This window comes from Microbispora sp. NPDC046973 (assembly GCF_040644495.1).
In the GTDB taxonomy this organism is placed as follows: Bacteria; Actinomycetota; Actinomycetes; order Streptosporangiales; family Streptosporangiaceae; genus Microbispora.
The window spans coordinates 113,156-170,826 of the sequence record NZ_JBEYWQ010000012.1 but is presented as its reverse complement, the minus strand read 5'-3'; the positions used below and the strand labels follow the sequence as shown (position 1 = coordinate 170,826).

The window sequence follows — 57,671 nt, the reverse complement described above, 5'->3', positions numbered from 1 at the left end:
CCCCCCGTAGAGAGAAGGGCATGCACATATGTCCAGAAAAATCGCACTATCTGCTGTCGCGACGGCGGCCCTGCTGTCCCTCGCCGCGTGCGGCGGCGGAGACGACTCGGACTCGACCGGCGGCGCCGTCACGCTCAGGTACGCCATGTGGGACGAGGTGCAGAAGCCGCCGATCGAGCAGTCGATCCGGGAGTTCGAGAAGGCCCACCCGACCATCAAGGTGCAGATCGAGCTGAACGCCTGGAACGACTACTGGAGCAAGCTCCAGACGCAGCTCGCCGGCCGCTCGGCCCCCGACGTGTTCTGGGACCACGTCTCCTACTTCCCCAAGTTCAGCAAGGAGGGCGTGCTCACCGACCTGGCGCCGCTCATCGCCCAGGACAAGGTGGACACCTCGATCTACGACTCCAAGCTCGCCGAGGGCTGGAAAGTGGACGGCAAGGTCTACGGCCTGCCCAAGGACTGGGACACGATCGGGCTCTTCTACAGCACCAAGGCCCTCAAGGACGCCGGGCTCACCCCCGCCGACCTCGACGGCCTCACCTGGAACCCCACCGACGGCGGCACCTTCGTCAAGACGCTGCAGAAGCTCACGGTCGACGAGAACGGCAAGCACGCCGGCGAGCCCGGCTTCGACCCCAAGAAGGTCAAGCAGTACGGCCTCGCCATGCAGGCGCCCACCGGTCAGCAGGACTGGTGGAACTTCGCGCTGCAGAACGGCTGCAAGCTCCAGGACAAGCCGTGGGGCCGGTGGACCATCGACCAGCCGGCCTGCGTGCAGGCCATCCAGTTCGTCCAGGACCTGCGGCTGAAGTATCACGTCGCGGTGCCCGCCACCGTTACCAACCCGCCGAACGGCCCGTCCCTGGACCAGGTCGTCGGGCGCGGCGAGGCGGCCGCCGCGATGGACGGAAGCTGGATGCTGCGCGCCTTCGACACCGCGCTGCCGAACGGCGGATTCGGCGTCGCCGACCTTCCCGCGGGCCCGGCCGGCAAGGGCAGCGTCTACAACGGCCTGACCGAGGCCGTGTACGCCGGCACCAAGCACCCGAAGGAAGCGTGGGAGCTGCTCAAGTGGCTGACGTCCGAGCGCCATCAGAAGGCCGTCGCCCAGGCGGGCGCGGTCTGGCCGGGCATCACCTCGCTCAACGACGTGTTCGCCGACGCGTGGAAGGCCAAGGGCGTCGACGTCAGTGGCTTCAAGAAGGCCGCCGAGGGCACCACCATGGGCTACCCGCTGACCGAGGCGGCCGACGTCTACAACGTCAAAGCACTCGACATCTTCAACCAGGTCTGGCTGGGCCAGCTGTCGCCGCAGGACGCCGCCCAGAAGATCACCACCGAGGCCAACGCCGCCATCAAGTAAGGTCTGACTCATGGAAGTTACCGGTCACATGCCTGCCCAGGACGCTCCGCGTACGCGGTCGGCGAGCATCTGGGACGTCGCCCGGGTGGCCGGTGTCTCCCAGCAGACCGTCAGCCGCGTCATCAACGGCAAGGCCCGGGTCAGCGAGGCGACCCGGGCCAGGGTCCTCCAGGTCATCGCCGAGCTCGGCTACCGGCCCAACCGGCTCGCCCAGGCGCTGGCCGGGGGGCCGGTCCGCTCGGTCACCGTCCTCACCTCCGACACCGCCCTGTACGGCGCCGCCGCCACGCTGCGCGGCATGGAGGAGGCGGCCAGGACGGCCGGCTTCTCCGTCGGCATCAGCGTGCTGGAGCGGGACTCCGGCCAGGCGGACATCGCCCTGCGGCTGAACCGGCCCGGGGAGGCGGCCATGGTGATCGCCTTCGACGACGCGGGCGTGCGCGCGCTGCGGGCGCTGCCCGCGGACGTCCCGGTCGCGGCGGCCGTCGAGCGGCAGCCCGACGACGGTCCCGACGACCCCTGGCAGGTCTGGCTGGACGACCGCGCGGCGGCCGCGCACGCGACCCGCTACCTGCTGGGCCTGGGACATCGCACCGTCCACTACGTGGCCATCCCCTCCTCCACCAGCGCGCTGCCGCAGCGCACCCAGGGCTGGCATGACGCGCTGCATGCGGCCGGCCGCCCGGTGCCCGAGCCGCTGCCCGGGGGCTGGAGCCCTCGATCCGGCTACCTCGCCGTACGCTCCCTGCTCGCGGACCGCTCGGTCACCGCGGTCCTGTGCGGCAACGACGACCTGGCGCTGGGCGTCATGCGGGCCGCCCGCGAGGCCGGGCGGGACATCCCCGGCGACCTCAGCGTGGTCGGCTTCGACGACTCCCCGCCCTCCGCCTACCTCAACCCCTCGCTCACCACGGTGCGGCTCGACTTCGAGGGCCTCGGCCGGGCCTGCTTCGGCCTGCTGCACCGCAGGCTGGACCCGCAGAACGCCCCGGCCGTCCCGGCCTGGAGCGAGCCCGAACTCATCGTGCGGGAGAGCAGCGGCCCCGCGCCCGCCTGACCTCCCGCGTCTCCACGGCCCTCCGCCGCGCCACGCGGGCGGAGCGGTCCGGCATGCCTGCCGCCTTCTCCTTCGCCGTCGAAAGGCTGAGATGATCCACCACGACTCCGAACACCGCCTGTGGGTGCTGTCCGGGCCGTCTTCCTCCTACGTACTGCACCTCGACGAGGCCGACCGGCCGCGCGTCCTGCACTGGGGACCGCGGCTCACCGCCGAGCAGGCGGCCTCGCTGCTGCTGCGGCTGCCGCGGCCCGGCTTCCGGCCGGTGGAGGACCCGCTGGAGGGCTCCTTCGACCTGGTCGCGACCGGGGGCCTGTGCTACGGGCACGCCGGCCTGCAGGTGCGCTTCGCCGACGGCACCCGCGACCTGGAACTCGTCTTCACCGGGCAACGCCGCACCGATCGGGAGCTGGTGCTGGCGTACGCCGACCGTCACTATCCGCTGGCCGTGGAGTGCCACTACCGCCTGTACGGCGACGTGATCGAGCGCCACCTGGTCCTGCGCAACGAGGGCGAGCCCGTCACCGTCGTACGGGCCGACTCCGCCACCTGGGTGCTCCCCCGGCTGGACGGCTACCGGCTCAGCTCCGTACGCGGTCAGTGGGGCGCCGAGACCCGCCTCCACCGCACGGAGCTGCCGTACGGCGAGACCGTCCTGACCAGCCGCAGGGGCGTCACCGGCCACCAGGCCAACCCCTGGGCGATGGTCGACGACGGCACGGCGGGCGAGGAGCACGGCGAGGTCTACTCCTGCGCGCTGGCCTGGAGCGGGAGCTGGCGGCTCACCGCCCAGCGCCTTCCCACCGAGCGGGTGACGCTGTCCGCGGGATTCGGGCACGACCCCGTGACCCATGAGCTGGGCGCCGGCGAGGAGCTGGTCACGCCGGTGTGCGCCGGGCTCTACAGCGAGGGCGGCTTCGGCGCGGCCAGCCGCGCCTGGCACGACCACCAGCTCCGGCATGTCCTGCCGCACGCCGGCGAGACCCGGCCGGTGCTCTACAACTCCTGGGAGGCCACGGGCTTCGACGTCTCACTGGACGGGCAGATCCGGCTGGCGGAGTCGGCCGCCCGGATGGGCGTGGAGCTGTTCGTGGTGGACGACGGCTGGTTCGGCGCCCGCACCCACGACGCCGCCGGACTGGGCGACTGGTATCCCAACCCGCACCGGTTTCCCGACGGGCTCGGGCCGCTGATCGACCGGGTGCACGAGCTGGGCATGCGGTTCGGGCTGTGGGTGGAGCCGGAGATGGTCAACCCCGACAGCGACCTCTACCGCGCCCATCCCGACTGGGTGATCCACCGGCCGCACCGGGCTCGTACCGAGCACCGCAACCAGCTCGTGCTCGACCTGTCCCGGCCCGAGGTCGGGGACTGGCTTCACCGGACGCTGGACGAGTTGCTGGCCAAGAACGCCATCGACTTCCTCAAGTGGGACATGAACCGTCCCTTCACCGAGGCCGGGCCGGACGAGCGGCTGTGGCTGGGCCACGTCCACACCCTGTACGACGTGCTCGACCGGCTGCGCGCCGCCCACCCCCACGTGCGGATCGAGTCGTGCAGCAGCGGCGGCGGCCGGGTGGACCTCGGCATCCTGCGGCGCACCGACCAGGTGTGGACCTCCGACAACACCGACGCCCTCGACCGGCTCGACATCCAGCACGGCTTCTCGCAGCTCTACCCGGCCCGCGTGATGGGCGCGTGGGTCACCGACAGCCCCAACCCCTACACCGGCCGGGAGATCCCCCTCGACTTCCGTTTCCACGTGGCCATGGCCGGGGTGCTCGCGATCGGCGGGGCCCTGACCGAGTGGAGCCGGGCCGATCTCGATCGGGCGGCCGAGCTGGTCGCCGTCTACAAGCGGATCCGCCCGCTGGTCCAGCACGGCCGGCAGTACCGCCTGCTGCCGCCGGACCGCGAGCTGTCGGCCGTGCAGTACCTCGCCGCCGACGGCGCGGAGGCCGCCGTGCTCGTCTACCGCCGCGCCCGCCGGTTCGGGCACGCCGATCCGGGGATCCCGCTGCGTGCCCTCGACCCGGACGCGCGCTACCGCGACGCGGCCACGGGAGAGGTCCACCACGGGGCCGTCCTGCTCACCCACGGCCTGTTCCCCGATCTGGCGCCCGGCGACTACGCCAGCGCCCTGGTCCACCTGGTCCGGGAATAGGCATACGGGGATAGGCGCGCGCGAGGAGGCCGCCGGGCGCCCGGCGGCCTCCTGCGTGCATGTCATCTCGGCGTCAGGACCAGCCGGTAGGCGCCGTTGGCGTCCTGGTTGGCGATCGGGATCGTGACGCTGCCGTTGGTGACGGTGTAGGCGTTCGACCACACCCGGGTCGCCGCCGCCACGTTCGTCTTGCGTCCCGAGCCGGGGACGTACTCGAGGGTCGCGGTGACCGAGGAGCCCAGGCCGCCGATCCCGTCGACGCGGATCGTGTTGTTGCCGGCCTGACCACCGAAGACCAGGCTGAACGTCCTGCCGTCGTAGGCGGCCACGCCGTCGTTGTACGTGGTCGGGGTCACCTTGACGATGTTGCCGGTCTGGTCGGCGTACCACTTGTACATCCAGTAGGACGCCGTCGGCTGGCCGTTGTACAGCAGGCCGTTGAGCGTGCCGGCCTCGTACCAGAACGCCCGCTCGGCGTCGCGCACGCCTGCGCGCTCGAACTGCGCCACGTAGTGGTTCGCGCTGCTCGGCACGTCGATCTCGCTGGTCGCGGCGTACTCGTTGATGGAGATGGGCAGCGGCGAGATGCCGAGCTCACGCTCCAGGTTCCGGTAGGCCTGGACGTTGGCGGTGACCTGCTGCCATCCGCTCAGCTCGTGCCACGACACGACCTGCGGCAGCGTGTTCGTCGCCTTGGCGTTGGTGAGGAAGGCCCGCATCGCGTTCACGTTCCAGTACGAGTAGCTCGGCCCCATGATGGCCTTGTTCGGCTCGCTCTGCCGGATCCGCTGGTAGGTGCGCACCCACCCGTCGTTGAAGGAGACGCCCGACGCCGACGGCCAGGTCCAGTCCGGCTCGTTCCACGGCTCCCAGGCGTCGATGTTGCTGACGCCCGCGGACTTGGCCGCCGCGATCATCTTGTCGATCCGGCTGTACCAGTCGTTCCAGTTGGTCCAGTTGTAGGGGAAGCCGTCGAAGCTGTCCGCCATGTCGACGGTGATCACGGCGCCGATGGCCGCGGCGTTCTGCCAGATGTTCAGCGTGTCGCCGATCGGAACCGGAGAGCCGTTCGGCCGGTGCTCGTGCAGCGGCGGCGGCTGACGGAGCTGGTGCAGCTTCAGCGGCTGCATGATCGACACGGGCGGGGTGTTCGCGTCGGACAGGCCGTACAGGGTCCCCGACCCGACGCGGGTGACCGGGCGCACGACGCTGGCCGCGTCGACCACGAGGGCGCTGCCGCCGCCGGTCGTGGTGCTCCACTTCTGGTTGCTCTGCCCGTTGCAGGTCCACAGGATGACCGCGGTGCCGTTGGCCGTGTTCCCGTGGTCGACGTCCAGGCACAGCCCCGACTGGACCCCGGAGATGGAGCCGTCGCTGTTCTGCCGCCACTTCTGGTTGTTCTGGCCGTTGCAGGACCAGATGATCACCGCCGTGCCGGCCGAGGTCTGGTTGTTGTAGGCGTCCACGCACCGCGTGCCGTTCATGGTGCGCAGTTCACCGGCCGAGGTGAACTCGAAGCCCTGGTTGGCCTGGCCGTTGCAGTCCCAGATGTCCAGTGCGGTGCCGAGCGTGTCGACGTTGCCCTTCACGTCCAGGCAGCGGCCGGCGGCGACGCTCACCAGCGGCGCGGGGGCCGCGGAGGCCGGCGCCGTCCAGGTGAGCGCGGTGGCCGCCATGGTGGCGAGTGCCGTGAGCAGGCCCATGAGCGGGCGCAGTGCGACGGCGCCCGGCGAACGTCGCCGCCCGGCCGCCGGGCGAACGGGTAAGTCGTGCATCGTTCTTCTCCTCGTCGGGGGGGTGGTGAGGCCGGAGTGGGCGGCAGCCGCACTCCCGGCCGGTAGGGGGTCGCGGGATCGGCGACGATGTGAGTTATCGGTAACATCAGGGTCTAGAACCTGCCGCCCACGGTGTCAAGCGGCACTTGCGGACCGATCGGCCGACCGGAATCCAGAAATTGTGCTCGTCTCCCTGCTCACAGCCCCCCCTAGGGCACGGGAGGAGGCCGGTCGAGCGTGAAAGATTCATGCCCGCCCGGCCGCTTCCTTGACGGCCGGAAGTGATAGCGGTAACACTTCCTCAACCCGGCTCTCGCACGGACATCCCCCCAAGAGGAGTGCTCATGGCTCAGGAGGAGCGGGCTCGGCCCTCACGCCGCCCGCGGGTGGCACCGGCCGGCGGCTCCCGCGACCAGATGTCGCGATCTGATGGAGGTGCGCTCCGGGCGAGGATTTTCATCTGACTCGGCCAGTCTGGCGAAAAGTTACGATCTCGACGAGATTTGCGTGGCGCTCTGGCGCACGGCCGCGCGCGGAGGTGTGATTGCCCCGGCCTGATCCCCCCTCAGGCATTCGAGAAGGGGTCGCACAACGTTGAGAACTCCACATCGCGGCATCGCCGTCGCGGTCGTCGCGGCGGCGGCGCTGTTCCCCGCCGCGCCCTCCGTCCTGGCCTCCACCTCCACCGCCGGGCCGCGGGTCTCCTGCACGGCGACGCTGTCGGCGCCCACGCGCGAAGCCGCCTTCGGCGAGGCGGCCGAGGCCACGGGCGTGCCGGAACCGCTGCTGAAGGCCGTGGCGTACATGCTGTCCCGCTGGGACGACCACAAGGGCAGGCCGAGCTCCGACGGCGGCTACGGGGTGTTCGACCTCGGCGACCGGGCGCCCGGGGCATGGGACGGCGCGGACAAGGGACGCGCGACCGAGGCCACGAGCCAGATCGCGGCGGCGGCGGAGCTGACCGGCCTGACGGCCGACGCGCTGCGGCGCGAGCCCAACGCCAACGTCTGCGGCGGCGCCGCGCTGCTGGCGTCCTATCACGACGGCGGCCACGACCTGGGCTCCTGGCGTGACGCGGTGGCGCGGTTCGGCGCCAAGCACGACTTCGTCCGGCAGGTCTACCAGACCCTGCGCGACGGCGAGAGTCGCGTCACCGCCGACGGCCAGCGGGTCACCCTCGCCGCGGACGAGTCGGTCGCCCTGCCTGCCGCGCGGCTCGCCGCCGACGCCGGTGTCGACTGTCCGTCCGGCCTCGACTGCGAGTGGCTGGAGGCGCCGTACGCCAAGGGCTCCGCCAATGCGCCGGACAACACGACCGACTACGGCAACCACGACATCGCCGACAGGACCGGGCCGGGCGGGCCCAAGCTCGACTACATCGTCATCCACGACACCGAGGGCTACTACGACCCCTCCGTGCGGTTGGCCCAGGACCCGACCTACCTCGCCTGGAACTACACCATCCGGTCCTCCGACGGCCACATCGCCCAGCACCTCGACGCGAAGGACGTCGGCTGGCACGCCGGCAACTGGTACGTCAACATGCACGCCATCGGCATCGAACACGAAGGCTTCGCCGGAACCGCCGGCTGGTTCACCGAGTCGATGTACCAGACCTCCGCCGCACTGGTGAAACACCTCGCGCAGAAGTACGGCATCCCGCTCGACCGGGCGCACGTCATCGGTCACGACCAGGTGCCCGGAACCGTCCTCGGCGCGACCAAGAGCATGCACTGGGACCCGGGCCCCTACTGGGACTGGGACCACTACTTCGACCTGCTCGGCGCCCCGATCGGGGGCGGCCGGAAGACCACGACCGACGTCGCGCCCGGCGACGTGGTCGAGGTGCGAACCGGTTACCAGGACAACCCGCAGCCGCTGACCGGCTGCGCCGCCGCCTCCCCGCCCTCCCCCGACTGCGTCGCCGGAGCCGGCACCAACTTCCTGCCCCTCCGCCAGTCGCCCTCGGAGAGCGCGCCGCTCGCCGCCGATCCCGGCTGGAAACCCGGCTCCACCGCGGGCACGACGTACGCCAGCGACATCAGCGCCCGCGTCGTCTCCGGCCACAAAATCGTCGTCGCCCAGGTCCAGGGCGACTGGCTCGGCGTATGGTGGGCCGGCTCCCTCGCCTGGCTGCACAACCCGGCCGACCGGCCCGTCGTGGTCCGGGCCCAGGCGAAGACCGTCACCGTGAAGGCCGGGGCGACCACCCCCGCCGCCGTCTACGGCCGCGCCTACCCCGAGGCGACGGCCTACACCGGCACGGGCATCCCGGTCCAGGCGCTGTCGCCGCTGGAGTACAAGATCCAGGCCGGCCAGACCTACGCCGTGAGCGACGACGACGTCGTCACCGACTACTACCGCGCGGTGTCGTTCGACGGGTCGGCCCCCGGCGACCGCACCGACCTCAAGGGACAGGACCGCTACTACCAACTCTGGTACGCCCACCGCCAGGTCTTCGTCCGCGCCGCCGACGTGGACCTGCACGACGCCCAGCGGTCGCCGGTGTCCAGCACCACGCCGCCGGAGATCACCGGGACCGCGAAGGTCGGCGGCGAGCTGACCGCCTCCACCGGCACCTGGTCGCGGCAGGTGGCGGGCTTCACCTACCAGTGGTACGTGGACGGCACCGCGGTCTCCGGTGCCACCGCGTCCACGTATCGGCCGGGTGTCGCGGACCTCGGCAAGAGCGTGCTCGTCGAGGTGACCGTCGACGATCCGTACTTCACGGCCACGCCGGCACGGTCGGCGGCCACCGCGCCGGTCGCGCCGGGGACGTTCACCTCGGCCGAGCCGCCCGCCGTGAGCGGGACGCCCAGGGTCGGCCACAGGCTGAAGGCGTCCCCCGGCACGTGGACGCCGTCGCCCGAGAAGGTCGCCTACCAGTGGCTGCGCGACGGCGTCCCGGTCAGGGGCGCCACGGGGCGGACCTATCACCTCACGGGCCACGACCGCGGCGCCCGCGTCGCCGTACAGGTGACCGTGTCGGCGAAGGCCTACGCGAAGGCCACCGCCACCTCGGCGGCGACCCGGCCGGTGACCCCCTGACAGTACGGCCGGCCGGGGAGGCCCTTCCTCCCCGGCCGGCCGTCAGACGTGCCCTCGGAGAGCCGTCAGGCGTGCCGCGGGTAGGCCGAGACGAGCTTCGCGGCGGCCTTCCCGGCCAGTTTCAGGGTGTCCTTCCAGTGGCTCGCGCGGCCGCTGATCCCCTGCACGACGGCGACGGCCGACCGGTGCCGGATCACCACGTAGTCGAAGTGGTAGAGCTTGGCGTCCTGTCCTTCGTATACCGGGTTCCAGTCCTGGACCTCGAAGGCGTAGGCCGCCTGACCCAGCCTGCCCGGCGCGCGCTTGACGATCTTCACCATGTTGCGCCTGTCGCCCGCGCCGTCGCAGGCCGCGGCGACCCGCTCGGCAGCGGAGGTCATCTTCTTGAGCGTGGCGGCGTCGCCGGTGAACAGGCGCTCGCCTCCGGACACCCGCCCCAGGATGAAGACGCTCTGCGCCGTTCGGTCGAACACGGCGTCGAACGCCCGCGCGGCACTCAGGCAGGAGGCGTCGTCCACGTCCAGCCCTGCCAGGTCGAACGGCTTGGGGTCGGCGGCCATCGCACCCCATCCCTTGCCGAGGTCCTCGGTCGTGACCAGCAGCTTCTCGAGTTGCGTACGGCTGAGCGGCCGGTCGGACGCCGCCGAGGCGGGAACGACGGCGGCGAGCGAGGCGGCGAGCGTCAGAGCGGTCACGGCGATCCTGGCCGGCATGACAAGGATCGATCGCGGAACACTCCTGGAGCTGGTCCGCAACCGCCCCCTGCTCGCAGCGGAGCTCCTCGGGGACGCCCTGGCCGCTGACGGTGCAGAGCCGGGCGACGGGGAGAGGCTCCGGCGGCGATTCCCCTGGCCGGAGCTCACGAGCACGGACGAGCCCGCCCTGGCCGCCCGCTACCGCGAGATCGTGGCCGACGCGCGCCGGGCCCGCGCGCAGCAGGCGGAAGCCGTGTTCGAGGGGGTGATCGCGTTCCTGCGTACCCGCATCGCCGAGGATCTGGACCAGGCGCGCAGGGCCGCGGACGCCGGGCGGCCCGACTCGCACAAAGCGGAGCGGGATCTCGGCGCGAAGCGGGACCGCGTGGACTTCCTGGAGTCCGTGCTCGTCAACGAGCTCTACCTGGCGCTCGAAGAACACGCCCAGGCGGCGCACCTGCTGAAGCTGGAGGCCTCCGCGTACAACTGGCACACCGACTACCAGGACGGCTGGCGGCCCTGACCGACGGCCGGCCCCCTGTCGCCCGCCGCTCGGGCGAGGCGCGTCACCGGCACCTGCGGCCGGCTTCTTCGCCGCGTCCACACGCCGTCGAAGCGCACCGCTGCCGGGGATGAAAAGGACAGCGACACAAGGCGACAGGTTGTGAGCGGCGGCGCAGGCAGCTCATACTGGAAGCAATGAAGCCAGCCAGCGGCGCGTCCCGCCGTCACCTGCCCACAAGTCCCTTCAAGCCTCCGCCTCCCGCCCCGCCTGCCGAGCGGTTCAGCGTGAACGACCAGGTAACCCACGATCGGTACGGCCTCGGCGTGGTCCTGGATGTAGAGGATGGAGTCGCCGTGATCGTCGATTTCCGATCACGGCAGGAACGAATCACGACCCCATGCAATAAGCTGCACAAACTCTGAGACAGGTGCGTCGCAGCGGAAGCTCGTCGCGCGAGTACGGCTACGACGGCGGCCAGGCCGGCAGGCGTCCATGCGATGGCGCCCTCCACCGTGGCCGGCGGACGCGGCACCGCCCAGGCAGCCCGCCCATCTTCATCTGGCCCATCGAAAACCGACCTGCCCATACCAGCTAGGGCGTGTCTGGAGTTGTGGGCATGGTGCGGTGAAACGGGCTGGCCGGGACGACGACCGGGCTGGTAGCTTTCAGTCGACCGCGACACCGTCCGAGGAGGTGAGACCCATGAACGCTGTATCGATGTGGGTGCTCCCCCTTTCGTCACGGTCGGGCGATTGACGTAGGTGTCGCCGGGAGCGCCTCGACAACACGGCACTCCCGAAAGGCAACACCCATGCACTCTCTCCAGTTCACCGCCGAGTCGTCGTCGAACGACGTGGTCGAACGCGACTTCACCGTGGGAGGAGTCCCAGGCGTCCTTTGGTCGCCGGCCTCCAACGCGGCCGACAGCGCGCCTTTGATCTTGATGGCCCATGGCGGCGGCAACCACAAGAAGCACCCGGCGATGTCCGGCCGCGCCCGCCTGCTCGTCATCGGCTGCGGCTTCCACGTCGCCTGCATCGACGCGCCCGGTCACGGCGACAGGCCCCGCACAGCGCACGACGAGGCGGAGATCGCCGAGCTGTTTCGGGCAAGGACGGCGGGCGAGCCGGAAGGCCCGATCGTCGTTCGCTACAACGACCATCTGGCCAAGCTCGCCGTGCCCGAATACCAGGCGACCCTGGACGCCCTCCAGGAACTTCCCGAGATCGGCGCCGGCGGGCCGGTCGGCTTCTGGGGCATCAACATGGGCACCGCGATCGGCGTGCCGTTCGTGGCGATCGAACCCAGGATCACGGCCGCGGTCTTCGGTCAGCACTGGCCCGATGTCCTGGCCGAGAAAGCGAAGCAGATCACCATCCCGATCGAGTTCGACCTGCAGTGGGACGACGAGCACATCTCGCGCGAGGAGGGTCTCGCACTGTTCGACGCCTTCGCCTCGAAGGAGAAGTCATTGCACGTGAACTCGGGCAAGCACAAGGAGTTGCCCCGCTTCGAGGCCGACAGCGCGGTCCGGTTCTTCGCCCGGCACTGCTTCGTGAGGCGCGCGGCCTGATCGAGCTTCTCCGGGATGACCGCGGCGCGTGCAGGATCGACGCGGTGCGGCGCCGAGAGCATCTGCCCGGGCATGAGTCGGGGTCCGCGCTCGCCGAGCGCGGACCCCGATCACGATGCGTACTTGGGTCAGACGAGAACGATGTTCTCGGCCTGGGGGCCCTTCTGGCCCTGGGTGATGTCGAACGACACCCTCTGACCCTCGTGCAGCTCGCGGTATCCGCGGGCGGCGATGTTCGAGTAGTGGGCGAAGACGTCAGCGCCGCCGCCGTCCTGCTCGATGAAGCCGAAGCCCTTTTCCGCGTTGAACCACTTCACAGTGCCGACAGCCATGGTGAATCTCCTTATGAAGGGACCGAACCGGAATCCGCACCGCGCGGATTCCGCGTCGCCGGATGAGGCCCCTCCGGAGATGGCCGGAAAAACAAAAATGCACCTGAAGGTCACATCCTGTCAGGCGCACACAAGTTTCATGGGTACCACAACTGCAACTCGATAGACCGTAGCACATGCATCGGGGTGATGGACACATCCGCGTTTGAGTACGCAGCCGGTAGATCGGATCGCCTGCGGCAGTCGCACCGTGAACCGGAGAAGGCATGTGAGCCCGCAACCCAAAGAAGCGATCGCCATCAGGCCGGCGCTCGCCGTTCGCCGTCGACGCGATCGGCACGCCGAGGACGACGCCGGCACGGACATCCAGGAGGGCCGCACGCAAGGGTCTTCGACACCTGGACGGATGTGTTCGACGGGTTCGGGGAGTCATGCGGACGTAGGCCGCCGGGGCTCGCGTCAGCCACCGGAGACGAAGGCCACGATGTCGTCCGCCGCGTCCCGGAGGGTCGTGAAATGACGGTGCGCACCCTCGACGGCGACGGACACGTTGACGTTCCACACCGTCATCCCGGCCCGGAGTCCGGCCTGTACGCCGGAAGAAGCGTCCTCCACGACAAGGCACCGGCCGGGTGCGGCGCCGACCCGCGAGGCGGCCAGCAGGTAGGGGGCCGGAGACGGCTTGCCCTGCTCGACCGCTGCCGCGTCCACGATCACCTCGGGTACGGGCAAGCGTGTACGGGCGAAGCGTCCACGAACCCGATGAGCGTAGTTCGACGTCACCAGAGCCCACGACCCCGCCGGCAGGCCATGCAGCAGCTCCGACGCTCCGTCGAAGGCGGTGTAGACGCCGGACCGCACGTCCTCGTCCTCCAGTTCGTGCAGCGCGGCCAGACAGGCGTGCGGGTCCCGGTCCGCCGCGACGGCGGCGAAGGTCTCCACCGGCCGGGTCCTGAGCGCGACGCGATAGACCTCCTCCGGATCCAGGCCGAACCGCAGCGCCCACGCCGCCCAAACCCGCCGCTGGTTGTCCAAGGCGTCGATCAAAGTGCCGTCGACGTCGAAGAAGACGAATCTCCCGGCTGCCGGAGTTCTCCGCACGATGGGTATGTTCCGATCATGTCATCGGGCTGACATTGCGGCCGCCAAGAGTACCGTTCGCGCAGCCGGTGCACGTCCGGGCCGAGGCGCCTCGCGTGGCGCCCACCGGCGGCAGCCAAGTGGCGCGGCGGCCGTCGGCCGTCGCGCCACGGGTGCGGTGTTGGGTCAGCTCGCGCTACAGGAGACCGTGGGCCAGGTCCAGTTGCCGTTGTGCTGGATCGTCACGCCCCAGTTGTTGCCGCTGCCGTTGGGCTTGGCGGTCAGCACCTGGGAGCTCGGGTAGCTGGCACTGACGTTCCACGTCGCGATGATCTTCGCGGGGGACGGAACGTTCATCGTCACGGTCCAGTTGCTCGAGCCGCTCACCGAGACGTTGAGGTTGTACCGGTCGCTCCACGACTGACCGGCGGACAGCGTCGCGGTGCAGCCGCCGCCGCCGGACGGCGGGTTGCTGGGAGAGGTGGTGGGGTTGCCGGTGGGGGTGGAGCCGCCGATGGTGATGTTGGAGCTGCCGCTGCTCTGGTAGCCCTCGGTGGCGAGGATCTGGTAGTCGTGGCTGCCCAGGTTCATGCCGTAGCGGGCCCAGGCGTCGAAGTGGTTGCCGACGGTGATGGTGCCGCCGGTCCTCTTCTGCTGGCGGACGCTCCAGTACTGGTTGAAGGTCTGGTTGCCGTCGATGGAGGGCGCGTTGTAGCGCGTGGTCTCGTAGATGTCGTAGGTGCCGCCGTCGGTGGTCACGGTGCCCTTGTACGTGCCCGTCGGCCGGTAGGTGCCCCAGTTGTCGACGATGTAGTACTCCACCAGCGGGTTCCTGGTCCAGCCGTACAGCGACAGGTAGGCGTTGCCGGAGGGGTTGAAGCTGCCCGAGTAGGTCACGGTCCTGCGCCCGCCGGGATTCCAGCCCTTGCCGGCGACGAAGTTGCCGGTGTTGCGCCAGGAGGTGCTGTAGTTGCCGCCGGACCCCAGATCCATGGAGACCGTGCCCTGGCTGTCGGTCCAGAAGGAATAGAAGTATCCGTTGTTGGTGCCCGTCTGGTTCGTGGTGACGGCGGCGTGGGCGACGCCGGGCAGCATCGCCACGGCCGCGGCCAGCGCCACGGCGCAGGCCCGGACGACGAGCAGCCTGACGCGGCCGCGTCTGCGGCCTGTCCGGTGAACGGGAGCGTCGATCATGCGCGCTTCCTCCTCGTGATGCCTGATGGGGGTCAGACGGCGTACGACGACTCGGCGGGGCGCGTGAATGGGCGGGCCGCGGCCACCATACGTCAGCGCCGTACGCTTCCGAAAACTATCGGAGCTTTGACGAAAGTATCGGACCGCGTCAGTGTGGTTGTCAACGATTCCTGTAACGCCGCTGAAATCGTAGAATGGAGAAGATGCGCATCATGAATGGTCAGGAGCCACCTCCCGGCCGGTGCGGATTTCGGTAACGCACCCAGGAATGCCGGTCGGCCCCCTTGAAACTTTCAGACCCTGGCCCTGCCACACCCCGCCGGCCGTGCCACATCAGCGCGGACGACGTCCGGTGTCAGGCGGAGCGTCGCGCGAGATCCTCCAGCACGGCCACCGCCTCGGCGGCACGCTCGTACGGCACGAAGAGATGGTCGTGGTGGAAACCGGCGACGACGTTGCAACTCAGGCCGGCGGCGGCGAGCTCCCGCGCGACGGCGGCGGTCAGGCCGACCGCCTCCAGCGCCGAATGAACGCGCAGCGTGATCCAGCTCGCGACGTACTCGTACGCCAGACCCGCGGCGTCGGCCTCCTGCTGCGGCAGGACCAGTGTCAGGCCCTCCTCCTCGGTGACCGTGACGACGGGACCGACACCGGAAGGAATCTCGCCGTCGACCGTGGTGAAGACATAGCGGCCCGGGTTGAGCCGCGGGCGCATGGCGCTCAGCAGTACGCGCAGGTCGGTCTCGCCGGTCACACCCCACACCGTACAAGCGCCCGCACGCCGCTCACGGAGGACCGCGGCGATCGTGGACCACCGGCCGGCGAGAGTGGGCTGACCACGCGGACAATCGCTGGTGGAATGTCACCGTGGACAGAGTGCTGATCGCAGGGGTCTCCGGGGCGGGGAAGACGACGATGGCCAGGGCCCTGGAGCGGCGGCTCGGGCTCCCCCGCCACGAGCTCGACGCGTTGCACCACGGGCCGGGCTGGACGAAGCGGCCGGAGTTCGAGTCCGACGTCGACGGCTTCTCGTCCGGGCCTCGCTGGGTGACCGAGGACCAGTACCACTCCTTCCTGCACGACCTGCTGTGGGAACGGGCCGACACCGTCGTCTGGCTCGACCTCCCGCGCCGCACCGTGATGCACCGGGTCGTACGCCGCTCACTCGCCTACGTCGTGTTCAGGAAGGAGTTGTGGAACGGGAACCGGGAGAGCGTTCGGGACTGGGCCGACCCCGGGCACCCGATCCGCTGGGCATGGTCCCAGCACGCGCGCAAGCGGACGACCACGCTGGAGCGCATCGACCGGCATCCGCATCTCACCGTCGTGCGGCTGCGCACGGCAGGCCAGGCCCGCCGCTGGCTCGCCGCAATCGGCATCTCCGGCGAGGCCGGGCAACCGTGATCCCGGATGTTATCCATAACATTTCGGTCCGCCATTCGGGTCGGAAACGTCAGGATGAGAACGCCCGCTGGCGGCGGGTACGGCGGGCGTCTGCCGCCACTGTGAGGGATTCCGGCACGCCCGTCAAGACCGGAAAAAGGCCGGACGGCGGCGCATGGGCGTCGGTCGTGAAACTTTCACGGCTTCCCGTTCCACGCCCGTTTCACGGGCCGGATCCGGACGTGCCGACGGCGGGCCGAGCATGGCCGAATGGTCGTTGAGCAGGAGAAACGCAACGCCGATCACGGCAGGCGGGTCGCGGCGTCCCATCCGGAAAGTAGACCTGGGACCAGGCCCGGACGGCGCACGCGAACGCCCTCTCGGCGAATTCGGGCCTTGACGGAGACCGATCAGACGCCAAAACTGAGCGCACCGATCCCCATGCACGACTGTGAGACGGCGGACTCGCAGCTGCAATTGTTAGCGCTAACAATCATTCCGATCAGAGACACCCCCCACCAGGAAGGCACGGAAAGCCTCATGATTTTCCGATTAGGGCATCTGAAGAGGGCGGCACTGTCCGCGGGCGCGGCGATCACGCTCGCCGCCGGCCTGCTGGCCGGTCTCTCCGCGCCGTCGCAGGCCGCCACACAGGGACCGTGTGACATCTATGCCGCGGGCGGCACGCCGTGCGTGGCGGCGCACAGCACGACCCGCGCCCTGTACGGCAGCTACAACGGCCCGCTCTACCAGGTGCGCCGCTCTTCCGACAACGCCACCCGCGACATCGGCGTGCTGAGCGCGGGCGGCGTCGCCAACGCCGCCGCACAGGACTCGTTCTGCGCGAACACCACCTGCCTGATCACGATCATCTACGACCAGTCGGGCCGGAACAACCGCCTCACCCAGGCGCCTCCCGGCGGGTTCTCCGGCCCGGCCGCGGGCGGCTACGACAACCTCGCGATCGCGACCGCGGCGCCGGTCACGGTCGGCGGGCAGAAGGCGTACGGCGTCTACGTGGCCCCCGGCACCGGCTACCGCAACAACGCCACCAACGGCGTCGCCAAGGGCGACCAGCCCGAAGGCATGTACGCCATCTTCGACGGCACCCACTACAACGGCGGCTGCTGCTTCGACTACGGCAACGCCGAGACCAACAGCCGCGACAACGGCAACGGCACGATGGAGGCCATCTACTTCGGCAACATCAAGGTCTGGGGCTACGGCACCGGCAACGGTCCCTGGATCATGGCCGACCTGGAGAACGGCCTGTTCTCCGGCGTCAACCCCGGTTATAACGCCAACGACCCGAGCATCAGCCACCGGTTCCTGACCGCCATCGTCAAGGGCGAGCCCAACCACTGGGCCATCCGGGGCGGCAACGCCCAATCCGGCAGCCTGTCGACCTTCTACAACGGAGCGCGGCCCAACGCCCCCGGCTACAACCCCATGAAGAAGGAAGGCGCCATCATCCTGGGCATCGGCGGCGACAACAGCGTCGGCGCCAGGGGCACCTTCTACGAGGGCGTGATGACCTCCGGCTATCCGTCCGACGCCACCGAGAACGCCGTGCAGGCCAACATCGTCGCCGCCGGATACTCGACGTCGGGCGGCAGCGTCCCCGGCGGATCGCTCACCCCCGGCTCGTCGATCTCGCTGCGCGCGACCACGCCCGGCTACACCGACCGCTACATCCGGCACCAGAACGACAACGTCGTCACCTCCGTGATCACCTCGTCCAGCTCCACCCTGGACAAGAACGACGCCACCTGGATCGTGCGCAGCGGCCTGGCCAGCAGCTCGTGCGTGTCGTTCGAATCGAGGAACTACCCCGGCGACTTCCTGCGCCACCAGAACTACCAGCTCTACCGGCAGCGCAACGACGGCAGCTCGCTGTTCGCCTCCGACGCCACCTTCTGCCCCCAAACCGGCAAGAACGGTCAGGGCACCTCATTCGCCTCCTACAACTTCCCGACCCGGTTCATCCGCCACTACAACAACACCGTCTACATCGCCAGCAACGGCGGCTCGAACGCCTTCGACAACGCCACCGCCTGGAACGACGACGTGAGCTGGGTCGTCTCCCAGCCCTGGGCATGAGCCCTCCGTCATGAGCGAAGCCGCCCCCGGCCACCGGGGGCGGCTTCCCCGTCCTGGGGAACGCGATCAAGGCGCCGATCCCGGCGCTCAGGCCGGCCGGACAGCCCGCGAACTCGTCTCCCACGCCGCTGGGCGAACCAGCGGGGCAGTGCGAACCGGGCCGTCAGGCGTGGGTGTCATCCGGGCTGCCCGCGCACCTCGGCGAGGCCTCCGTCCGCCGCCCGCAGCGCCCGCGCACCGATGACGACGAGCGTGATCCCGCTCGCCGCGAGCACGGCCAGTTGCAGGGTCGCGGCGAGGCGCGTCACGTCGGCCACGCCCAGAGGCCACGTGGCCGCCCGGGCGAGCACGACGGGCACCGTGAGGATCGCCGCCGCAAGCGCCACGGGCGCGGCGGGCCGCCCCGGCGTCCGGTGCCGGATCACGCACCACACCGCGACCGCCAGCAGCGACACGCACGCGAGGCCCGTCGTGTCGACCCACATCCAGACCGGCATGAGGAGCCGCGCCGAGACGGTTCCCGCCCGCGTCGCCGCCCCGAGCACACCGACGACCAGGGAGAGCAGGAGGCCCACGGCGATCGGGAGGGCGAGCAGGAGCAGGGCACGCCGCGCGGGCAGGCGGGGCGGCGGCGCGTCGCGATGGAACCCGATCGCCAGCGCCGCCACCGTGACCACGGCCGGAAGGGCCGAGCAGGCCCAGCCCACCGCACTCTCCCACCCGGCGACGAACGGCGGCACCAGCACGTACGGCACGACCAGGGCCGCCACCGCCACCGCCTTGGCCGTGCGGGGACGGCCTCGGACGAGCGCGCCGAGACCGGCCGCCCACAGCAGGGGCACGAGGTCGGCCAGCACGAGCCGCACACGCTCGGGCGACTCGGGGTCGCCGATCCCCATGACACCCTCAGGGAGGGCATCCACGGGGATGCCGTACGTGAGCACCGCCTGTCCGGCGTAGAGACCGCCGATCACCGTCCAGAAGACGAGGCCGAACAGGGCGGCCCGCCGGACCGCCTCACCCCACAGGCGGGACCTGGGCGGCGACCCCGGACCACCCAGCCGCAGCCGCAGCGCGAGCGCGGCCACGCTGGCGATCTCCAGGAAGCGCGGACGCTGGTCGTCGTGTCCGTCCGGCTCGCGCTGGGCGCCTTCCATGAAGGCCGCGACCATCTCCTCCTCGCGCTCGGCCCGGTAGGACGCCGGCAGCAGCCGCAGCCACCGCCGGTAGCGCTCCTCGAGCACGCTGCGTCCACTGATTCGCTGGCTCATGCCAGCCCTCCCGCCTGCCTGAGCCGCAGCCGCTCGACGGCGCGGCGTGCGTTGTCGGCCAGCCGTACGGCCTCCTCCTCCAGCGCCCGCGCCCCCTCGTCGGTCAGCCGGTAGTAGCGGCGCAGCCGTCCCTGCCGCACCTCCTCGCGGTCCGCCTCCACGAACCCGTCGGCCGCGAGCCGGTCCAGCACGCCGTACAGGGTGCCGATCTTGAGTTGGACGCGCCCTCCGGAGAGCCGCTCGACCTCCTGCGCGATGCCGTAGCCGTGCCGCGGCTCGTCGACGAGTGCGGTGAGAACGAGGAACGCCGGTTCCGTCATCGCCCGTGCTGTCACGTCTCCAGGATATATCGGAAGGCATGATATGCAAGCGAACTTATCATTAGTATTTGCCTAAACCTGTTAGGCAAATCCATAATGAGTTCAGGCCAAGCAGGGAGAGGGGTATGGCGCGAGCAGGACTGACCACGGAACGCCTGATCAGGGCGGGGGCCGAACTGGCCGACGAGGTCGGCTTCGACCAGGTGACGATCTCGGCGCTGGCCCGGCGCTTCGGCGTCAAGGTCGCGAGTCTCTACTCCCACCTGAAGAGCTCCCAGGACCTCAAGACCGGGATCGCCCTGTTCGCGCTGGAGGAGCTCGCCGACCGGGTCGCGGACGCGCTGGCCGGGCGCGCGGGCAAGGACGCCCTGGCGGCCTTCGCGGCCGCCTACCGCGACTACGCCCGGGAGCACCCCGGCCGCTACGCCGCCGCCCGGCTCAGGCTCGACCCGGACACGGCGGCCGCCAGCGCCGGCGTCAGACACGCACAGATGACGCGGGCCATCCTGCGCGGCTACGACATCGCGGAGCCGGACCAGACGCACGCGGTCCGGATGCTGGGCAGCGTCTTCCACGGCTACGTCAGCCTGGAGATGAGCGGAGGCTTCAGCCACACCGCCGTCGACCCGGAGGAATCGTGGGCCTGGATCGTGGACTCCCTCGACATGCTGCTGCGCAACCGGTCGGCGCCCTGACGCCCAGGGACCGCACCGACGCATCGGAACACTTCGGCAAGCCCGATAGACAGGCTGAGGCGATGAGCATCGAGCACGACTGGATCACCACTCCCATCACCCCGGACATCCTGCGCGGCGCCCTCGACGTGGAGCGCACGGCGCACGGCCTGCTGCCGCACCGGCTACCCGCCTGGGCTCGCCGGCAGATCCCCGACGGGCAACTGGCCATGGCCGAGGCCCAGCCCTCCGGCGTACGGCTGGCGTTCCGGACCCGGGCCACCGCCGTCGAGCTGGACACGCTGCCGACCAAGAGGGCCTACCGGGGTCTTCCCGCCCCCGCGGACGGCGTGTACGACCTGCTCGCCGACGGCCGCCTCACGGCCCAGGCCACCGTCACCGGCGGCCACGTCCGCATCATCGACATGGCCACCCAGTCGGTCGAGCTGCGCGAAGGACCTCCCGGCACCGCCCGGTTCATTGGCCTGCCCCCACGGGACAAGCACATCGAGATCTGGCTTCCGCACACGGAGATCACCGAGCTGATCGCCCTGCGCGCCGACGCTCCGATCGAGCCGGCGCCCCACAGCGGGCGTAGGGTGTGGCTGCACCACGGCAGTTCCATCAGCCACGGCTCCAACGCCGCCCACCCGACCGCCATCTGGCCGGCTCTGGCCGCCGCCCTGGGCGGCGTGGAGCTGATCAACCTGGGGTTCGGCGGCAGCGCGCTGCTCGACCCGTTCACCGCCCGCGCGATGCGGGACACCCCGGCCGACCTGATCAGCGTCAAGATCGGCATCAACATCGTCAACGGCGACGTGATGCGCCTGCGCGCCTTCACCCCCGCGGTCCACGGCTTCCTCGAGACCATCCGCGAGGGGCATCCGGCCACGCCGCTGCTGGTCGTGTCCTCCATCCTGTGCCCGGTCCAGGAGGACACCCCCGGCCCGCTCGCGCCCGACTTCGACGGCGGGACCGTGCGCTTCAAGGCCACGGGCGACCCGGCCGAGCGCGCCGCCGGGCGTCTGACGCTCAACGTCATCCGCGACGAACTCGCCCGGATCGTACGACAGCGGGCGGTGGACGACCCGCACCTGCACTATCTCGACGGCCGCGACCTTTACGGCGAGGCGGACTACGCGGAACTGCCGCTGCCCGACGAGGTGCACCCCGGCCCCGCGGGGCATCGCCGCATCGGCGAGAACTTCGCCCGGCTCGTGTTCGGCACCGGCGGCCCGTTCGCCGTCACGCCCGGCTGACCGGAATCGCGGCGGGAACTCCCGCCGCCGCGGCTCGTCGTACCGACGCTTCCAGAAGCTCCTCACACAACGAGGTGGTTCGGAGCTCTTAGCGGGCTGGAATCGGCACGGTCGACGGCTGCCACTCTCGCCTGATCAACCCGAACACCCATGAGTCGGACACCTCGCCGTTGACGATGCAGTCCTCCCGCAACATCCCTTCACGTACGAATCCGATCTTCTCCAGAACTCGGGCAGATGCCACGTTGCGCGTGTCGGTCTCGGCCTGAACGCGATTCAGGTCCAGTGTGTCGAACGCCCACCGCAGCAACGCGTGCGCGGCCTCCGTCGCGAAGCCGTGGCCCCACATCGCCTCATCAAGGCAGTAGCCCAGTGACGCACTGCGGTAGTCCGGATTCCGTCCGGTCACACCGCACCAGCCGACGAAGGCCCCGTCAGAAACCCGGTCGATAGCCACCCGTGCCCCGGTGCCTTCGTCCGCCATCTTCCGGCACATCATGATGAAGCGCTCGGCGCGGGCCCGTTCGGTCCACGGCGGGGAGTCCCAGTAGCGCATCACGTAGCTGCTGCTGTGCAGCGCGAAGAGGGCGTCCGCGTCGGCGTCGGCAAAGGGGCGCAGTCGCAGGCGAGCGGTGTGCAATGTGGGGGTGGCCAGAGTCATGCGCCTCATCTTGCGTCCCCGGGGGCGGGCGGACCACCGAATATCGATCCCCGGCCCGGTGGGCGAGGCGCCGCCGGCAGATGAAGACGGCGCCGAGGGCCATAGGAAGTTCTGAGTGCTCGATTTCCGGGCAGCGGCGGTTGGTCCGGAATTCCCGCCAGTCACCGGATTCCCGCACATCGCGGCAAAGGAGTACAGCAAGGGAGACCACGTGCGCTCGCAGCGAGTTTCCGTGTTCATCGTGTTCGTGCTCAACGGCATCATCGCGGGCTCGTGGGCGCCGCGCATACCGGCGCTCGCCGGGAAGATCCACGCAGAGCCCGGTGTGCTCGGCGTCGTCCTGCTCGGCGCCAGCGTCGGCCTGACCGTCGCCGCGTCGTTCGCGGGCCGGTTGTGCGCCCGCTTCGGCGCCCCCGCCGTCGTGTTCGCGTCGTCCTGCGTCGCCGCGTGCGCCCTGCCCGTCCTCGCGCTCGTCACGACACCACTGCAACTCGGCCTCGTCCTGGTGCTGATCGGCGCCTCCTTCGGCGTGTTCGACGTGTCGATGAACGTCGCCGCCGTGACCGTCATCCGCCGGGTCGAGCGGCCGCTGATGCCGGTCTTCCACGCCGGGTTCAGCGTCGGCGGGCTGGCCGGCTCGCTGGGCGCCGCGCTCGCCGCCGGTCAGGGGGTCGACCTGCTTCCGTACTTCGCCGTGGTCACCGTCGCCTCGCTGGCCGTCACCGCCGGCGTGATCCGGTTCGTGCCGCGGGAGGAACTCGCCACCGGCGCCGGGGCGCGCGGCGGACCCGGCCGCGCCATGGTGCGCCGCCCGGTCCTCTGGCTGCTCGGCGGCATCGCGTTCGTCTCCGCGATCGTCGAGGGCTCGAACGGCGACTGGTCGGCGTTGTTCGCGGTGCGCGAGCGGGGCATGTCAGAGGGGTCTGGCGCGCTCGTGTTCTCCGTCTTCTCCGCGGCGATGGCGGTGGTCCGGGTGCTCGGCGAGCGGATCCAGCGCCGCTTCGACCCGTTCGCGATCCTGGTCGCCGGCTCGCTGTTCGCCGGTGTCGGCCTGCTGACGACCGCGATCGTGCCGGTCGCCTGGCTCGCCTACGCCGGGTACGCGCTGGCCGGCGGGGGTGTCGGGCTCGTGTTCCCGATCGTGCTCGACCTCGCCGGCGCGGTCAGCCGGCGTGGCGACGGCACCGGCGGCGAGCGGGAGATCGGCTTCGTCACGAGCATCGCCTACTCGGGCTTCCTCATCGGTCCGCCCATGATCGGCGGCGTCGCGCAGCTGACGAACCTGTCGTTCGCCGTCGGTTTCATCGGGGCCGTCGCGATGCTGATCGTCCCGGCCTCGCTGGCCTCGGCCGCCGCGCGACGGCGCGAGGAGCGGTCCGCCGGCGACCCGGACGGGCGCGGGACCACGGCCACAACCGGTCTGCCGGTTCCGGCCGAGGACTGATGGGCGCCGGCCCGGGCGCGTCGGCGCCCAGAGGGCGTGCCCGCGGGGCGACGCCGCCCGATCACGCCACCGGGCGAGAGCCCTGATGTGCCGGGTGGCAAATGTGCTGTTACGGTAGGCCGCGGTGTGCCGGGAAGTCGGGTCGGCGACGTCGTCCCGTTGCCCCCACGGAGGTTCTCGGTGGTATCGCAGTCGGCCCGCCGGTTCGGCGACGAGCGCGGAGCCCCCGCCCGGTGCGGCCGCCTGCGCCAGCGCGTACGCGCCCGCGAGGACGCAGGCGAGAACGTCCCCGAAGATGCGGAGCGGCCGGCATGAAGCTGTTCTGGGCTCTGGTGGCGCGGTTCCACCAGCCTGCCCAGGTCATCACGACGGTGTTCGGGGTGACGGTCCTCCTGGGGACCGCCCTGCTGTCCAGTCCGCTCGCCACGACCTCGGGGAAGCCCGCGGACTTGATCACAGCCCTGTTCACCGCGACGTCGGCGGTGTGCGTGAACGGGCTCACCGTCGTCGACACGGCCACGCACTGGTCGGCGTTCGGCGAGGCGGTCATCGCCGTGCTGATCCAGGTGGGCGGCCTCGGCATCATGACCCTGGCGACCGTCTTCACCCTGCTCGTCTCCCGCAGGCTGGGCCTGCGGGCCCGGTTGTCGGCGCAGGCCGAGACGAGGGTGCTCAACGGCAGCGACCTGCGGCGCGTGGTCGGCAGAGTCGTGGTCTTCAACCTGCTCTGCGAGGCCGTGGTCGGGGCCGTCCTCACGCTCAGGTTCGTGCTCGGGTATGGCGAGCCCGTCGGGCGCGGCCTGTATCTGGGCGTGTTCCACGCGGTCTCGTCGTTCAACAACGCCGGTTTCGCGCTGTGGCCCGACAGCCTGGTCAGGTTCGCCGCCGATCCGTGGGTCTGCCTGACCGTCGCGACGGCGGTGATCGTCGGCGGGCTCGGCTACCCCGTGGTGTTCGAGCTGCGCCGTTCCTGGCGCCGCCCCAGCCGCTGGTCGCTGCTGACCCGCATCACGCTCACGGTCACCACCGTCCTGCTGGCGGGCGGCACTCTGGTCTTCCTCGTCACGGAGTGGACCAACCCCCGCACGCTCGGGCCGTTGGACGGCCAGGGCAAGCTGCTCGCCGCGTTCTTCACCGCCGTCATGCCGCGCAGCGCCGGGTTCAACAGCCTCGACATCACGCAGATGCACCCCTCCAGCTGGCTCGTCACCGAGCTGCTGATGTTCATCGGCGGGGGCAGCGCGGGCACCGCCGGCGGTATCAAGGTCACCACGCTGGGCCTGCTCACGTTCATCGTCTGGGCGGAGCTGCGCGGCGAGAGCCGGGTGAACATCGGCCACCGCCGCCTCACCGAGGCGGCGCAGCGGCAGGCGGTCTCGCTGACCGTGCTGAGCGTGGCCCTGGTCGCGCTCTTCACCTACGTCCTGCTGGTGCTGACGCCGCACTCCCTGGACCGGGTGCTCTTCGAGGTCGTCTCCGCCTTCGGCACGACCGGACTGTCCATCGGCGTCGTCACCGCCGTCTCCCCCGCCGCGCAGGTGCTGCTCACGCTGCTGATGTTCGTCGGCCGGATCGGCCCGCTCACACTGGGCTCCGCCCTGGCGCTCAAGGAGCGCGCCCGCCGCTACGAATTACCGGAGGAGGACGTCATCGTTGGCTGACATGAGAAACGACCCCGTGGCGGTGATCGGTCTCGGCCGCTTCGGCACCTCGCTCGCCCTGGAGCTGGTGCGGCGCGGCACCGAGGTGCTCGCCATCGACCACCGCCCCAAGGTGGTGCAGAGCCTCGCGGGCCAGATCACGCACATCGCCACCGCCGACGCCACCGACCCCGAGGCGTTGCGCCAGCTCGGCCTGCCGGACTTCTATCGCGCGGTGTGCGCCATCGGCAGCGACCTGGAGGCGAGCATCCTCACCTCGTCGCTGCTGGTGGAGATGGAGATCAACGACATCTGGGCCAAGGCCGTCAGCAGGCAGCACGGCCGCATCCTCAGCCGGATCGGCGTCCAGCACGTGGTCTTCCCCGAGCACGACATGGGTGAGCGCGTGGCCCACCTGGTGAGCGGGCGGATGCTCGACTACATGGAGGTCGACGAGAACTTCGCCCTGGTCAAGACCCTTCCGCCCAAGGAGTACGTCGGAGTCCCCCTCGGCGAGTCGAGCCTGCGCCGCAAATACGGGGTGACGGTGGTGGCGGTCAAACGGCCGGGCGAGGAGTTCACCTACGCCACCGCCCAGACCGAGCTCGGTTATGGCGACGTCATCATCGTGTCCGGCCGTACGGACCAGGTCGAGCGCTTCGCGGAGCTGCCGTGACGGCGTGAGGGGAAGGCCGGATGTCCCGCTTTACCGGTCTCCGCGTCACGAATTCGAGTAACGTCACTACTCGTAGTGATCGGAGGGGGCCCGCCGCGACTTGACCGACCGGCCCGAAATGGCGGCATCCGTAGCGGACAGCGGGGAGTGCCTCGTTCACTACGCGGGAAGGAGTAAAGCCATCAGGAAAGGAATCATGTGCTGACGTGGGGGCCGGCTATGGAGTCGCGATGAGTTCCCAGAGCATCCTGCGTGCGTTGCCGTTCATCGCGATTACCCTGGTCGTCGTCGTCGACCTGATCACCGGGCCCGGTGTGGGCTTCCTGCCGCTCCTCACTTTGGGCCCGGCCTTCGCCTCGGTCGCGGGCGGCGTGCGCCGCACGGCGCTGGTGGGCCTGCTCGCCCTCGTCATCTGCATCCCCCTCGCCGTCTACGACGGTCTCCTCGGCAGGCCGCAGAACAACCTCACGATCACGGCGATCATCGGCGTCACCGCCGCGAGCATGCTGGCCAGCAGGCTGCGGAACCGGCGGGAGCGCGAGCTGGCCAACGTCCGCCTGGTCGCCGAGGCCGCTCAGCGGGTGCTCCTGCGCCCGGTCCCCCGCCGCGCCGGCGACCTGCGGGTCGCGCTTTCCTACACCTCCGCCGCCGCGGAGGCCCAGATCGGCGGCGACCTCTACGAGGTGGTGACCACCCCGGAGGGTGTACGGATCCTCATCGGCGACGTGCAGGGCAAGGGCCTGGAGGCGGTCGAGACCGCGGCGTGGGTGCTCGGCGCCTTCCGCGAGGCCGCCTACGACCAGTCCGAACTCTCCGCGGTGGTCGAGCGCGTGGAGACCAGCCTGGCCCGGCATCTGAGCGGCGAGAAGTTCGTCACCGCCATACTCGCGGAGATCCACGACCGGGAGATCTCCCTGCTCAACTGCGGCCACCCCGCCCCTCTCGTGCTGCGGCGCGACGGCGGCGTCCACTTCGCGGAGCCGCAGGAGGAGGCCCTCCCGCTCGGGCTCGGCGCGCTCGGCTCCCCGCGCCCGAAGCCTCACCGGGTGCCGTTCGAAGACGGCGACCAGATCCTCTTCTACACCGACGGCGTGATCGAGGCCCGCGACCGGCAGGGCCGCTTCTACCCGCTGGCGGAGCGGGCGCATCTGCTGCGGGGCGCCGATCCCCAGGTGGCCCTCGACGAGCTGCGCGCCGACCTGCTGCGCCACGTCGGCGGACCCTTCCCCGACGACGCCGCCATGCTCCTGCTGCGCCGTCATCCCGGATAACCCTGGCATCCCGGATAAGTTCGACGCCTCGGGCAGGCCTGACACCTCCGGACGAGCGCGGCCCATACTCGGGGTGCTCGCCCCTGGCGCGGTCGCGGAGCCTGCCCACCAGCGTGGCCGCGGCCTGGCCGACCTTGCGGGGCACGGCGTGCGCCGGGCTGGCCGCGAAGCTCGGCTCGTCCAGCATGTCCTTCACCATCTGCAGGGGCAGTGCGGTTGCGGTTCGGCGTGCCCTGGGCCAGCGCCTCGGTCAGCTTCCGCACCTGGTGGCTCTTCACCTTGGCCGGGAGCGGCGGCTCGTGCTGGTCGACCAGGCACTCGACCGAACATCTGCCCCCTGCGGATCTTGATCTGCCGAGCCGCCCGGCTCGTGACCGTGCCGGAGTCTTGTATGCCGCATGGGGGCGAGCTCGGCGATGCGGTCCATGTGGCGGGTGAAGTCGAACAGCACGGCCCCGTTGACGGTCTGCCCGGTCAGCGAGGTGCCGCAGCCGCGGGCGAGCACGGGAGCACCGAAGCGGCGGCACACCTCAAGCGCGGCCTCGACGTCGGCGGCGTCCCTGGGCGTCACCACCCCCGACCGGCACCTGCCGGTAGACGGACGCGTCGTAGGCGTACATGGTCCGGTCGCCGCCGCCGAACCCGACCTCGCCCGCGATCGCCTCGACCAGGCGGTCGCGCAACTCCTCGGCGTACGGAGGCTGCGGCGGGTTCCTGACCTCCGCCGCCCTCGGCCACGCGCAGCGGTGCCGACGGCTCCGGTCTCGGGAAGACACGGGTCATCTCCGCCTCCTCGCGGATCTCGCCGGCCGGCCGGGTGCGCCGCGGCCGGGCGGCAGCGCGTGCGCCGGCCTCCCGCGCGAGCCTTCCCGCCGAGCGCGGCCAGGACCGCGGGGGCGGGGAAAAGCGCGGCGGGGATTCACCCATGCGGGCCGTGCGATGTGCGGGTCTGTTGCGCACAAAGCTCCCGTGACCTGCGGCGCCGTTTACGCGTTCGGGGGGCGGGAAGGGCTCGTCGCGCGAGCCGTCCGGGTGCCGTGTGCCGTCCGGATGCCGTGTGCCGTCCGGATGCCGCGAGCTGTTCGATGCCGGAGGCGATCATGAACGTGCGGAGCAACGCGGTGAAGAGCGCGGGCGACACCCTGGCGTCGGCGATCGGCAGCGTCGCGGGCGCCGTGGCCGACCCGAAGGGCGCACTGAAGCAGGCCAAGTCGGCCATGTCGTCCCCGAAGCCGCTCGCCGTCGCCGCCGGCCTCGTCGCCGCGTACGCCCTCGGCCGGCGGAGCGGTCACCGCACGGCGCCCGCCAAGGGACGCAGAGCGCGGGGCCGCTGAGGACACCCGCGTACGCCGGGGCGCCCGTACGGCTGATGTCGATCGGAGGCGGACATGACCGAGATCGTGGGTGAGAGCCTGGCCCGGCGGCTGGTGGAGTGGGGGGTCGACACGATCTTCGGGCTCCCCGGTGACGGGATCAACGGCCTGATGGAGGGCTTCCGCCGGCACCGGGAGAAGCTGCGCTTCATCCTGGTGCACCACGAGGAGGCGGCCGCGTTCATGGCGACCGGCTACGCGAAGGCGACCGGCCGTCTCGGCGTGTGCGCCGCGACCTCCGGGCCGGGCGCCATCCACCTGCTCAACGGCCTGTACGACGCCAAGCTCGACCACGTGCCCGTGCTGGCCCTGACCGGCATGCAGGAGACCTCGGTGCTGGGGACCCACTACCAGCAGGAGGTCCACCTCGACCGCCTCTACCAGGACCTCGCCGCCTACAACCTGATGGTGACCAATCCGCAGCAGATGCCCGGCGTGGTCGACCTCGCGGTGCGCAACGCGCTGACCAAGCGGACGGTGTCGCACCTGACCTTCCCCAACGACATCCAGGTGGCGCCCGCCAGTGAGGACCCGTACCGGCACGTCGGCCCCGGCACTCCGCCCGCGAGCCTGACGACCTGCTCTCTCCCGCCGCTGCGGCCGGCCGAGGAGGACCTGACCCGGGCGGCCGAGGTGCTGCGGCAGGGCCGGAAGATCGCCATGCTCGTCGGCGTCGGCGCGCGGCACGCCCGCGAGGAGGTGCTGGCGGTCGCCGACAGGCTGGCCAGCCCCATCGTCAAGAGCCTGCCCGGCAAGTTCGTGGTGCCCGACGACCACCCGCTCACCACCGGCGGGCTCGGCCTGCTCGGCACCGCGCCGAGCGAGGACCTCATGGAGGAGTGCGACACGCTGTTCATGGTCGGCACGTCCTTCCCCTACGGGAAGTTCCTGCCGCCGGAGGGGCAGGCCCGGGTGGTGCAGATCGACGCCGACCCCACCCTGCTCGGCATCCGCCGGCCGACGCAGGCCCCGGTCGCCGCCGACGCCAAACTGGCGCTGCAGGCCCTGCTGCCCCTGCTCGAACCGGCGAAGGACCGGTCGTTCCTGGAGAAGTACCAGCGCAGGATGGACGCCTGGCGGGAGGACATGAAGGCGCTGCAGGACCCGAGCCGCGACCCCATAGCGCCGCAGTACCTCATGGGCTGCGTCGACGAGGCGGCCTCCGGCGACGCCATCCTGACGTGCGACTCCGGGACCATCGCGACGTGGGCCGCGCGGCACTGGACGATCCGCGGCGGTCGCGAGTTCTACCTGTCGGGCAACCTCGCCACGATGGCCCCCGGCCTGCCGTACGCCATCGGGATGCAGCACGCCTTCCCCGGCCGCCAGGTCATCGCCTTCGTGGGCGACGGCGGGTTCGCCATGCTCATGGCCGACTTCCTCACCGCCGTACGGCACGACCTGCCCATCAAGGTCGTGGTCAACAACAACAACAGCTACGGGCAGATCCTGTGGGAGCAGATCATCCTCGGCTACCCCGAGTACGCCGTGCGGCACCGGCAGCCCGAGGCCGACTTCTCCGCTTGGGCCCGCGCCTGCGGGGCGTACGGCGCGAAGATCAAGGACCCGAAGGACCTGCCGGGCGCGATCCGCGAGGCCCTGGCGCACGACGGGCCGGCGCTGGTGGACTGCGACGTCAATCCCAACGAGCCGCCGATGCCGGGCAAGGTCACGTACGAGCAGGCCAAGCACTTCACCGAGGCGTTCCTGCGCGGCCAGCCGCACAAGGCGGGCGTCCTCGCCACGGTCGCCCGCGACAAGATCAACGAGCTGCTCTCCTAGGCGGCCCCGGCGGCGGGACCGGGACCGCACCTCTCGGCGGGCACAATCGTTCAAGACCGCCGCCGCGCCATGGGCTACAACGGTCCCGGCGTGCCGCCAGCGCGGCACGGGGACGTGCGCGGGGAGGCGAGCGGATGGATGTGGGTTTCGTCGGTCTCGGGATCATGGGGCAGCCCATGGCGCTCAACCTGGTCCGTGCCGGAACGCCCCTCGTGGTGTGGAACCGCACGGCCGCCAGGAGCGAGCCGCTGCGCGCCGCGGGCGCGGAGGTGGCCGGCGGCGCGGCCGAGGTGTTCCGGCGGGCGCGGGTGGTGATCCTCATGCTGGCCGACGAGGCCGCGATCGACGCGGTGCTGGAGCGGGGCACGCCCGCCTTCGCCCGCAACGTCGCGGACCGGGTCGTGGTGCACATGGGCACGACCTCCCCCGTCTACTCGGCGGGGCTGGAGGCCGACGTGCTCGCAGCCGGGGGCGGCTACGTCGAGGCGCCGATCTCCGGCTCCCGCGTGCCCGCCGAGCAGGGGCGGCTGGTGGCCATGCTCGCCGGCCGGCCGGACGCCGTGGAGGAGGTCCGCCCGCTGCTGAAGCCGATGTGCGCCAAGACGGTGGTGTGCGGGCCCGCGCCCAAGGCGCTGCTGATGAAGCTCGCCGTCAACATCTTCCTGATCACCACGGTCACCGGCCTCGCCGAGTCGCTGCACTTCGGCGAGCGCCAGGGCCTCGACGTCGGGCTGCTCGTGGACGTGCTGAACTCGGGCCAGATGGCGAGCGACGTGTCGCGGGTGAAGGCGGTGAAGCTGGCCGGGCGCGACTTCGCCGCCCAGGCCGCCATCGCCGACGTGCTGAAGAACAACCGGCTCATCGCGGAGGCGGCGCGGCGGACCGGCATCGCCTCACCGCTGCTGGACGTCTGCCACGCCCTGTTCGGCGAGACCCTCGCGCTGGGCCACGCCGATCTGGACATGGCCGCCGTCGTCCACGCGATAGAGGCAAGGACGGACGGGGAGGGTGCACGCGGATGACCTCTCGCCCGGTCGTCATCGTCACCGGAGGCACGCGCGGGATCGGCCGAAGCACGGTGCGGCGCCTGTGCGCGGACGGGTTCGGCGTCGTCTTCACGCACTCGAACTCCGGCGCCGACGCCGAGACGCTGGAGGCCGGCCTCGCCCGCTCCGGTGCCCTCGCCCGCGGCGTACGGCTCGACGTGACCGAGGAGGACGCGCCGGAGATGCTGTTCGAGCTGGCCGGGTCCGTCGGCGAGGTCGCGGGCCTGGTCAACAACGCGGGGGTGACCGGCAGGATCGGGCCGTTCGCCGGCCTGACCGACGCCGATCTGCGACGGGTCGTCGAGGTGAACCTGGTGGCACCCGTGCGGCTGTGCCGGGAGGCGGCGCGGCGCTGGACCGGACGCACACCGGTGACCCGGCCCGCCATCGTCAACGTCTCCTCGGTCGCGTCGCGCACCGGCTCGCCGCACGAGTACGTCGCCTACGCCGCGACCAAGGCGGCGGTCGAGACGCTGACCGTGGGCCTGGCGCGGGAGCTCGCCCCGGCGGGCATCCGGGTCAACGCCGTCTCGCCGGGAACGATCGACACCACGATCCACGCCCGCGCCGGGGAGCCGGGACGGGCGGAGCGGGTTTCGGCCCGCATCCCGATGGGACGCCCCGGCAGGCCGGAGGAGATCGCCGAGGCGGTCGCCTGGTTGCTGTCGGACCGGGCGTCCTACGTGACCGGCGCCGTCCTCGACGTCGGCGGCGGGCTCTAGTAGTGCTGTGACCGGCCGCAAGGGCCGGACCGGGCGCGACCGCGATCCTTGATGTCGGCATCATGCGAAGATGTCGGAATGCTGTCCCGAGTAGCGCCGGCCGCGGTGCTGGCCGCCGCAGTGATCATGACCACCCCCCAGGCCGAGGCCGCGTCGGCCCCGCCCGTGATCCGCTACGCGGGTCTCGGGTCCTGCCTCCAGGCCGACGGCGGCCGGCATCCCTGCGGCCCGTTGAAGCTCTGGCTGAGCAACGGCCGCGTCGTCGCGCTCCCCGGCGCCCGCAGGACCGTGGCGGACGACGAGTACACCGTCGCCGCCGTCATCGCCGTCTCCCAGGACGGCGCACAGGCCGCGTACTTCGCGGGGAAGGACGGCGTGCTCACGATCTGGGAGGCCGCCACCGGCAGGGCGCGCGCGGTTCCCGCGGTGACGTGGCCGGACGACCTCCGGATGAACGCGCTCACCCTCTCTCCGGGTGGCCGGTTTCTCAGCATGCGCGGCGTGAACGCCTCCGAATGGGAGATCGACCGGGTCGCGGACACGACCACAGGAAAGGTCTTCACCCTGCCGAGGGGATACCAGACCTGGGACTTCAGCCCGGACGGGAAGCGCATGATGGCGGGCGACAACCGGACGGCGGTGCTCTATTCGACCGGCACGTGGTCGGTGAGATTGCGGCGATCCGTCTACATGCGGGGCGACCTCGCCCCCGACGGCGTCACCGTGGCCGCCCCGAAGTGGACGAAGACCGGCGGTTCCGTGAAGAACGTGGTCCTCACCCGCAACCTGGCCACCGCGAAGAAGACCAGCATCCCCATCCGGCTCCACAAGGGCGAGGCCGCCTTGACGGCACGCTGGGACAGAGCGGGCCACCTCGACGTGCTGACCCGCTCCGATCGTCAGGTGGGCGGTGACCTGCGCAGGACGCATACCTGGTATCGGGTGAACCGCGCCACGCACCAGTTGCGCCGGCTCGACTCCTTCGTCATCCCGTCCTCCGTGGGAGGCTACGTTCTCCCCGACTGACGGCGCGGGCGGCCTCGGCTGACGCCGGGCGAACGGTGCGCTGACCTCACCGCTGCCATGCTCTGCGCGGCGGGAGGAGGCGCCGGTGGAGCGGTGGGACGAGGACTCCAGCGCCCAGGACACCTCGGCCAGCCCCGCCCACGCCTCGAGGGCCTGAGCGGCATGTCCGGACGGTCCACCGTGCGCAACGCGTCGTCCAGCGCCGCGCGGGCGGCGGGCGCGTCGTCGCCGAGCAGGTGGAGCCGGGCCCGCGCTGGATCTCCAGCTCGGCGAGGAGCCCGAGGCAGTGCTCCGCGAGACGGGGACCGGCGGGCCAGAGTGAGGACCCGCTGCGCGACGGTGAACCGTCCCTCCGCGATGAGCCGCAGTCCGCGCGCGAGACGGGCGCGGGAGACCGCCACCGGGTCCGGCGCCTTGTCGATCTCCTCGTCGGGGAGGCGGCCGTAGTGCCGGGCCACCGGTTCGGAACCGGCGAGAGCGGCCACGACGGCGAAGTTCGCGTACGCCTCCGCGCGTTCGACCGGGCCGCCCACCCGCTCCGCCGCGTCGAGGTGACGCACCACGCTGAGCAGCAGCGTGTCCTGCTCCTGCCGGTGACAGGCGAGCTCGCCGAGGACGGACAGGGTGTGCGCGGCCTCGGCGGCGAGTTCGCGGGCCGGCCCCTTCCCGGCCCGTCCGCTGAGCGGAGTGGTGCGGCGAATCACCTGCCGTGCCAGTCCCCCGGCCATCGTGCTCGCCTTCCCCGCCCAGGACGACGGCAGCGGCCGGTCGGCGGCCGCCAGCGCTCTCCTGAAGGCCGTCAGGCTCTCCGCGCCGCGCTCGAAAGCGATCACCCGAGCGAGACTCCCGTTCGACCCGCACCCTCAAGAACGGAACGACAACAGCGCCTTAGGCAGCCTCGTCGACCGAGTGCGAGTCGGTGAGGGTGAAGGCGCCGCCTGCCGCGACCAGACCGACGAGCACGGCCAGTACGGCGTACGTGATCCGCTCGCCGTGGAAGAACGACTGCACGAGGCCGCTGCTCCAGACACCCGCGGGCAGCTGGGTGGTGACCAGCGCGGCGATCATGGTGCCGACCACGGCGGTGCCGACGCTGGTGCCGACCTCCTGGGCGGTGTCGTTGAGCGCCGTGCCGATCGAGGTGCGGTTCTCCGGCATCGCCTCCACCAGGGCGATGGCACAGATCGTCATGACGGTGCGCAGCCCGATGGTCATCACGACCATGCACACGGCGATGGCGGCGTACCCGTGCGCGACGCCCCAGGCGAGACCGGCCAGCGCACCGGCCAGGCAGGCCGCGCCGACCAGGCAGGCGATGCGGTGGCCGAACTTCTTCGCGAGCCGTTCCGACAGCGGAGTCGCGACGATCATGGTCGCGATGAGCGGCAGGTTCGCCAGGCCGGCCCGCACGGGACTCCATCCGTAGGCGTACTGGAAGTGGAGGATGAGGCCGAACATCACGCCGGCCATCGCGATGGACGTGCCGATCTGGGCGATGGCCGCGCCGCGGGCCGTACCGCTGGAGAAGATCTTGAGGTCCAGCATGGGCGCCTCGCTGCGATGTTCGTGCCGCACGAACGCGATGCCCGCGGCCATGGCGCCGACGACCGAGGCGATGGTGATCGCGGAGAGCCAGCCGTTCTCGACGCCGCTGGTCAGCGAGTAGCAGGCCAGGCCGATGGTGAGCACGCTCAACGCGGCGCCGAGCAGGTCGAGCCTGTCCTTGGTCAGGTCCTCGGGCCGGTCGGCCGCGACGCCGAGTCGCACGCCGATGCCCGCGATCAGCGCGATCGGCGCATTGATCACCAGCAGCCACTGCCAGCTCACATGGGCCAGCGCGGTGCCGCCGAGGAGCGGGCCGAGGATGAACCCGGACATGCCGACGACGATCATCAGGGTCATGGCGCGCATTCGCAGCGCCTGGTCGTCGAACAGCCTGAAGACGAGCGAGTTGGTGATGGGTGCCATGGCCGCGGCGGCGATTCCGAGTCCGGCCCGCAGGGCGATGAGCTGCCCGGCGGAGTCGACGGCGACGACGCACAGGCTCAGCAGGCCGAACACGGCGAGGCCGACCAGCAGGACGCGTCGGCGTCCGAGGCGATCGGCCATCGAGCCGGCTGTCAGCAGGAGACCGCCGAACGTCAGCGAGTACGCGCCGGTGACCCACTGCAGGGCGGTCGTGCCGCTGCCGAGGTCGCGGCCGATCGTGGGCAGCGCGATCGAGAGCAGCGTGTTGTCGACCATCTCGACGAAGAAGGCCAGGCAGAGCGCGGCCAGGGGAATCCACGCCGCGCGCAGCGAGGGATAGGTGCGGGATGAACGGGATGAAGGGGACTGGGTGGTTGCGGTCATGACGAGCTTCCTCTCGGAACGCCGCCGGCCATCGCGCGCCCGACGGCGACGTGGAACGCGATCCAATGAAAGAACGACGTTCGATAATGGGACGGGGTTCGACCATAGAACGCCGTTCGAGGTTGACGCAAGTTGTGGTTGGATGGGTGCCATGACACCTCCGCGATCACGCTCCGTCGCAGGTTCCCCGAGAGGGCGTCAACGTGCTTCGCACTCCATGGAGGCCGTGCTCACCGCGGCCGTGGCCCTGCTCGACGAGGCGGGCGGACCGGCGCTGACCTTCCGCGCCCTCGCCGCCCGGCTCGGCACGGGTGTCGGCACCATCTACTGGTACGTCTCGAACAAGGACGAATTGCTCGACCGCGCCACCGACCACGCGATCGGGGGAGTCTTGGCCGCCGTCGAGAAGCAGCCCGACAGCGACGATCCGATCGCCGACCTGCGCGCGATGGCCGTCACGCTGTTCGACGCGATCGTGGACCGGCCATGGCTGTCGGCCTACTTCATGCGCAACACCGATCTGCAGAGCAACTCATTGCGGCTGTACGAGAAGCTCGGCCGGCAGACGCTCCGGCTCGACCTCACGCCACGACAGCGGTTCCACGCCGTTTGGGCGATCATCGGCGTCGTCGTCGGTTCGGCCGCCGACCTGGGCGTGGAAATCCCGCAGGAGCTGCTCGACGGCCACATGGGCCGCGACGAGTACCTCGGCCGCTTCGCCGAGACGTGGCGCTCGCTCGACGCCACGGAGTTCCCGTACGTGCACCAGATCGTCGACGAGTTCGCCGGGCACGACGACCGGGACCAGTTCCTCGCCGCTCTGGACCTGACCCTGGCCGGCCTCCGCCTCCAGGCCGGAGCCTGACTTTCGGGGCTCGGACGACGATGAAGGCGACCTTCCGGTCAAGTGCGCCGAATGTAGGGCACATCGGGGGGGCTGCCGGCGCGCTGCCGCGGGCTCGCGCTCAGCTCCTGTGGTGTGGGGGTGGCGTCGGCTCGGAAGTAGTGCCCCTTGCCGATGTCGTCGATCAGGCCGGGTTGCGTGGGGCGCCAGTTGGTCGGCTCTCGGGTCAGCGCACTGGAGGCCGGGTGATCCGCGGCCATCACCATGGCCAATCAGGCGAAGTGGTTCTGCGCCTCCGCCGGCGGCACGGCGGCAACGGGAAGGTTCAGGTGGCGGCCGATGACCTCGGCGATGTCGCGTAGGGGGGCACTCCCTCGTCCGCGACCGCACGCAACGTGGAGCCCGCCTGCGCATCTTCCAGTGCAACGCGGAACATGTGCGCGGATCGCAGGGCAGATCACCTTCTCCTGAACGGCCAAGCTCGGCCGGGCACCGCAAACGAGGTCCTGCCTTCGTAGAGGCCTGCGGCCGGCATGGCGCGGACATGGGCGGCGCGTTGGGCTGCGCGCCTGTAGCAGAACGTTGTTCATCACGATGGGCCGCTGGAAATGCCGAGGGCTACGGCCGCTGAGTCCCACGTCGTGACCACCTATCACTCAAGACCGAACACCGCGGAGACTCGCCGTGCGAGATCTTCCTCGGTGTCCTCGGAAGCCACCCTGAGCCCGTGGAGGCCGAGATGCCGGGTCTGCTCGGTGAGCCGGTCGGTGAACAGTGCGTCGCGCTGGAGCAGGTTCCGCAGTGCCCGCTGCGGGTCACCGGTCTTGGCGAGGAATCCCCATGCCGGTCCGCCACGGCTGTCGAACACCGCCCGGCGGAACCGGGGAGTCGGCAGCAGCCACACGGCATGGCGCACTTCGGCGAGCAGGGGTTGGACGAGGCCGGGCAGCAGCCGGAATCCCTCGGCGACCACCGGCAGGTCGGTGGGGAGGGCGAGAAGGTCCTCGACGATCAGCTTGAATCCTTCGCCGTGGAACCAGTGGAAGGTATCGAGCATCTCGCGCGGACTTCTGGCCACCCAGCGTTCGTCCATGTCCATGGCGGCGAACCTGCTCAGGTAAGGAGCTTGTTCCACGGGCATGCGGCGGGCGTGGTCGGGCATGACCGCGTCGGTATCGTAGAGGCGCATCCCGTACCGGTCGGCGATGCGTCGGGCGATGGTGGATTTTCCGGACCCGCTGCCGCCGCCGATCCAGTAGACGTGGCGCAACCGTTCCCTCCAGACGCTGAGAGAAGCGCCTTCGTGCGATGCAGAGTGCATTCGTCAGCTCCTGTCGAGTGCCTGCCCGGTGGACGTCGAGGACGAACGCCCGGTGCACAACCGAGGCCTGACCCGCCGTCCACCGGTGGCGGTCGCCGGGGCCCGGCAGGCTGGTGACCTCGGCGAGCCTTACCCACATGGCGGTACGTGGCGGCGACTCAGGCGTCACGAGCCCAGGCGCATCCGGCCGGACGGCGGTCACGCGAGCGCGGCGGTCCATCGGGCGGGCGTGAGGCCGTAGGCCCGTTTGAACATGCGCGACATGTGGGCCTGGTCGGCGAAGCCCGCGAGCTGGGCCGCCTCGGCGAGGGGCACGCCGTCACGAAGCAGCCGGCGGGCCACGTCGAGCTGCCGCATCGTGCGGAAGCGGGTCGGGCTGGTGCCGAACGCGACGCGGAACTGCCGCGCGACCGTCCACCGGTCCAGGCCGGAGACCTGCTCGAACTCCGCGAGCGTGTGCCGCAGCGTCGGGTCGTCGGCGATGAGGTCGCGCACGCGGGCCAGCGCCTCCAGCGCCAGCGGAGCCCGCCCGCCCGGCCGCGTGGAGCTCCCCGCGAAGGGGTCCCGTACGGAGGAGTGCCGCACGAGCGTGCGGACCACCCGCAGCGTGAGCGTCAGCCGTTCGACGTCGTCCAGCGGCTCGTCGATGTCCCGCAGGCACGCGGCGAGCGCGGGGTCGGCGTCGCGCCGCCCGATCACGGGGTCGGCGACGAACGGCAGCGGCGCCCCGCCCAGTGCCTCCTGGACGAGGGAGGGGTCGAGGTAGACGATCCGGTAGCCGAACCCCTCGTCGGTGCCCGCCACACCGTCGTGCGGCTCGTCGGGATGCAGGACGTGCCACTCCCCTGGCAGGCAGTGCCGCAGCTCGCCGCGGTAGCGGAACGTCTGCACGCCCCGCAGCGTCATCCCGATCGCGTACGTGTCGTGGCGGTGCGTGGCGAACCCCTCGCCGACGAGCCACGCCTCCAGCCGCTCGATGCCCGCCGCGCCGGAGCCGAACCGCAGCCGATGGCCGGGCCGGGTCCCGCCGTCCGGCAGGTGCCGGCGCAGGCCCGCACCGCCGTCCGGTGACTCGTGGCGCACGCGCCGAGACTACAGGCGTTCGCGGCCGCCGTCAGGCCCGCCGGGCGCCGTGACCTCGGCCGAGCCCGGCGTCACGGGCCCGGATGATGGCCTCGGCGCGGTCGGCGACCTGCAGCTTGGCGAAGATCGTGGAGACGTTGTCGCGCACCGCCCCGTAACTCGCCGCACGACGAAGCGGAGGCCATTCCAGCCTAGGGGGCCACCCCGGTAGCCGGGGCTGGTTCAGCACGCGTACAGGAGCACCCGGACGGACTGCATCACTTGCCGACCGCCCACCCTTATCGGACATATCACTACAAATGTCGGATTGATTGCACACCATGGTCCAAAAAGTGGAAATTATGGATTAAGAGCATCAACTCCCTGTTTATCGCGAGATCCATCGGGAAATCAAGAAGCACAAGGAAGGGCACTAAAAGCCTTTCTTCGGCTATACGAGGAAATCTCCACTGAAATCAGATTTTATCAAGGAGTACACGCAATGCCCGTGCTCAAAGGGCTCGTCACTGGGCTGGCGCTCGCAACCGCGATCAGCGGTGGCGCTCTCGCTTTGTGTGTCACCGCCGCCAGCGCCGACGAGCGGGACAACACCAGCAACGACTGGTCGAACGACGACCGGAACAACTGGCAGAACAAAAACCACCAATGGTGGGACAACCAGAACTGGTGGAACCAGGACGCCTTGAGCCGCAACAAGGACGACGCCTCCGCCTTCGGCATTGCCTCCAAAGACACCGCCATCGGCTCCCAGGACAAGACCCAGCGTGATGATGTGTGGTGGAACAACGGCTGGTTCAACAACAACTCCTGGTTCGCCGACCAGGACGACCGGTCGAACAAGGATCACAACGACCAGTGGAACCGGGACCGCGACTTCGCCCACGAGAACCCGGGCATCGCGACCCTGCGCGGCGAGGACGATGAGCCCGCCGCGGACGTGGCGCGCAACGTCGAGGAACAGCGTGCCCCTGCCCGGAACGTCGCGGACGTCGAGCAGGCGGCCCCACCCGTGCATCGGCAGCAGTTCGCGCCGCCATCCGTGCAGCAGGTGGCCCCGCCGCCCATGCAGCAGGTAGCCCCGGCGCGGCGCAGGACGGCACCTGCTCCTACCGCCGAGGAGGCGATCGCCGCCTTGAGCGGCCGGCCTATCCGCCGTGTCACCGTACCCCCGGAGCGAGCGCCCTGGAGGCCGAGGGAGTTCATGGATGACATGGATCGCTGGGACCCCTTCGGCCTCACGAGTCCTGGGGAGGTACTACAGGGCATGGAGCAGGTAGCCCCACAGGCGATGCCCTGGTATGTCCCGCCACAGTTCCGCGAGCCGACCCGCTAGAAGTTGGATGCGCAGATCAACAGGCTGGAAGCCGAAATCGAGAGGCGACTTGACGCGTACTACACGAGTGGACGTTGGCGGAAGCAGTGAGAATCGAAGGGGAATCACGCGTCTTCGCGCGCCTGGCGCTGCCCGGTCCTCCAGGCCCTCGTCACCGATCCCACTGAGGTGCACGTACGGTGGCGTGCCGCCTCACGCCGGCATGGATCGACCGGGCGGCCGCCCGCCCTCGTCGAGGTCGCAGCCGAGGCCCTTGATTGGCTCCGCGGTGCGAGCCTCGGGGGTCTTCTCTCGGAGAGCTTCTCGTCGGTGCGGCGTGCCGGCGCGGCCGCCGTCCCCACGTCGTCGTCACGCACGTGAGCGCGGAGGCATGCCGTACCGCACGATGAGCCCGATCTCGCAGCGGGCCGCCTGCGTAGGCGGCGAGACGCCCCCGTCCTGAGCCGGCCCTCCGGAGCGGGTAGGCCGGTTTTGACCCCGGCTCGGCAGACCGATCACGATGGAGGCGTGAACGAAACCCCTGTTGAGGTGCCCTCACCGCGTCCCGGCCGGGAGACGGTGCCGAGCATCCGGGACGTCGCGGCGGCGGCGGGCGTGTCCAGGCAGACGGTGTCCCGGGTGCTCAACGCCTCGCCCAAGGTGAGCGCCGAGACGCGGCGGACCGTCATGGAGGTCATCGAACGGCTGCAGTATCGGCCCAACAGGGTGGCCCGGGCGCTGGGGACGGGGCGCGCGCGAGGCGTCACGGTGGTCACCTCCGACACCATGCTGTACGGATACGCCTCGACGCTGCAGGGCATCGAGGAGGCGGCCCGGGTCGAGGGCCTGGCCGTCGGGGTGCGGGTGGTCGAGTCGGACCGCGACGGCGACGTGCGCAACGCCGCCGACTACGTCAGCGATCCGAGCGCCGGGGGCGTGATCGTGATCGCGTTCGACGCGGCCGGCATCGCGGTGCTGCGTGCGCTGCCCGACTCCCTGCCCGCGGCGGCCGCCATCGAGCCGGGCGTGCGCGGTGTGGCGCGGCCCGCCATCTGCCTGGACGAGCAGCAGGCGTCGGCCGAGGCGACGCGGCACCTGCTGACCCTGGGACACCGGACCGTCCATCACGTGGCGATCCCCTCGGAGTCGGAGCACAGCGGACGTCAGGCGGGCTGGCGCCGTGCGCTGGCCGAAGCCGGAGCCGCCGTTCCGCCGGTGGTGCCGGCGGGCTGGGACGTGCGATCGGCGTACGAGGCGGGACGGGTCCTGGCCGCCGACCCCGGCGTGACCGCGATCCTGTGCGGCAACGACGACATCGCCCTGGCGGTGCGCCGCGCGCTGTTCGAGGCGGGCAAGGACGTGCCGGGTGACGTGAGCATCGTGGGCTTCGACGGGGTGCCGGGCTCGGAGTACTGGACGCCGGCGCTCACGACGGTGGAGATGGACTTCGCGGGGCTGGGCCGCGCCACGGTGGCGGCGGTGCTGGCCGAGCTCGCCGGGGAGCCCCAGCCGGCCGTGTCGCTGACGCCGCCGCGGCTGGTGGTGCGCGAGTCGACCGCGCCCCCGCCCGCGTGAGCCGGGTCCGCGGCCAACGGACCATGCCGACTTGTGCTCATAGGGAAGCGATCAGCGCTCGCCGCCGTACCGCGCGAGAAGATCCGGCGATGTCGCCGCTTTCGCCTGCCCAAGCTGAGCAGGCCGTCCGTGCCGTGGCCGACCACCAAGGGGCACACGAATGCTCGCATGCCGCCTCTCGCTCGTTTTGCGGATCCTCTCGGGCAGGAGGATCATCCGATCATGAGCACACCGGCAAGACAACTGCTATGGGGTCTAGCCGGTGTGGCCGCCGTTCTAGCCACCTACGTTGTCGTGGCCTTCGTTCTCTTCATACTGACGTTCAGCCTCTACACAATTTCGGTTCTCTTCGTGTACACGCCGCTCGCTTTCCTGGCAATCGGCGTGCTGGGAGCCGCCGTATCCATGAGAGTGCCGACACGGACACAGTCGGCGACGCCGGCAGCTCTACCACCCTTGTCGTTCTGGTGCGGCTGGGCGATATGCCCTGCCGGATATCTCCTCCTTCTCCTCCTCGGAAGCTGACGATCGCCTTCCTCTCCTGAACGGTTGCCGGCACAGCAGAAGGGCGACAAGCCTGTGATCGCTAGCGCGTCGCTTCGCGATCAGCTTCGCCGACTCTTCACGAGGCGGTCCCGTCCTCGGGATCGGCGGCTACGAGGAGGACGGGAGCGGACCAGGGTACGGACGGCCACTGCCTCCGGGGCGGCGTTGCTTCGACCTCGACGCCTTGCTCCGGGTGCGAAGCAACGATGGTGATCGTGTCTGGGCTGCCGACGTGTGCGTTGTATCACTGCCCAAGGACATCGTGGGCGCGGTGGCCGCGCTCAACGCGAAAGTCGTGCCGAGCTGGCCAAGCCGGCTGATGGCCCTGACCGTCTCGTGCCACCCCCGGCTTCTCGTGGGAGGCGTTTACGACCGTAAGCGGCAGATAGCCGCGGACGCCGCGGGTTTCTCAGAGTGCCTGCGTTCAGGAAGTGAGGGGCAGTACCGCGTCTTGCACAACGAGCTGCTGGCCAGCGACACTGCACCCGGTCTGCTGGACGACCTGGTTGCTCCTACAAGCTGAGCGCCGCGCGGCCGACGCCGAGGCCAACACGCTGAAAGCCACTCTCAAGACACGAACGGAATGTCTGGGCACCGACGCGGTCGGCCGCGGGTATCTGGTTGTCCCTTCTCCGTCTGCTGGGACGGCATCCTGTTGTCGTTCGTATCGGGCCCACCCGACACACGCCCGCCGCTGCCGAAGCAGCGGCGGGCTTGGCGGACCGTCCAGTATGGATCAGGATGCGGTGCAGGTGAGGGTGGGTGTGCCGCTGGTACCGGTGCCGAGGAAACCGAAGGTGGTGCCGGTTCCCGCGCCGAGCGCGCCGTTGTAGCCGAGGTTGCGGGCGCTGACCGTGGATCCGCTCGTCGTCAGGGTGGTGTTCCACGCCGAGCTTACGTTCTCGTTTCCGGTGAAGGTCCAGTCGACCTTCCACCCGTTGATCGCCCTGGAGCCGGCCACCACACGCACCTCCGCCTGGAAGCCGCCGGACCATTGCGAGACGACTCGGTAGGTGGCCGAGCAGCCGAGCGAAGGGTCACCGGTCGGGGACGGGCTGGGGGACGGCGTCGGCGACGGGCTGGGGCTCGCCGACGGGCTGGGGGACGGCGTCGGCGATGGGCTGGGGCTCGCCGACGGGCTGGGGGAAGGGCTCGGCGAGGGGTTCCCACCGCCGGTGAAGTTGACGTCACTGCAGAAGTAGTACGACTGGTCGAGGTGACTGGCCTGCCAGAGCGTGAAGACGATGTGGTGGCCGGTGCGGCCGGGCGCGTACACCTCCACCGGCGTCGTGGTGCCGGTAGGCATTCTGCCCGTCTCAGTGACCAGTTCCAGGTCGCTCCACTTCAGCCGCTGAGTCAGTGGGTCGAACCCCTGCTTGGTCACGTACACACGGATGAAGTCGGCGCCGTGGGACGATCCGTCCAGCAGATTGAGGGTGAACCGGTTCGGCTTGTCCACCGTCTTCCACGGACCCGGTTCGTCCATCGCGGCGTACCGGCCGTTGAAGGTCAGGCCACCGCTGCACAGCTGCCCGTCGGGGACGGCGGTCTGGTAGTTGCCGCCGACGCCGTCGCGCAGCAGCCCATTCCAGTTCCACATCGCGGAGGGGTCGGCCTGCCAGGCCTTGTAGCACATCGGATCCTCTGTCGCCATCCGCGGCGACTGCCATTCACTGGCCCAACGGGTGTAGCAGCCGTACTGACGGGCGGGCGGGTCACTGACCGCACCGTGCGCCGAGGCGGGTGACGCCAGCACAGGGCTGACCAGGAGCGCGGCCGCCACCGCGACGGACAGACGCCGGATCACGCCACCCCCAGTGGACATGGTGACCAGGCGACGCAGAAGGTTGAGCATAGGTAACCGCATTTGCGTTGTCTCCCTCGAGACTGAGGTGAAGGGAACCTGGCGGCGGCCGATGGGGGACGACTCTTACACGCCAGGAGTTCTACCGTCCCGCCAATTTTTGGGCGAGAACGACGACTGCACCACAGCCGCGACGTACAGGCACTTTGAGCTGGGTAAACAGCGGCAAGAGCGTGAAAGATTCATTGCGGCTGAAATATTCATGCTGAGCTCTGCCGTTCGTCATCCCCTTCCCGCCCGTTGACCGCAGCGATCGGCGAATGCACATCGGCGCTTCCCTGTATTGGACGCCATGACGCTGGGCCGTACTGTGTTTCGCGCCATTCACTGCTGGTCGAGTGAGGACGGACTCGGCTTGGGACTCCCCCGTCCGCCCTCCAGATCCGGCCCGGCCCCACCGCTCAGACCCGGGAGCAAAGAAACAGGAAGGCGGTGCCTGATATGTCGGCGAACCGTGGGGCGGGCAGGCCGATGGCGGCGAGGGCGCGGCCGGTGAGCCCGCCTGGCTCGACGCCCGGTCGGGATGACGGCCGGGCGGTCCGGAGACCTCGCCGGGGATGGCCTCGACGACGCACTCGGCGTCGGGGTCGAGCCCGGGCAGTCGCATCGGCGCTGTCCGCTCTACGACGGTGGTCTCCAGCTGCACGTAGGCGAACACGGCCCGGCTCCGGTCGAGGGCCAGGATGCCGTGGACCCACTCGGCAGGGCCGGGGTGATCGGCCCGCACCACCTCGCCGGTAGGCAGCAGTGGGCGCCCCCGCTTCGAGGGCCCGATAGGCGCTTCGGAGCCGTCAAACGCGGCGTAGGCCGCTGACCTGGGCGGTGACGGCCTCTCGGACGTGGCAGTCGGCCACGTGGTCGTTGACGAGGCCGATGGCCTGCATCAGGGCGTAGGCCGTGGTGGGGCCGACGAAACGGAACCCGTGCTTCTTGAGCTCCTTGGCGTGCGCCGTGGAACCGGCGGTGCGGGCCGGGACGTCGGCGAGAGTGGCCGGGACCCTGCCGGGCTCCTCGGCGTACCTCCACACCAGCGCCGAGAGCCCGTCCGGCACCTCCAGTGCTGCGCGCCGCAACGTTTCCCGGGCTGGGGCCGTCACCCTGAGAAGCGGACCTTCGCCCCTCGGCTTGTGATCGACAGAACGCGCACCGACAGGCTGTTCAGGCTGCCGCGTGCGCCTTCGCCGAGTGTCACGCTGACACCGGGCCCCGACACATGGACCATGTCTTTGTTGTAGATGTGGCTGTACACCTTGGCGACGCGCACTCTGGACAAGTGGTAGCGGCTGGAAACACGGAAGCTGACCGGCTTCGTGATTGTGATCGTGCACTTCCCGTCGTAACAGGCGCGGAGGTTCGGCTTCGTGGCCGCGCTCGCCGGGGTGGCGGTGAGGGGCGCCGTCGCCACGGCGGTTGCGATGGCCAAGGCAGTGATGGCCGTCCGGTGCATGAGCTCCCCTATTATCCGTGGCACAGAACGCCTAACTCATCCATTTACAGACAATTACGGGGCGACAGTAACGAATGGCTGAGGGAACGTAAAGTGCGTTCCGCAGCCGGGCAGTCGAGGGCACGCATGTCTCGTCTCGTCGTGGACCGGTCGTCCAAGAGCGCCTTGTCCGCGCTGACGCTGCCCGGCCGGCTCCGAGGACGGCCGGGCCCGATCCGGGCCACCGAGATCTTCTCCAGCACCACCTGGAACTGCGGGCTGTCGCCATGTTGTCCCGGAGTGAGCACCAAGGACAGCGGCCGGCAACGGCCGTCGGCGGACAGGTGGATCTTCATGGTGAGACCTCGCGTGAACGCCCTAGACATTCACCTGCTGGACCACCTCCGCCAGGCGGGCGGACAAGCTCAGTAATGCCGGATCGCCCCGCTTTGTCCCGCCGGGTACCCCCTTTGCCGCAGGCATCACAGGCGGAGGTGTTTTCCTCGCGCCGGCCGCATGCTGATAGGCCCGAGCCGAGGTCTAGTCGACCGGCACCTGCCAGTCGATCCCGCCCTCGGCGGCCTGGACCTGCGCGAGCAGATGCGCCCAGCCGCGCGATCGGAAGGGGGCGCAACCGGCTACGGGCCGTGAGGCGCGCCGGCGGCCTGTCCGGGCCCGTCGCCGGATGTTGTTAACAACAACGTAACGGACCCTTTTCCTTGGTTGTGTGACCGGTCACACTCACATTTGTGCGGATGTGACCGGTCACACCTGTGCAGGGGAACGGCTCCCGGGTCCGCCCGCCGCCCGCCGCCGTTCTCCCCCGCGAGGACCACCGTCACGGCCCGTACGCCGCCATGACCTCCGGAGAACCCGGCTCGACCGTCAGGAGACGCAGTTGAACTCACGGCACACCGAGACCAGCCTGGTGTGGGGGCACTCGGCACTGCGTGTGGTGATCGCCATATCACCCGACGGTGTGGTGAGCATCCGCGAGCTGGGCACGGGCGACGCGGGACCGCGACCGCCCGCGCAGCCCCTCGTGGAGGTGCTGCCGGCCGGTCAGGGACGGGCGCGCGCCTCCCACCGCTTCTCCGACACCGCCGTCGGCCGCCGCTTCACCTATGTGGGGGCGGAGCAGGTCCGCGACGGGCGGTGGCACGAACTGCGGGTCACCCTGCGTGACGAGCAGACCGGCCTGGAGGCGCACACACACCTGCGCTCGGCCGAGGGCGTGCCGGCCGTACGGTCCTGGACGACGATCACCAACCGCGGCACCGGAGAGGCCGTCGTGCTGGGCGTGACCTCGTTCGCCGCCGGGTTCCCGGCGGGCTCGGCCGGCGGGCTCGAGGTCGTGCGCGCCGACAGCGAGTGGCTGGGCGAGAGCCGCTGGCGCGTGCGGCCGCTGCGCGAGGAGATGGCCGACCTCAACCTGCCGCTGCACGGCCAGGACGGCCGGGGACGCCTGGCGGTCACCAGCACGGGCGCCTGGTCGACGGGGCAGCACCTGCCCACGGCGGGCCTGCTCGACCCGGCCTCCGGCCGGGCATGGCTGTGGCAGGTCGAGCACAACGGCCCGTGGCGGTGGGAGATCGGCGAGCGCAGGGACGGCGTTTACGTCGCTCTCCTCGGCCCCACCGACATCGACCACCAGTGGCACACCGTCCTGGCCCCCGGCGAGTCGTTCACCACGGTCCCGGCGTCGGTGGCCGTCTCCTCCGGCGGGCTACACGGCGCCTCCGCTGCATTGCACAGCGCGGCGGCCGCCCTGACCGCCCACCGCCGCGCCCTGGTGCGTCCCCATCCGGACCGGGCCCGCCTGCCCGTGGTGTTCAACGACTACATGAACACCCTCATGGGCGACCCGACGACCGAGAAGCTGATCCCGTTGATCGACGCCGCCGCCGAGGCGGGCGCCGAGGTGTTCTGCATCGACGCCGGCTGGTACGACGACGACGGCGACTGGTGGGACAGCGTGGGCGAGTGGCAGCCGTCCCAGACGCGGTTTCCGCGGGGCATCGAGGAGGTCCTCTCCCACATCAGGACGCGCGGCATGGTCCCGGGCCTGTGGCTGGAGCCGGAGGTGATCGGCGTGCGCAGCCCGATGGCCGACAAGCTGCCCGCCGCGGCGTTCCTGCAGCGGAGCGGCACGAGGATCGTGGAGCACGGCCGCTACCACCTCGACCTGCGCCACCCGGCCGCCGTCGCCCACCTCGACGAGGTCGTCGACCGGCTCGTGGAGCAGCTCGGCGTGGGCTACTTCAAGCTCGACTACAACATCGACCCCGGCGCGGGCACCGACGTGGACGCCGCGAGCCCGGGCGCGGGGCTGCTCGCGCACAACAGGGCTCACCTGGCCTGGCTGGAGGCGGTCCTCGACCGCCATCCGGACCTGATCCTGGAGAACTGCGCCTCCGGCGCGATGCGCATGGACTACGCCCTGCTGTCGCGGATGCAACTCCAGTCCACCAGCGACCAGCAGGACCCCCTGCTGTATCCCCCGATCGCGGTGGCGGCTCCCCTGTCCGTCCTGCCGGAGCAGTCCGCGAGCTGGGCCTACCCCCAGCCGGACATGGACGACGAGCAGGTCGCCTACAGCCTGTGCACCGGCATGCTGGGCCGCCTCTACCTGTCGGGCCACCTGCCCACCATGAGCGGCGCGCAGCGCGAGGCGGTCAGGGCGGCCGTCGCCGCCTACCGGGACATCCGCACCGACCTGGCCGCCGCCGTCCCCGTCTGGCCGCTGGGGCTTCCCGGCTGGGCCGACCCCTGGCTCAGCCTCGGCCTGACCACACCGGACCACACCTACGTGGGGGTCTGGTGCCGCGCGGACGAGCCGTCGGCGGCCTCGCTGTCCCTTCCGCACCTCGCCGGACGCCGGGTGAACGTCGAGGTCGTCTACCCCCGCCACCTGCCCGCCTGGGGCGGGGAGTGGGACCCGCAGAAGGGCCGACTCATTCTCGCCAAGACGGTTTACCGCCCATCTGCCCGCATATTTCGCGTTTCACCCGCTTCATCATCATCGTCCAATTAATCCCTCCTGCTCTACAATCCCGGGCCTGCGGTCCGGGCGCCCCCCAGAAGAGAGATCGACACCATGAAGAAATGGCAGACCCTGGCGATCGCCGCCGTACTCGCCGCGGGCGCCGCGGCCTGCAGCGACCCCTCTGTGGACCCCTCCGCGGACACCGCCGGCGGCACGGCGGGTGACGCGGCCGCCACCACCTGGCCGGAGCCGACGGCCAGGCTCGACGGCGTCACCCTGACGATCTGGGCCGCACAGAACAGCAACGCCGTCCCCAAGCAGGTCGTCGACGCGTTCGGCAAGGCCACCGGCGCGAAGGTCGAGATCGTCACCATTCCCGATCCGTACGAGCAGGGCGTGCAGACCAAGGTCGCCACCGGGGACAAGCCCGACCTGGCGTTCTGGCAGCCGACCGCGTCCATGCTCACGGCCGTCAACGCCAGGACGAACCTGCAGCCGCTGGACCAGGCCCCCTGGCTGTCGAAGCTCGCTCCCCAGCTCAAGGACATCACCGGGATCCTGAACGGCACGCGGTACGCCGCCCTGATCACCAGCCCGGCCGTCGAGGGCGTCTACTACAACAAGGAGGTCTTCGAGGCCAACGGCGTCACCGAGACCCCGAAGAACTTCGACGAGATGGTCGAGCTGGCCCGCAGGCTCAAGGCCAAGGGCGTCACCCCCTTCTACGAGATGGCCGGCGACCGGTGGGCCACCCAGTGGTGGGTCCAGGTCCAGCTCGCCGACGCCGCCAAGAACGGGCTCTGGGACAAGATCAACAAGGGCCAGGAGACGTTCTCCAGCCCGGTCGTGCTCGACGCGATCAAGAAGTACAAGTCGCTGATCGACGAGGGACTGTTCAACAAGGACATCAAGACCGCCACGTTCGAGGACCAGGGCAAGGCCCTGCTCGACGGCAAGGCCGCCATGGTGATCCAGGTCAACTCCTTCTTCGGGCAGCTCCAGGCGACCGCCGACACCGCCACCCTCGACAAGAGGATCGGCTTCTTCCCGATCTCCCCCAGCGGCAACGTCGGCACCTTCATCCCCGACCAGTCCAACGCTCTCGTGGCTTTCAAGACCGGCGACGCCAAGCGCGAGGCCGCCGCGCGCCAGCTCCTGTCGTTCTGGATGGGCCCGGGCTACAAGGACTTCGTCGCCGACCGCGACACCGTCTCCCTGGAGACCGACGTGCCGAGCCCGGCCTCGGTGCCGAAGGCGCTGCGGCAGGTGCACGACTCCCTCGGCGAGGCCGTCGGCTCCATGCAGGCCCTGGCCGTGGCCAACCCCGACCTGTACATCAACCTCGCCGACATGATCACCGGCACCATGACGCCCGAGCAGGTGGCCTCCACCACCCAGGAGCAGTTCGCCCAGCTCGCCAAGGCCGCCGGCGCGGCCGGTTTCTGACGCCCGACGACTCGCGCCCATCGACAGGCCCATCGACAGGGCGCGGAGGCCGCGGCTCGCCCCCGTCTCCGCGCCCGGCCCTTGAGGACATGCCATGCTGACTGCCACGGACACCCCCGTCCCGGACCGGCCGCTCGCGCCGCCGCCCGCCCCGCGTGGTCCCGCCGGCCGCACCCGCGGCAGGCCGGACCGGACCCACCCGATGTGGTTCATGGCCCCGGCGTTCGCGATCCTGCTGGTGTTCTTCTTCCTGCCGACCGCGTTCAACTTCGTCTACGCGTTCACCGACTGGTCGGGTTTCAAGAGCGCCATCAGGCCGGTCGGGTTCGCCAACTTCGCCGACCTCGCCTCCAGCGGCACGCTGTTTGCCGCGCTGCGGATCACCGTGGTCTACGCCGTGCTCGTGGCGGTCTTCCAGAACCTCTTCGGGCTGGGCCTGGCCCTCCTGCTCGAGCGCGACACCTGGGTCAACCGCACGCTGCGGGTCTTCTTCCTCATCCCGGTGCTGATGTCCGCCCTGGCCGTCGGCTACGTCTTCCAGGCTCTCCTCAAGCCCGAGGGCAGCCTCAACCAGCTGCTGTCGCAGCTCTTCCGGCACAACGTGGACTACGCCTGGCTGGGCGACACCCGCTGGACCATCGTGGTGGTCGCGCTGGTCCACGCGTGGAAGTGGATGGGCCTGTCCATGCTCATCTACCTGGCCGGACTCAAGACGATCCCCGAGGAGATCATGGAGGCGTCACGCATCGACGGCGCCTCGCGATGGCACGCGTTCCGGCGGCTGCGCCTCCCGCTGCTCGCCCCGGCGATCACGTTCAACGTCGCCACCGCACTGCTCGGCTCCATGAACGGCTTCGACATCGTGCAGGCCACCACCGGCGGCGGTCCGGCGCGGACGACCGAGATCCTCAACATCTTCATCTACCGCACCTTCGGGCAGGGCCTGTTCGCCCAGGCCACGACCATGAGCCTGGTGTTGTTCCTGCTCGTGTCGCTCATGGCCTTCCCCGTCATCCGCATCCTGCGCAAGCGCGAGGAGATCCTGTGACGTCGCACTCCCCCGCCCGCCGGGAGACCTCGTTCCCGACCCGCCTGCAGCCGTTCGCCGCCACCGCGCTGGCACTGGTCGTCATCGGCATCCCGCTGTGGCTCGTCGTGGCGACCGCGGGCAAGTCCCGGGGCGAGGCCCTCATCCCCGACCTCACCCCGCCCACCCACTGGCACCTGCTGGAGAACCTGGGCGAGGTGTGGAGCGAGGGCGAGGTGCCCGCCGCGTTCTTCGGCAGCCTCCTCGTCGTGGTGCCCGCCGTGGTCGGCGTCCTGATCCTCGGGTCGATGGCGTCCTGGATCCTCGCCCGGCGCGCCACGCGGCTCACCGCCGTGCTGTACGCGCTCGCCATCAGCGGCATCATCCTGCCCCCTGCGGTGATCACGGTCGTGCTGCTGCTGCGCCAGCTCGGCCTGGCGGGCAGCGCCGTCGGGATGATCGGCGTCTACATGGGCATCTACATGTCCACCGTGATCTTCTTCGTCACCGGCTTCGTCCGCACCATCCCCGTGTCGCTGGAGGAGGCCGCCCAGATCGACGGCGCCGGGCCCGTCCGCGTCTTCTTCCACGTCGTCCTGCCCCTGCTGCGGCCGGTCCTGGCCACCGCCACGATCCTCGTCTGCCTCTACGTCTGGAACGACGTCTTCTACGCGTTCTTCGTGGTCGGCGGCCGCCTCGACACCCTGCCGCTCAACCTCTTCCGCGTCGCCAGTGCGGGGCTCTACCTGAACAACTGGCACCTCATTTTCGCCTACGTCATCCTCATGAGCCTGCCGCTCGTCGTGGTCTTCGCCGTCGCCCAGCGCAAGATCATCTCCGGCATCACCAGCGGCGCCGTCAAGTGAGCGCTCGCCGTACCACCCCCCTCCGGAGCGCTCGCGCGTCCCGGTAACAGGAGAGGACACCCATGCACCGACAAAGGTCATCCCGGCGTGCCGGCTCGACGGCCGTGACCGCGGCCCTCGCAGCGGCGACCCTGACCGCCGGGCCCGTCGCCGGGCCGGCCGGCGCGGACACCGCCGCCGCCGACGTCGTCGCGGTCGACTTCGCGCAGCGCACCGGGCCGGTCCACGGCGGCGCGACCGGCATGCTGTACGGCCTGTCCGACCCGGGCGTCCCCGGAGACCCCCTCGTCGCCGGCGCCCGGCCGCGTACGGTCGCCCAGAAGGCCCCGGACGGCGACCAGCATCCCAACGGCGACGCACTCAAGATCGCGGACGGCTTCTTCGCGGCGGGCGGCGAGGAGATCGTCGTCTACATGCAGGACGTCTACAGCAAGTGGCCCTACGAGAACCTCGGCATCGACGACTACCTCGCCAAGGTCGACGCGATGGTGCGCAAGGTCGTCACGGAGCGTCCGCAGGACAAGGGCAGGTTCGTCTGGGTGCCGTTCAACGAGCCCGACTGGATCTGGTACCAGGACTGGGCCACCATGAAGCAGAGGTTCTTCAGCGACTGGAAGGCGGTCGTCGAGCGCATCCGGTCGATCGACCCCGGCGCCCGCGTCGTCGGCCCGAACGAGGCGAGCTACAACCCCGGCCGCCTGCGCGACTTCCTCACCTGGGCCAGGGACGAGACCTGCGGCGGAAAGAGTTGCCTGCCGGACATCATGGCCTGGCACGAGCTGTCGCGCGACAGCCTCGCCGCCTACCGGGGCCACTACGAGGACTACCGGCGGATGGAGCGCGACCTCGGCGTCGGCCCGCTGCCGATCAACATCGACGAGTACGGCAACCGGCGTGACATGTCCGTCCCCGGCCAGATGATCCAGTGGATCGCGATGTTCGAGGACACCAAGGTGGACGCCGACATGGCGTTCTGGACCTACGCCGGCAACCTCTCGGACCACGCGGTGCGCACCCGCCAGGCCAACGGCGCGTGGTGGCTGCTCAAGTGGTACGCCGACCTGACCGGGCAGACGGTGCGGGTCACGCCGCCGCGGCCGGACGTCCCCGACACGGTCCAGGCCGTCGCGGCCGTCGACCCCTCCGTACGGCGGGGCACCGTGCTGGTCGGCGGCGGCGGCGCGCCGGTCCGGCTTGACCTCTCCGGGCTCGACCCCGCGGTCTTCGGCACGCAGGTCGACGTCGTCGTGTCCACGACGACGTGGACCGGCTACGAGGGCGACGCCGTGCAGCCGCCGGTCGTCGCGGCCACCCGGACCACAGTGCGCGACGGCACGCTCCGGGTGGACCTGCCGGGCGGCGACGTGATGGCCGCCCACCGGGTCACGATCGTCCCGTCGAGCGGCGGCGCGCCCGCGGCCGACGCGCCGTGGAGCGTCTCGGTGGAGGCCGAGTCGGCCACGCTCACCTCCGCCCGGGCGTACGACAAGGACACCACCGCGGACCCGCAGCTCTACGCGACCTCCGGAAAGCGGGACGTCGGCTCCATGAACGCGGTCGACTCCGCCGTCACGTTCCCGGTGACCGTGCCGCGCGACGGCCGCTACCGCCTGGGCGTCTTCCAGGGCGCGAACAAGGTTCCCGGCAGGCACGCGCTGTTCGTGGACGGCGAGCTCGACCAGATCGTGCAGTATTCGGCCGACCTCGGCTGGACCTACCGCGGCCGCACCGACGTGGAGGTCGAGCTGACCGCCGGCGTCCACGAGCTGTCCCTGCGCACCAGCGCCGACGGCACCACCCTGCTGCCGGGCAGCGACATCACGCTGGACAAGTTCGACCTCACCGAGATCACCGGCCCCGAGCGGGCGGCGTACCCGGCCGACGAGGCCCGGCTGTCCGGCGGCGCGGGCGTCACCCGCGAGGGCAGGGGCGCCGCCGTCACCCTCGGCGGCGGCGCACGGGCCACGTTCTTCGCCGCCGTGAGCGAGGACGGCTACTACGACCTGACCTTCGCCTACAAGGCGGCCGGAGCCGGCGACCTCGACGTCCGCGTCGACGGGCGGCGGATCGCCGGTATGCGGGCGACGCGCCCCGGTGAGGCGGCCTCCCGGGCCCGCGTGTACCTCCCGGCCGGCGTCTCGGTGGTCGAGGTGGGCGGCCCGGCCGGGCTGCGGCTGCGCGGCCTCACCACGGTCAGGGCCGGGGAGGCGGACGCGGCCGCCTACCGGATCGAGGCCGAGCAGGCGCAGCGCGCCGGAACGGCCCGCGTGGTCACCGTCCCGGCGACGAGCGGCTCGAACGCCTCCGCGGGCGCCTACGTGGCCGACGTCGGCAACGGCGCGGGCAACACGCTCACCCTCACCCGGCCCGCCGGGTTCGGCCCCGGCGAGTACGTCCTCGTGGCCCACTACGCCAACGCCGACAGGAACACCGGGCACCCCTACAACACCGATGTCATCAGCCGGTTCCTCGACATCACCGAGACGGGCGGGGCGACGACGCGCGGCGTGTTCCGGCACGACTACGCCTGGGACAACTTCTGGTCGCAGGCCACGCCGCTCACCCTGACGACCGCCTCCGGCGCACTCGTCCTCGGCAACGCGACGGCGTACGCGCCCAACCTCGACCGGCTCGAGCTCGCCCGGCTCGTGCTGGAGGTCGACAACACGGCCAAGTGACCGGAGGGCCCGCCGTGTCCGCCACGGCGGGCCCTCCTCCTACGGGGACGGCGGGCATGTCCCGTCCGCGCGTAGGACGATGTGACCATGAGCACACCCCCGGCTTCCCCAGCCGAGCAGGCAACAGTCGAGCAGGCCGTCGCCCGTATCGCCGACGAAACGGGGCAGGTCTCGGGCGCGGGCGTCCTCGTCGCCGCCGATCTCGTGCTGACGTGCGCGCACGTGATCATCCGCGGGAGGCAGGAACGGCCGGAGACCGTGCTGGTGGACTTCCCGTTCCTCCGCACGGGGCCCTCGCGGGCAGAGGTCCACTTCCTGGCGCCGGCGACACCCGGTTCGGAGCTGCCGACGGGGGATCTCGCCGTCCTCCGGCTGGAGACCGCACTGCCGCCGGACGTCCGGCCGGTCGAGTTCGCCGCCGCCGCGCCGCCCGGCCTTCAGGTCAGCGTCTACGGTTTTCCGGACGGCTACCCGGACGGGCGCTGGGTGTCCGGGCGCACGGTGGGAAGCCTGCCGAGCGGCGCCGTCCAACTGGAGGTCACCGACAGCGCGGGGTTCACGGTCGGCTACTCCGGAGCGCCCGTCTGGAGCCCCGAACTCGGCGCGGTGCTCGGCATCATCGTCGCGGCGGACGGGCAGGGAGGCAGAGCCGGATACATGAGCCCGGCTCCCGCTCTGGCCGAGACGTGGCCGGAGTTCGACGCCGTCGTCCGCTCCGCCCCGGAGCGAGCCGCCGGGGCTGCCAGGGGCCGGCGCCGGGGAGCCGCGGAGGTCGCGTCCGGCGGGCGGGAGCGCACGCAGTGGGTCAGCGACGCACCGGCCGACCATGACGTGCTCAAGCGGACCGCGCTGGCCAACGTGCTCGCCAGGCAACTTCGCCACGCGCGGACCGAGACCCCCGACGCGTCGTTCCTGGTGCACGTCGACGGTTCGTGGGGGACGGGCAAGAGCACCCTGCTCAAGCTGCTCGCCCGCGAACTGCACGGCGATTCGATCGTGGCCTTCTTCGACACCTGGCGGCACGTGCGGATCGAACCGCCCTGGTGGGCGCTGCTCGTCGCCATCCGCAAGGCGGTCGTCCAGCACAGGCCTCGCTGGCGGCGTCCCCTCTTCCTCCTGCGTGAGTTGCTTGCGCGCGTCCGCCGTGACGGCGCCCCTCAGGTGCTGTCGGGGCTGCTGCTGGTGGGCGGGGCGCTCCTCGCCGCGTTGCTGTTCAGGGCGGGCGTCATCACGGTCCGCAGCGTCGAGCCGGCCTTCAAGACCGTCACGACCGTCGTCGGAGCGGCCGGCGCGTTGTGGACGGCCGGGATCCTCCTCAGCAGGTACGCGATGTGGGCGTCGGCGCGCCGGGCCCGCACCTTCGAGGACTCCCACACCGATCCCATGAACGACGTCGCCGAGCACATCGCCTGGCTCGTGCGCCACGCCGGGCGGCCCATCGTCGTCCTCGTCGAGGACCTCGACCGCTGCACCGCCGACTACGTCGTGAACTTCCTCGACTCCGTCCAGACGCTTGTCCGCGACGTACCCGCGCACTGGCGGCGGCCCGTGCGCCGCACCCCAGGCTGGCACGCCCCGAGCTTCGTCGTCGCGATGGACGGCGCCTGGCTGCGCTGCGCCTACGAGAACGCGTACGAGACGTTCAAATCGGCCGTCGCCGAGCCGGGGCGGCCCATCGGCTACCTGTTCCTGGACAAGCTCTTCCAGCTCAGCGTCCCCATGCCGAGGCTCGGCGGGGCCGGCCGGGACCTGTACTTCGGCCGGCTGCTCGGCGTGAGCGCCGAGAAGCCCCCGCCCGCCACCGCCGACCAGGTCCGCGCGGCGCTCACGGCGAGCGGCGACGAGATCGAGGTGCTGGAGACGCTGGCGAAAGCCGACCCCCGGGTCCGCGAGATCGTGGCCGCGCAGGCGGTCGAACGGATCCTCGACGCCGGCGTACAGGACGTCTCCCGGCACGCCCTCGCGAAGTTCTCCCGGTTGCTGCACAGCAATCCGCGCGCGATGAAGCGGTTCGTCAACACCTACACCGTCCTGCGTGCCGTACGCGTTCTGGAGGGCAGCCTGGTGCCGACCGACACCCTCGCGCTGTGGACGCTTCTTCGCATCCGATGGCCGGAGCTGGCCGACCACCTGGAGGCGCATCCCGAGGCGATCGATCGAATCATGGAAGGTTCCGCGCAGGGCCTCCCGGAGTCACTCCGGGAGCTGGCGACCTCCGAGGACCTCCATGAGGTGCTGTGCGGCGTGCCGGGGGTGACGCTCACGCCCGACGTGATCCGCGCCTGTTCCGGCGCGGGCGACGACCTGGCGCCGCTCCGTCCGTAGTCACCGGCGGGCGGCCCGCGCTCCGACCGTCCTCGTCGTGCGGAGCGGTCCCGCTGCCGCCGCGGCCGCAATGCCCGGGACGGGCTTGGCCGGGCGTGGCGTGAGGGACTAGGTTCGCGCCGTGCCCACCGCTGATCATGCCTCCCCCGGCGTCCGCGTCTACGCCGTCTGCTCGGAGGTCCCGCCCGACGTCGTCGGCGGGCTGGGCCGGTACGCCGAGCGGATCATGGACGCCCTGCGCGACGCCGGGGTGCCGGTCGTGGTCTTCGGCGCCACGGCCCGCCGGGGCCGGGCGCCCCGGACCGAACGCCGGGGTGAGGTCACGCTGCACCGCCTGCCCACCCCCGGTTACGGCCTGCGCGGGGGCCCGGTCCTTCCGCCGGGCGTACGGCGGCTCGCCAGGGTCGCCGGGTTGCTCGTCTTCAACGTGCGGGCGGCCGCCCGGATCCTCACGGCCGAGGCGGGACGGACCGGGGCGGTCGTCGCGGTGCACGACTGGATGGGCTGCGTTGCCGGGATCCTGTGCCGCGTGCTGGGGCGGCTGCCGGTGGTGTTCCACGTGCACACCCGCGAGCTGAACGCC

Annotated in this window: 47 protein-coding genes and 2 pseudogenes (1 of these 49 cut by a window edge); 30 read left to right on the top strand and 19 right to left on the bottom strand. The window is 70.7% G+C overall.

Annotation, left to right across the window (positions count from 1 at the left end; genetic code table 11):
- The first annotated feature begins 28 nt into the window (after positions 1-28).
- The 3 genes from ABZ860_RS22975 to ABZ860_RS22965 all read left to right on the top strand — a co-directional run bounded on the left by ABZ860_RS22975 (position 29) and on the right by ABZ860_RS22965 (position 4,587).
- Positions 29-1,366 carry a sugar ABC transporter substrate-binding protein gene (locus ABZ860_RS22975; RefSeq protein ID WP_357223385.1) on the top strand — a complete coding sequence of 446 codons (1,338 nt, stop codon included), beginning with the start codon at positions 29-31 and terminating at the stop codon, positions 1,364-1,366.
- 10 nt (positions 1,367-1,376) lie between these two features.
- Positions 1,377-2,423 (top strand): LacI family DNA-binding transcriptional regulator, encoded by a 1,047-nt coding sequence (locus tag ABZ860_RS22970; RefSeq protein ID WP_357223382.1) that lies wholly within the window; start codon positions 1,377-1,379, stop codon positions 2,421-2,423.
- A 91-nt stretch (positions 2,424-2,514) separates the two neighbouring features.
- Positions 2,515-4,587, top strand: coding sequence for an alpha-galactosidase (locus ABZ860_RS22965; protein WP_357223379.1), 2,073 nt, complete (start codon positions 2,515-2,517; stop codon positions 4,585-4,587).
- Positions 4,588-4,649: 62 nt separating this feature from the next.
- Here ABZ860_RS22965 and ABZ860_RS22960 read toward each other — a convergent pair whose 3' ends face one another.
- Positions 4,650-6,362 (bottom strand): RICIN domain-containing protein, encoded by a 1,713-nt coding sequence (locus tag ABZ860_RS22960; protein WP_357223376.1) that lies wholly within the window; start codon positions 6,360-6,362, stop codon positions 4,650-4,652.
- Positions 6,363-6,956: 594 nt separating this feature from the next.
- Between ABZ860_RS22960 and ABZ860_RS22955 the strand changes: the two genes are divergently transcribed.
- Entirely contained in the window at positions 6,957-9,410 is a 2,454-nt protein-coding gene (locus ABZ860_RS22955; protein ID WP_357223373.1) for an N-acetylmuramoyl-L-alanine amidase, read from the top strand.
- A gap of 65 nt (positions 9,411-9,475) precedes the next feature.
- Here the strand turns inward: ABZ860_RS22955 and ABZ860_RS22950 are convergent, their stop codons facing one another.
- Positions 9,476-10,105 carry a hypothetical protein gene (locus ABZ860_RS22950; protein ID WP_357223370.1) on the bottom strand — a complete coding sequence of 210 codons (630 nt, stop codon included), beginning with the start codon at positions 10,103-10,105 and terminating at the stop codon, positions 9,476-9,478.
- 16 nt (positions 10,106-10,121) lie between these two features.
- Here ABZ860_RS22950 and ABZ860_RS22945 point away from each other — a divergent pair, with 16 nt between their 5' ends.
- Both ABZ860_RS22945 and ABZ860_RS22940 read left to right on the top strand, forming a co-directional pair.
- Positions 10,122-10,628, top strand: a complete 507-nt coding sequence (locus ABZ860_RS22945) for a hypothetical protein (protein ID WP_357223367.1) — start codon at positions 10,122-10,124, stop codon at positions 10,626-10,628.
- A 793-nt stretch (positions 10,629-11,421) separates the two neighbouring features.
- A complete protein-coding gene (locus tag ABZ860_RS22940) occupies positions 11,422-12,183 on the top strand; it encodes an alpha/beta hydrolase (protein WP_357223365.1) in 762 nt (253 codons plus the stop codon).
- A 128-nt stretch (positions 12,184-12,311) separates the two neighbouring features.
- On the opposite strand, the gene ABZ860_RS22935 is transcribed toward ABZ860_RS22940, so the two are convergent.
- From ABZ860_RS22935 to ABZ860_RS22920, 4 genes are all read right to left on the bottom strand, one after another.
- A complete protein-coding gene (locus ABZ860_RS22935) occupies positions 12,312-12,515 on the bottom strand; it encodes a cold-shock protein (protein ID WP_357223363.1) in 204 nt (67 codons plus the stop codon).
- Positions 12,516-12,974: 459 nt separating this feature from the next.
- The gene (locus ABZ860_RS22930) at positions 12,975-13,616 is read right to left on the bottom strand and encodes an HAD-IA family hydrolase (protein ID WP_357223360.1); all 642 of its coding nucleotides are present in this window, start codon (positions 13,614-13,616) and stop codon (positions 12,975-12,977) included.
- Positions 13,617-13,781: 165 nt separating this feature from the next.
- Positions 13,782-14,789 (bottom strand): glycoside hydrolase family 11 protein, encoded by a 1,008-nt coding sequence (locus tag ABZ860_RS22925; protein ID WP_357223357.1) that lies wholly within the window; start codon positions 14,787-14,789, stop codon positions 13,782-13,784.
- Positions 14,790-15,144: 355 nt separating this feature from the next.
- A complete protein-coding gene (locus tag ABZ860_RS22920; RefSeq protein WP_357223355.1) occupies positions 15,145-15,543 on the bottom strand; it encodes an ACT domain-containing protein in 399 nt (132 codons plus the stop codon).
- Between the two features lie 113 nt (positions 15,544-15,656).
- Here ABZ860_RS22920 and ABZ860_RS22915 point away from each other — a divergent pair, with 113 nt between their 5' ends.
- Both ABZ860_RS22915 and ABZ860_RS22910 read left to right on the top strand, forming a co-directional pair.
- Positions 15,657-16,193 (top strand): hypothetical protein, encoded by a 537-nt coding sequence (locus ABZ860_RS22915; protein ID WP_357223353.1) that lies wholly within the window; start codon positions 15,657-15,659, stop codon positions 16,191-16,193.
- 519 nt (positions 16,194-16,712) lie between these two features.
- Positions 16,713-18,272 (top strand): alpha-L-arabinofuranosidase B, encoded by a 1,560-nt coding sequence (locus tag ABZ860_RS22910; RefSeq protein ID WP_357223350.1) that lies wholly within the window; start codon positions 16,713-16,715, stop codon positions 18,270-18,272.
- A 176-nt stretch (positions 18,273-18,448) separates the two neighbouring features.
- Here the strand turns inward: ABZ860_RS22910 and ABZ860_RS22905 are convergent, their stop codons facing one another.
- A complete protein-coding gene (locus ABZ860_RS22905; protein ID WP_357223348.1) occupies positions 18,449-19,543 on the bottom strand; it encodes a hypothetical protein in 1,095 nt (364 codons plus the stop codon).
- Complete coding sequence (locus ABZ860_RS22900; RefSeq protein ID WP_231514017.1) at positions 19,540-19,878, bottom strand: PadR family transcriptional regulator; 339 nt, start codon at positions 19,876-19,878, stop codon at positions 19,540-19,542. Before ABZ860_RS22900 ends, ABZ860_RS22905 begins: the two co-directional genes overlap by 4 nt.
- A 110-nt stretch (positions 19,879-19,988) precedes the next feature.
- On the opposite strand from ABZ860_RS22900, the gene ABZ860_RS22895 reads away from it, so the two are divergent.
- Positions 19,989-20,558, top strand: a complete 570-nt coding sequence (locus ABZ860_RS22895) for a TetR/AcrR family transcriptional regulator (RefSeq protein WP_357223345.1) — start codon at positions 19,989-19,991, stop codon at positions 20,556-20,558.
- Between the two features lie 62 nt (positions 20,559-20,620).
- Positions 20,621-21,796 carry a GDSL-type esterase/lipase family protein gene (locus tag ABZ860_RS22890; protein WP_357223341.1) on the top strand — a complete coding sequence of 392 codons (1,176 nt, stop codon included), beginning with the start codon at positions 20,621-20,623 and terminating at the stop codon, positions 21,794-21,796.
- 88 nt (positions 21,797-21,884) lie between these two features.
- On the opposite strand, the gene ABZ860_RS22885 is transcribed toward ABZ860_RS22890, so the two are convergent.
- Positions 21,885-22,457 (bottom strand): GNAT family protein, encoded by a 573-nt coding sequence (locus tag ABZ860_RS22885; protein WP_357223338.1) that lies wholly within the window; start codon positions 22,455-22,457, stop codon positions 21,885-21,887.
- Positions 22,458-22,668: 211 nt separating this feature from the next.
- Here ABZ860_RS22885 and ABZ860_RS22880 point away from each other — a divergent pair, with 211 nt between their 5' ends.
- The 4 genes from ABZ860_RS22880 (at position 22,669) to ABZ860_RS22865 (ending at position 27,488) form a co-directional block, all read left to right on the top strand.
- Complete coding sequence (locus tag ABZ860_RS22880) at positions 22,669-23,901, top strand: MFS transporter (RefSeq protein ID WP_357223336.1); 1,233 nt, start codon at positions 22,669-22,671, stop codon at positions 23,899-23,901.
- Positions 23,902-24,212: 311 nt separating this feature from the next.
- Entirely contained in the window at positions 24,213-25,562 is a 1,350-nt protein-coding gene (locus ABZ860_RS22875) for a potassium transporter TrkG (protein ID WP_357223333.1), read from the top strand.
- 1 nt (position 25,563) lies between these two features.
- Complete coding sequence (locus ABZ860_RS22870; RefSeq protein ID WP_357223330.1) at positions 25,564-26,217, top strand: TrkA family potassium uptake protein; 654 nt, start codon at positions 25,564-25,566, stop codon at positions 26,215-26,217.
- 230 nt (positions 26,218-26,447) lie between these two features.
- Positions 26,448-27,488 (top strand): PP2C family protein-serine/threonine phosphatase, encoded by a 1,041-nt coding sequence (locus tag ABZ860_RS22865; protein WP_357223327.1) that lies wholly within the window; start codon positions 26,448-26,450, stop codon positions 27,486-27,488.
- A 274-nt stretch (positions 27,489-27,762) separates the two neighbouring features.
- On the opposite strand, the gene ABZ860_RS22860 is transcribed toward ABZ860_RS22865, so the two are convergent.
- Together ABZ860_RS22860 and ABZ860_RS22855 are read right to left on the bottom strand one after the other, a co-directional pair.
- Positions 27,763-28,062, bottom strand: coding sequence for an FAD-binding protein (locus tag ABZ860_RS22860; RefSeq protein ID WP_357223325.1), 300 nt, complete (start codon positions 28,060-28,062; stop codon positions 27,763-27,765).
- Positions 28,019-28,264 carry a hypothetical protein gene (locus ABZ860_RS22855; RefSeq protein ID WP_357223323.1) on the bottom strand — a complete coding sequence of 82 codons (246 nt, stop codon included), beginning with the start codon at positions 28,262-28,264 and terminating at the stop codon, positions 28,019-28,021. Before ABZ860_RS22855 ends, ABZ860_RS22860 begins: the two co-directional genes overlap by 44 nt.
- Before the next feature lie 324 nt (positions 28,265-28,588).
- Between ABZ860_RS22855 and ABZ860_RS22850 the strand changes: the two genes are divergently transcribed.
- The 5 genes from ABZ860_RS22850 (at position 28,589) to ABZ860_RS22830 (ending at position 33,437) form a co-directional block, all read left to right on the top strand.
- Positions 28,589-28,822, top strand: coding sequence for a hypothetical protein (locus ABZ860_RS22850; RefSeq protein WP_357223320.1), 234 nt, complete (start codon positions 28,589-28,591; stop codon positions 28,820-28,822).
- Positions 28,823-28,876: 54 nt separating this feature from the next.
- Positions 28,877-30,643, top strand: a complete 1,767-nt coding sequence (locus tag ABZ860_RS22845) for a thiamine pyrophosphate-dependent enzyme (protein WP_357223317.1) — start codon at positions 28,877-28,879, stop codon at positions 30,641-30,643.
- Positions 30,644-30,777: 134 nt separating this feature from the next.
- Positions 30,778-31,665 (top strand): NAD(P)-dependent oxidoreductase, encoded by an 888-nt coding sequence (locus ABZ860_RS22840; protein WP_357223315.1) that lies wholly within the window; start codon positions 30,778-30,780, stop codon positions 31,663-31,665.
- Entirely contained in the window at positions 31,662-32,411 is a 750-nt protein-coding gene (locus ABZ860_RS22835; protein ID WP_357223312.1) for an SDR family oxidoreductase, read from the top strand. The genes ABZ860_RS22840 and ABZ860_RS22835 overlap by 4 nt, the downstream gene beginning before the upstream one ends.
- Positions 32,412-32,489: 78 nt before the next feature.
- Entirely contained in the window at positions 32,490-33,437 is a 948-nt protein-coding gene (locus ABZ860_RS22830) for a hypothetical protein (protein WP_357223310.1), read from the top strand.
- Here the strand turns inward: ABZ860_RS22830 and ABZ860_RS22825 are convergent.
- Positions 33,419-34,270, bottom strand: coding sequence for a hypothetical protein (locus tag ABZ860_RS22825; protein WP_357223308.1), 852 nt, complete (start codon positions 34,268-34,270; stop codon positions 33,419-33,421). The genes ABZ860_RS22830 and ABZ860_RS22825 overlap by 19 nt on opposite strands.
- A gap of 55 nt (positions 34,271-34,325) precedes the next feature.
- Positions 34,326-35,789 (bottom strand): MFS transporter, encoded by a 1,464-nt coding sequence (locus ABZ860_RS22820; protein WP_357223305.1) that lies wholly within the window; start codon positions 35,787-35,789, stop codon positions 34,326-34,328.
- 217 nt (positions 35,790-36,006) lie between these two features.
- Between ABZ860_RS22820 and ABZ860_RS22815 the strand changes: the two genes are divergently transcribed.
- Positions 36,007-36,654, top strand: a complete 648-nt coding sequence (locus tag ABZ860_RS22815) for a TetR/AcrR family transcriptional regulator (protein WP_357223302.1) — start codon at positions 36,007-36,009, stop codon at positions 36,652-36,654.
- A 631-nt stretch (positions 36,655-37,285) separates the two neighbouring features.
- Here the strand turns inward: ABZ860_RS22815 and ABZ860_RS22810 are convergent.
- A complete protein-coding gene (locus ABZ860_RS22810; protein ID WP_357223299.1) occupies positions 37,286-37,903 on the bottom strand; it encodes a shikimate kinase in 618 nt (205 codons plus the stop codon).
- Positions 37,904-38,152: 249 nt separating this feature from the next.
- Entirely contained in the window at positions 38,153-39,037 is an 885-nt protein-coding gene (locus tag ABZ860_RS22805; RefSeq protein WP_357223296.1) for an AraC family transcriptional regulator, read from the bottom strand.
- 481 nt (positions 39,038-39,518) lie between these two features.
- On the opposite strand from ABZ860_RS22805, the gene ABZ860_RS22800 reads away from it, so the two are divergent.
- From ABZ860_RS22800 to ABZ860_RS22790, 3 genes are all read left to right on the top strand, one after another.
- Complete coding sequence (locus ABZ860_RS22800; protein ID WP_357223293.1) at positions 39,519-40,370, top strand: hypothetical protein; 852 nt, start codon at positions 39,519-39,521, stop codon at positions 40,368-40,370.
- Between the two features lie 507 nt (positions 40,371-40,877).
- On the top strand, positions 40,878-41,924 hold the full coding sequence (locus tag ABZ860_RS22795; protein WP_357223292.1) for a LacI family DNA-binding transcriptional regulator: 1,047 nt from the start codon (positions 40,878-40,880) through the stop codon (positions 41,922-41,924).
- Positions 41,925-42,146: 222 nt separating this feature from the next.
- Positions 42,147-42,449: a hypothetical protein gene (locus ABZ860_RS22790; RefSeq protein ID WP_357223289.1), complete on the top strand. Its 303-nt coding sequence runs from the start codon at positions 42,147-42,149 to the stop codon at positions 42,447-42,449.
- Between the two features lie 757 nt (positions 42,450-43,206).
- On the opposite strand, the gene ABZ860_RS22785 is transcribed toward ABZ860_RS22790, so the two are convergent.
- From ABZ860_RS22785 to ABZ860_RS22770, 4 genes and pseudogenes are all read right to left on the bottom strand, one after another.
- A complete protein-coding gene (locus ABZ860_RS22785) occupies positions 43,207-44,295 on the bottom strand; it encodes a lytic polysaccharide monooxygenase (protein WP_357223286.1) in 1,089 nt (362 codons plus the stop codon).
- Positions 44,296-45,125: 830 nt separating this feature from the next.
- Positions 45,126-45,401: pseudogene (locus tag ABZ860_RS22780) on the bottom strand (DNA-3-methyladenine glycosylase I); the annotation flags it as partial.
- Positions 45,402-45,427: 26 nt separating this feature from the next.
- A complete protein-coding gene (locus ABZ860_RS22775) occupies positions 45,428-45,781 on the bottom strand; it encodes a hypothetical protein (protein WP_357223284.1) in 354 nt (117 codons plus the stop codon).
- Between the two features lie 161 nt (positions 45,782-45,942).
- Positions 45,943-46,125 (bottom strand): annotated as a pseudogene (locus ABZ860_RS22770) (IS5/IS1182 family transposase); the annotation flags it as partial.
- Between the two features lie 533 nt (positions 46,126-46,658).
- Here ABZ860_RS22770 and ABZ860_RS22765 point away from each other — a divergent pair.
- The 7 genes from ABZ860_RS22765 to ABZ860_RS22735 form a co-directional block, all read left to right on the top strand.
- Entirely contained in the window at positions 46,659-48,794 is a 2,136-nt protein-coding gene (locus tag ABZ860_RS22765; protein WP_357223281.1) for an alpha-galactosidase, read from the top strand.
- Positions 48,795-48,857: 63 nt separating this feature from the next.
- A complete protein-coding gene (locus ABZ860_RS22760) occupies positions 48,858-50,192 on the top strand; it encodes an ABC transporter substrate-binding protein (RefSeq protein ID WP_357223278.1) in 1,335 nt (444 codons plus the stop codon).
- 94 nt (positions 50,193-50,286) lie between these two features.
- A complete protein-coding gene (locus tag ABZ860_RS22755; RefSeq protein ID WP_357223275.1) occupies positions 50,287-51,240 on the top strand; it encodes a sugar ABC transporter permease in 954 nt (317 codons plus the stop codon).
- A complete protein-coding gene (locus ABZ860_RS22750) occupies positions 51,237-52,085 on the top strand; it encodes a carbohydrate ABC transporter permease (RefSeq protein WP_357223273.1) in 849 nt (282 codons plus the stop codon). Before ABZ860_RS22755 ends, ABZ860_RS22750 begins: the two co-directional genes overlap by 4 nt.
- A 62-nt stretch (positions 52,086-52,147) precedes the next feature.
- Complete coding sequence (locus ABZ860_RS22745; RefSeq protein ID WP_357223270.1) at positions 52,148-54,763, top strand: hypothetical protein; 2,616 nt, start codon at positions 52,148-52,150, stop codon at positions 54,761-54,763.
- Positions 54,764-54,850: 87 nt separating this feature from the next.
- The gene (locus ABZ860_RS22740) at positions 54,851-57,088 is read left to right on the top strand and encodes a P-loop NTPase fold protein (protein WP_357223267.1); all 2,238 of its coding nucleotides are present in this window, start codon (positions 54,851-54,853) and stop codon (positions 57,086-57,088) included.
- Between the two features lie 121 nt (positions 57,089-57,209).
- Positions 57,210-57,671: the 5' end (the start) of a glycosyltransferase family 4 protein gene (locus tag ABZ860_RS22735; protein WP_357223264.1), read on the top strand. It continues 828 nt past the right edge of the window; the window shows 462 of its 1,290 coding nt (coding positions 1-462); the start codon lies at positions 57,210-57,212; the stop codon falls past the right edge of the window.

Coding starts and splice junctions, on each gene's coding strand:
- ABZ860_RS22975 (WP_357223385.1), top strand. CDS start 29: ATGTCCAGAAAAATCGCACTATCTGCTGTCGCGACGGCGGCCCTGCTG.
- ABZ860_RS22970 (WP_357223382.1), top strand. CDS start 1,377: ATGGAAGTTACCGGTCACATGCCTGCCCAGGACGCTCCGCGTACGCGG.
- ABZ860_RS22965 (WP_357223379.1), top strand. CDS start 2,515: ATGATCCACCACGACTCCGAACACCGCCTGTGGGTGCTGTCCGGGCCG.
- ABZ860_RS22960 (WP_357223376.1), bottom strand. CDS start 6,362: ATGCACGACTTACCCGTTCGCCCGGCGGCCGGGCGGCGACGTTCGCCG.
- ABZ860_RS22945 (WP_357223367.1), top strand. CDS start 10,122: ATGACAAGGATCGATCGCGGAACACTCCTGGAGCTGGTCCGCAACCGC.
- ABZ860_RS22940 (WP_357223365.1), top strand. CDS start 11,422: ATGCACTCTCTCCAGTTCACCGCCGAGTCGTCGTCGAACGACGTGGTC.
- ABZ860_RS22935 (WP_357223363.1), bottom strand. CDS start 12,515: ATGGCTGTCGGCACTGTGAAGTGGTTCAACGCGGAAAAGGGCTTCGGC.
- ABZ860_RS22925 (WP_357223357.1), bottom strand. CDS start 14,789: ATGATCGACGCTCCCGTTCACCGGACAGGCCGCAGACGCGGCCGCGTC.
- ABZ860_RS22910 (WP_357223350.1), top strand. CDS start 16,713: ATGATTTTCCGATTAGGGCATCTGAAGAGGGCGGCACTGTCCGCGGGC.
- ABZ860_RS22905 (WP_357223348.1), bottom strand. CDS start 19,543: ATGAGCCAGCGAATCAGTGGACGCAGCGTGCTCGAGGAGCGCTACCGG.
- ABZ860_RS22895 (WP_357223345.1), top strand. CDS start 19,989: ATGGCGCGAGCAGGACTGACCACGGAACGCCTGATCAGGGCGGGGGCC.
- ABZ860_RS22890 (WP_357223341.1), top strand. CDS start 20,621: ATGAGCATCGAGCACGACTGGATCACCACTCCCATCACCCCGGACATC.
- ABZ860_RS22885 (WP_357223338.1), bottom strand. CDS start 22,457: ATGACTCTGGCCACCCCCACATTGCACACCGCTCGCCTGCGACTGCGC.
- ABZ860_RS22875 (WP_357223333.1), top strand. CDS start 24,213: ATGAAGCTGTTCTGGGCTCTGGTGGCGCGGTTCCACCAGCCTGCCCAG.
- ABZ860_RS22870 (WP_357223330.1), top strand. CDS start 25,564: ATGAGAAACGACCCCGTGGCGGTGATCGGTCTCGGCCGCTTCGGCACC.
- ABZ860_RS22865 (WP_357223327.1), top strand. CDS start 26,448: ATGAGTTCCCAGAGCATCCTGCGTGCGTTGCCGTTCATCGCGATTACC.
- ABZ860_RS22850 (WP_357223320.1), top strand. CDS start 28,589: ATGAACGTGCGGAGCAACGCGGTGAAGAGCGCGGGCGACACCCTGGCG.
- ABZ860_RS22845 (WP_357223317.1), top strand. CDS start 28,877: ATGACCGAGATCGTGGGTGAGAGCCTGGCCCGGCGGCTGGTGGAGTGG.
- ABZ860_RS22840 (WP_357223315.1), top strand. CDS start 30,778: ATGGATGTGGGTTTCGTCGGTCTCGGGATCATGGGGCAGCCCATGGCG.
- ABZ860_RS22835 (WP_357223312.1), top strand. CDS start 31,662: ATGACCTCTCGCCCGGTCGTCATCGTCACCGGAGGCACGCGCGGGATC.
- ABZ860_RS22830 (WP_357223310.1), top strand. CDS start 32,490: ATGCTGTCCCGAGTAGCGCCGGCCGCGGTGCTGGCCGCCGCAGTGATC.
- ABZ860_RS22820 (WP_357223305.1), bottom strand. CDS start 35,789: ATGACCGCAACCACCCAGTCCCCTTCATCCCGTTCATCCCGCACCTAT.
- ABZ860_RS22815 (WP_357223302.1), top strand. CDS start 36,007: ATGGAGGCCGTGCTCACCGCGGCCGTGGCCCTGCTCGACGAGGCGGGC.
- ABZ860_RS22800 (WP_357223293.1), top strand. CDS start 39,519: ATGCCCGTGCTCAAAGGGCTCGTCACTGGGCTGGCGCTCGCAACCGCG.
- ABZ860_RS22790 (WP_357223289.1), top strand. CDS start 42,147: ATGAGCACACCGGCAAGACAACTGCTATGGGGTCTAGCCGGTGTGGCC.
- ABZ860_RS22785 (WP_357223286.1), bottom strand. CDS start 44,295: ATGTCCACTGGGGGTGGCGTGATCCGGCGTCTGTCCGTCGCGGTGGCG.
- ABZ860_RS22775 (WP_357223284.1), bottom strand. CDS start 45,781: ATGCACCGGACGGCCATCACTGCCTTGGCCATCGCAACCGCCGTGGCG.
- ABZ860_RS22760 (WP_357223278.1), top strand. CDS start 48,858: ATGAAGAAATGGCAGACCCTGGCGATCGCCGCCGTACTCGCCGCGGGC.
- ABZ860_RS22755 (WP_357223275.1), top strand. CDS start 50,287: ATGCTGACTGCCACGGACACCCCCGTCCCGGACCGGCCGCTCGCGCCG.
- ABZ860_RS22745 (WP_357223270.1), top strand. CDS start 52,148: ATGCACCGACAAAGGTCATCCCGGCGTGCCGGCTCGACGGCCGTGACC.
- ABZ860_RS22740 (WP_357223267.1), top strand. CDS start 54,851: ATGAGCACACCCCCGGCTTCCCCAGCCGAGCAGGCAACAGTCGAGCAG.